Annotated in this window: 49 protein-coding genes (1 of these 49 cut by a window edge); 17 read left to right on the top strand and 32 right to left on the bottom strand. The window is 54.1% G+C overall.

Annotation, left to right across the window (positions count from 1 at the left end; translation table 11 throughout):
• Positions 1–378 precede the first annotated feature (378 nt).
• The 3 genes from LJ739_RS13245 to LJ739_RS13235 form a co-directional block, all read right to left on the bottom strand.
• A complete protein-coding gene (locus LJ739_RS13245) occupies positions 379–537 on the bottom strand; it encodes a hypothetical protein (RefSeq protein WP_229161192.1) in 159 nt (52 codons plus the stop codon).
• A 149-nt stretch (positions 538–686) separates the two neighbouring features.
• A complete protein-coding gene (locus tag LJ739_RS13240; RefSeq protein WP_229161190.1) occupies positions 687–1100 on the bottom strand; it encodes a GNAT family N-acetyltransferase in 414 nt (137 codons plus the stop codon).
• Positions 1097–1303 carry a hypothetical protein gene (locus LJ739_RS13235; protein WP_229161188.1) on the bottom strand — a complete coding sequence of 69 codons (207 nt, stop codon included), beginning with the start codon at positions 1301–1303 and terminating at the stop codon, positions 1097–1099. The genes LJ739_RS13240 and LJ739_RS13235 overlap by 4 nt, the downstream gene beginning before the upstream one ends.
• 183 nt (positions 1304–1486) lie before the next feature.
• Between LJ739_RS13235 and LJ739_RS13230 the strand changes: the two genes are divergently transcribed.
• Both LJ739_RS13230 and LJ739_RS13225 read left to right on the top strand, forming a co-directional pair.
• Positions 1487–2593: a serine hydrolase domain-containing protein gene (locus LJ739_RS13230; RefSeq protein WP_229161186.1), complete on the top strand. Its 1107-nt coding sequence runs from the start codon at positions 1487–1489 to the stop codon at positions 2591–2593.
• Between the two features lie 239 nt (positions 2594–2832).
• Positions 2833–3678, top strand: a complete 846-nt coding sequence (locus LJ739_RS13225) for an STM3941 family protein (RefSeq protein WP_324254908.1) — start codon at positions 2833–2835, stop codon at positions 3676–3678.
• Positions 3679–3716: 38 nt separating this feature from the next.
• On the opposite strand, the gene LJ739_RS13220 is transcribed toward LJ739_RS13225, so the two are convergent.
• The 16 genes from LJ739_RS13220 to tatA all read right to left on the bottom strand — a co-directional run bounded on the left by LJ739_RS13220 (position 3717) and on the right by tatA (position 18014).
• On the bottom strand, positions 3717–4769 hold the full coding sequence (locus tag LJ739_RS13220) for a LacI family DNA-binding transcriptional regulator (RefSeq protein WP_229161179.1): 1053 nt from the start codon (positions 4767–4769) through the stop codon (positions 3717–3719).
• Between the two features lie 243 nt (positions 4770–5012).
• Positions 5013–5432 carry a VOC family protein gene (locus tag LJ739_RS13215; RefSeq protein ID WP_229161177.1) on the bottom strand — a complete coding sequence of 140 codons (420 nt, stop codon included), beginning with the start codon at positions 5430–5432 and terminating at the stop codon, positions 5013–5015.
• Positions 5432–6832, bottom strand: coding sequence for an aldehyde dehydrogenase family protein (locus LJ739_RS13210; protein WP_229161175.1), 1401 nt, complete (start codon positions 6830–6832; stop codon positions 5432–5434). Before LJ739_RS13210 ends, LJ739_RS13215 begins: the two co-directional genes overlap by 1 nt.
• Before the next feature lie 139 nt (positions 6833–6971).
• On the bottom strand, positions 6972–8270 hold the full coding sequence (locus tag LJ739_RS13205; RefSeq protein ID WP_229161173.1) for an adenylosuccinate synthase: 1299 nt from the start codon (positions 8268–8270) through the stop codon (positions 6972–6974).
• 117 nt (positions 8271–8387) lie between these two features.
• Positions 8388–8573, bottom strand: coding sequence for a DUF2065 domain-containing protein (locus LJ739_RS13200; RefSeq protein WP_229161171.1), 186 nt, complete (start codon positions 8571–8573; stop codon positions 8388–8390).
• A 66-nt stretch (positions 8574–8639) separates the two neighbouring features.
• Positions 8640–10124, bottom strand: coding sequence for a sensor histidine kinase (locus LJ739_RS13195; protein ID WP_229161170.1), 1485 nt, complete (start codon positions 10122–10124; stop codon positions 8640–8642).
• Between the two features lie 13 nt (positions 10125–10137).
• Positions 10138–10860 (bottom strand): response regulator transcription factor, encoded by a 723-nt coding sequence (locus LJ739_RS13190; protein WP_229161169.1) that lies wholly within the window; start codon positions 10858–10860, stop codon positions 10138–10140.
• 46 nt (positions 10861–10906) lie between these two features.
• Positions 10907–11635 (bottom strand): spondin domain-containing protein, encoded by a 729-nt coding sequence (locus LJ739_RS13185; RefSeq protein ID WP_229161168.1) that lies wholly within the window; start codon positions 11633–11635, stop codon positions 10907–10909.
• Positions 11636–11647: 12 nt separating this feature from the next.
• Positions 11648–12346: a spondin domain-containing protein gene (locus LJ739_RS13180; protein ID WP_229161167.1), complete on the bottom strand. Its 699-nt coding sequence runs from the start codon at positions 12344–12346 to the stop codon at positions 11648–11650.
• 113 nt (positions 12347–12459) lie between these two features.
• Positions 12460–13467 carry a porphobilinogen synthase gene (gene hemB / locus LJ739_RS13175; RefSeq protein WP_229161166.1) on the bottom strand — a complete coding sequence of 336 codons (1008 nt, stop codon included), beginning with the start codon at positions 13465–13467 and terminating at the stop codon, positions 12460–12462.
• Positions 13468–13474: 7 nt separating this feature from the next.
• Positions 13475–15376, bottom strand: coding sequence for a sensor domain-containing diguanylate cyclase (locus LJ739_RS13170; RefSeq protein WP_229161165.1), 1902 nt, complete (start codon positions 15374–15376; stop codon positions 13475–13477).
• Positions 15367–16167 (bottom strand): TatD family hydrolase, encoded by an 801-nt coding sequence (locus LJ739_RS13165; protein ID WP_229161164.1) that lies wholly within the window; start codon positions 16165–16167, stop codon positions 15367–15369. Before LJ739_RS13165 ends, LJ739_RS13170 begins: the two co-directional genes overlap by 10 nt.
• A gap of 1 nt (position 16168) precedes the next feature.
• Positions 16169–16714, bottom strand: coding sequence for a hypothetical protein (locus LJ739_RS13160; RefSeq protein ID WP_229161163.1), 546 nt, complete (start codon positions 16712–16714; stop codon positions 16169–16171).
• Complete coding sequence (gene tatC, locus LJ739_RS13155; RefSeq protein ID WP_229161161.1) at positions 16711–17457, bottom strand: twin-arginine translocase subunit TatC; 747 nt, start codon at positions 17455–17457, stop codon at positions 16711–16713. The genes LJ739_RS13160 and tatC overlap by 4 nt, the downstream gene beginning before the upstream one ends.
• Before the next feature lie 3 nt (positions 17458–17460).
• Positions 17461–17763, bottom strand: coding sequence for a Sec-independent protein translocase protein TatB (gene tatB / locus LJ739_RS13150; protein ID WP_229161159.1), 303 nt, complete (start codon positions 17761–17763; stop codon positions 17461–17463).
• Positions 17763–18014 (bottom strand): twin-arginine translocase TatA/TatE family subunit, encoded by a 252-nt coding sequence (gene tatA / locus LJ739_RS13145; protein ID WP_229161157.1) that lies wholly within the window; start codon positions 18012–18014, stop codon positions 17763–17765. Before tatA ends, tatB begins: the two co-directional genes overlap by 1 nt.
• Before the next feature lie 142 nt (positions 18015–18156).
• Here tatA and LJ739_RS13140 point away from each other — a divergent pair, with 142 nt between their 5' ends.
• Positions 18157–19071 carry a hypothetical protein gene (locus tag LJ739_RS13140; protein ID WP_229161155.1) on the top strand — a complete coding sequence of 305 codons (915 nt, stop codon included), beginning with the start codon at positions 18157–18159 and terminating at the stop codon, positions 19069–19071.
• A 10-nt stretch (positions 19072–19081) separates the two neighbouring features.
• Here LJ739_RS13140 and ubiB read toward each other — a convergent pair whose 3' ends face one another.
• The 5 genes from ubiB to prlC are packed head-to-tail and all read right to left on the bottom strand — an operon-like array spanning position 19082 to position 24945.
• Positions 19082–20716, bottom strand: coding sequence for a ubiquinone biosynthesis regulatory protein kinase UbiB (gene ubiB, locus LJ739_RS13135; RefSeq protein ID WP_229161153.1), 1635 nt, complete (start codon positions 20714–20716; stop codon positions 19082–19084).
• Between the two features lie 3 nt (positions 20717–20719).
• Positions 20720–21340, bottom strand: coding sequence for a ubiquinone biosynthesis accessory factor UbiJ (locus tag LJ739_RS13130; protein ID WP_229161152.1), 621 nt, complete (start codon positions 21338–21340; stop codon positions 20720–20722).
• The gene (gene ubiE, locus LJ739_RS13125) at positions 21340–22104 is read right to left on the bottom strand and encodes a bifunctional demethylmenaquinone methyltransferase/2-methoxy-6-polyprenyl-1,4-benzoquinol methylase UbiE (protein WP_229161151.1); all 765 of its coding nucleotides are present in this window, start codon (positions 22102–22104) and stop codon (positions 21340–21342) included. Before ubiE ends, LJ739_RS13130 begins: the two co-directional genes overlap by 1 nt.
• 49 nt (positions 22105–22153) lie before the next feature.
• Positions 22154–22882 carry a DNA-3-methyladenine glycosylase I gene (locus tag LJ739_RS13120; RefSeq protein WP_229161150.1) on the bottom strand — a complete coding sequence of 243 codons (729 nt, stop codon included), beginning with the start codon at positions 22880–22882 and terminating at the stop codon, positions 22154–22156.
• 17 nt (positions 22883–22899) lie between these two features.
• Positions 22900–24945: an oligopeptidase A gene (gene prlC, locus LJ739_RS13115; RefSeq protein ID WP_229161149.1), complete on the bottom strand. Its 2046-nt coding sequence runs from the start codon at positions 24943–24945 to the stop codon at positions 22900–22902.
• Positions 24946–25087: 142 nt separating this feature from the next.
• Between prlC and gorA the strand changes: the two genes are divergently transcribed.
• From gorA to LJ739_RS13080, 7 genes are all read left to right on the top strand, one after another.
• The gene (gene gorA, locus LJ739_RS13110) at positions 25088–26437 is read left to right on the top strand and encodes a glutathione-disulfide reductase (RefSeq protein ID WP_229161148.1); all 1350 of its coding nucleotides are present in this window, start codon (positions 25088–25090) and stop codon (positions 26435–26437) included.
• A 565-nt stretch (positions 26438–27002) separates the two neighbouring features.
• Complete coding sequence (locus LJ739_RS13105) at positions 27003–28544, top strand: DUF3369 domain-containing protein (protein WP_229161147.1); 1542 nt, start codon at positions 27003–27005, stop codon at positions 28542–28544.
• 123 nt (positions 28545–28667) lie between these two features.
• Positions 28668–29456, top strand: coding sequence for an RNA polymerase sigma factor (locus LJ739_RS13100; RefSeq protein ID WP_229161146.1), 789 nt, complete (start codon positions 28668–28670; stop codon positions 29454–29456).
• Positions 29449–30069, top strand: coding sequence for an anti-sigma factor (locus tag LJ739_RS13095; RefSeq protein WP_229161144.1), 621 nt, complete (start codon positions 29449–29451; stop codon positions 30067–30069). The genes LJ739_RS13100 and LJ739_RS13095 overlap by 8 nt, the downstream gene beginning before the upstream one ends.
• A 23-nt stretch (positions 30070–30092) precedes the next feature.
• Positions 30093–31427 (top strand): peroxidase family protein, encoded by a 1335-nt coding sequence (locus LJ739_RS13090; RefSeq protein ID WP_229161143.1) that lies wholly within the window; start codon positions 30093–30095, stop codon positions 31425–31427.
• Positions 31414–31911 (top strand): hypothetical protein, encoded by a 498-nt coding sequence (locus tag LJ739_RS13085; protein ID WP_229161142.1) that lies wholly within the window; start codon positions 31414–31416, stop codon positions 31909–31911. The genes LJ739_RS13090 and LJ739_RS13085 overlap by 14 nt, the downstream gene beginning before the upstream one ends.
• A 3-nt stretch (positions 31912–31914) precedes the next feature.
• A complete protein-coding gene (locus LJ739_RS13080) occupies positions 31915–35190 on the top strand; it encodes a CHAT domain-containing tetratricopeptide repeat protein (RefSeq protein WP_229161141.1) in 3276 nt (1091 codons plus the stop codon).
• Here LJ739_RS13080 and hslU read toward each other — a convergent pair.
• The 4 genes from hslU to priA form a co-directional block, all read right to left on the bottom strand.
• Entirely contained in the window at positions 35149–36477 is a 1329-nt protein-coding gene (gene hslU / locus LJ739_RS13075) for an HslU--HslV peptidase ATPase subunit (RefSeq protein WP_229161140.1), read from the bottom strand. The genes LJ739_RS13080 and hslU overlap by 42 nt on opposite strands.
• Before the next feature lie 47 nt (positions 36478–36524).
• The gene (gene hslV / locus LJ739_RS13070) at positions 36525–37049 is read right to left on the bottom strand and encodes an ATP-dependent protease subunit HslV (RefSeq protein ID WP_229161139.1); all 525 of its coding nucleotides are present in this window, start codon (positions 37047–37049) and stop codon (positions 36525–36527) included.
• Positions 37050–37170: 121 nt separating this feature from the next.
• Complete coding sequence (locus LJ739_RS13065; RefSeq protein ID WP_229161138.1) at positions 37171–37713, bottom strand: SPOR domain-containing protein; 543 nt, start codon at positions 37711–37713, stop codon at positions 37171–37173.
• Between the two features lie 82 nt (positions 37714–37795).
• On the bottom strand, positions 37796–39973 hold the full coding sequence (priA, locus tag LJ739_RS13060; protein ID WP_229161137.1) for a primosomal protein N': 2178 nt from the start codon (positions 39971–39973) through the stop codon (positions 37796–37798).
• Between the two features lie 189 nt (positions 39974–40162).
• Between priA and rpmE the strand changes: the two genes are divergently transcribed.
• Positions 40163–40375, top strand: coding sequence for a 50S ribosomal protein L31 (rpmE, locus tag LJ739_RS13055; protein ID WP_229161136.1), 213 nt, complete (start codon positions 40163–40165; stop codon positions 40373–40375).
• Positions 40376–40683: 308 nt separating this feature from the next.
• Positions 40684–41931: a malic enzyme-like NAD(P)-binding protein gene (locus tag LJ739_RS13050; RefSeq protein WP_229161135.1), complete on the top strand. Its 1248-nt coding sequence runs from the start codon at positions 40684–40686 to the stop codon at positions 41929–41931.
• Positions 41932–41989: 58 nt separating this feature from the next.
• On the opposite strand, the gene LJ739_RS13045 is transcribed toward LJ739_RS13050, so the two are convergent.
• Entirely contained in the window at positions 41990–43399 is a 1410-nt protein-coding gene (locus LJ739_RS13045) for a hypothetical protein (protein WP_229161134.1), read from the bottom strand.
• Positions 43400–43466: 67 nt separating this feature from the next.
• Complete coding sequence (metJ, locus tag LJ739_RS13040; protein WP_229161133.1) at positions 43467–43787, bottom strand: met regulon transcriptional regulator MetJ; 321 nt, start codon at positions 43785–43787, stop codon at positions 43467–43469.
• Positions 43788–43939: 152 nt separating this feature from the next.
• On the opposite strand from metJ, the gene metF reads away from it, so the two are divergent.
• Positions 43940–44824 (top strand): methylenetetrahydrofolate reductase, encoded by an 885-nt coding sequence (gene metF / locus LJ739_RS13035; RefSeq protein WP_229161132.1) that lies wholly within the window; start codon positions 43940–43942, stop codon positions 44822–44824.
• A gap of 61 nt (positions 44825–44885) precedes the next feature.
• Positions 44886–45758, top strand: a complete 873-nt coding sequence (locus LJ739_RS13030) for a virulence factor BrkB family protein (protein ID WP_229161216.1) — start codon at positions 44886–44888, stop codon at positions 45756–45758.
• On the opposite strand, the gene LJ739_RS13025 is transcribed toward LJ739_RS13030, so the two are convergent.
• Together LJ739_RS13025 and LJ739_RS13020 are read right to left on the bottom strand one after the other, a co-directional pair.
• Positions 45736–46371 (bottom strand): DUF2959 domain-containing protein, encoded by a 636-nt coding sequence (locus tag LJ739_RS13025; RefSeq protein WP_229161130.1) that lies wholly within the window; start codon positions 46369–46371, stop codon positions 45736–45738. The genes LJ739_RS13030 and LJ739_RS13025 overlap by 23 nt on opposite strands.
• Positions 46371–46595 carry a hypothetical protein gene (locus LJ739_RS13020; RefSeq protein ID WP_229161128.1) on the bottom strand — a complete coding sequence of 75 codons (225 nt, stop codon included), beginning with the start codon at positions 46593–46595 and terminating at the stop codon, positions 46371–46373. The genes LJ739_RS13025 and LJ739_RS13020 overlap by 1 nt, the downstream gene beginning before the upstream one ends.
• 94 nt (positions 46596–46689) lie before the next feature.
• Between LJ739_RS13020 and pip the strand changes: the two genes are divergently transcribed.
• From pip to LJ739_RS13005, 3 genes are all read left to right on the top strand, one after another.
• Positions 46690–47658 carry a prolyl aminopeptidase gene (gene pip / locus LJ739_RS13015; protein WP_229161126.1) on the top strand — a complete coding sequence of 323 codons (969 nt, stop codon included), beginning with the start codon at positions 46690–46692 and terminating at the stop codon, positions 47656–47658.
• On the top strand, positions 47655–48092 hold the full coding sequence (gene dtd, locus LJ739_RS13010) for a D-aminoacyl-tRNA deacylase (protein WP_229161124.1): 438 nt from the start codon (positions 47655–47657) through the stop codon (positions 48090–48092). Before pip ends, dtd begins: the two co-directional genes overlap by 4 nt.
• A gap of 98 nt (positions 48093–48190) precedes the next feature.
• Positions 48191–48490: the start of a bifunctional GNAT family N-acetyltransferase/hotdog fold thioesterase gene (locus tag LJ739_RS13005; protein WP_229161122.1), read on the top strand. Its footprint extends 615 nt past the window's final position; 300 of the gene's 915 nt are visible here — the first part of the coding sequence; its start codon is at positions 48191–48193; its stop codon lies beyond the right edge, outside the window.

Here is a 48490-nt window from a genome sequence, read left to right as displayed (position 1 = left end):
TTCCCAGTAGTCAAAACTCGAAAGAGGCAACTGAGACGTAACTTCAATTAATTCAGACATATCGGCGACTACTTTACTGCCTGAGCTTATCGAGCTAGCAAATGTTCTCACTGCTGAAATATTCTTATCTTCCATAATCTGAGATTGTTGCACCTACTATTCTTGCCTCTTAACAGCTTATTACTGAGACTTCATAGTAACACCCGTTTCCCATGAAAAAACATATTCTGTGTTTTCATGGGAAAAGGTCACAATGTCTACTTTACGTACTAAGCCGTCATTCAAATTTCCATTCACCACCGTCCCCTACTGGCACATTCCCGCCCTACATTCGCTTAAGCCCTTATACCGATGCCGACAATGTCCGGGCGCTTTCAATCAAGCGAGAGCGATACTTACCATCTTTGCTGCCAGGATAAAAAACACCCCACACACCATGCCGATCAGTGCCGCTTTGAACACAGCACGTTGTTTGTTCACTGGTTCAGGAGCGGACTTGTATTGAAGATTGCGGGCTTCATCACGGTTGCTTGTCATCGTCTTTTCCATTGTTTGTGTCGCTGGATCCTGCTATCAAAAACCCGAAAAGCGGGTAAATAAAGCAGCCGAGGCGTTTCAGTCGTCGCTATCATTGCGTAATTTGCCATTTTTTTGTGCGTTCTTGTCAGCACAATAACGGCCATCCGTTACAAATCCTTGGTCATAAAGTATTTGCAACCATCCCGTGGATAGCCTTCCTGTACCCACTGTACCGTGTAGCCGTGCTTTTCATAAAACGGTTTGGCCTGAAAATTCAATGTGTCGAGCAGGCATTTGGTGCAGCCGCGCTGTTTGGCCGCCAGCTCCATTTGTTCCAGCAACTGCGAACCGATGTGCTGTCCTCGTAACTCATCAGACACCCAAAGCCGGTCCAGCAGCAACCAATCGCCAAAGGTGCGTCCACTGGCCCCGGCCAGCACATTGCCATCGTCATCGGTGGCCTGAACCGCCAATGGTAAGCGCTCACTCACTTCCCAGCGCTGCCAGTTAAATTCCGTCAGTTTATCCGACAGAAACTCGATCAGTTCAAGGTCGGGGTTTTGTAGCACATCGATTTTCATGGTGTTTTTTCGTCACAGGATTGGGTTGATTCCAGTGCTGCCAGGCGTGCTTCCAGTTGCTCGACACGGGCAATCAATTCTTTTTTGGTCGGCGCCCGATAAATAAAGCGCGCTATCGCGTCATCGAAGCCTGTCAGCGCATTAAAGATCACAACGGCCAAACCAACAAATAGCGCCCATTCAATCAGTGATGCAGGTTCCATAGCATTCCTTTTCCATGCGTTACCAAGGGTAGTGATTATTGCCGATTGAACCACACAGTCAATACAGACCCCGTAGACACCGATGCTTACATCCTTTTCCTCGGCAACGCTATTCAACCCGCACGGGTTTCGCTATGATGCGCGCGCTATTCTGTCTTCAGCCTGGAAAATCAAGGAAATTCAATGTCTAACAAACTGGATGTACTACGTAAATCGTTGCTTCTCCCCCTGTTTGCGCTGCTCAGTATCGTGTCAGCTCCGGCGCTGGCCGATGAGGTCGATGCGCTGATCAACACCATCATGGCCGAACGCCACATTCCCGGTCTGCAACTGGCCGTGGTACGCGATGGCAAGATCATTAAGCAGGCCAGCTACGGCGTCTCCAATATCCAGGATCAGGTACCCGTCAGCGATAAAACGGTTTTCCCGATCAACTCCATGACCAAAGCTTTTACCGGTGTCGCCCTGGTGCAACTGGCAGAGCAAGGCCACTTATCTCTGGATGATCCCATCGGCAAACACCTGCCTGACCTACCCAAAGACTGGCAGGCGATGAAAATTAAACACCTGATGGCGCACACAGCCGGGCTACCCAGCATCCTCAGCGGTCACTGGGTCGATTTGATTGTACGCGGCAACCCCGACGCTGCGTGGGAAAAAGTACAAACCCTGCCACTACAGTTTGAAGAGAACACCCAGTTTCGCTACAACCAGACCGGGTATGTGATCATTGGCAAGATCCTGGACAAATACGTACCCAATGGCTTCCCCACCTTTATCACTAACAAGCAACTGAAGCCGCTGAATATGTCGCTCACCGCCGATGCGGGCTTTGATTACCTGGAACGTCCCATTCCTAACCAAGCCCGTCAATATTTCTACAACGGGCAAACCGGTCAATACCGCAACTTCTACGGCGAATTTTCTTATATGATGCGCACAGCCGCGGGTATGAGCAGCACCGCCACCGAACTGGCCCACTACCTGATAGCCCTGCAATCCGGCAAACTGGTCAATGACCTGGATCTGTTGTGGACACCGGTTACCCTGAAAGACGGTAAAACCCGTGGTTTCAATGACCGTGAAAACGGCTATGCCATGGGCTGGCAGGTTGTCGGTCGCGACCAGCACCGCGCCATCAGCGCCAGCGGCGGTGATGCCACCACCATGATCACCTATCCCGACGACAACCTGTCGATTGTGGTACTGACCAACCTGATCGGCACTGGATTGCCCACCACCTTTGTTGACCGCATTGCGGCGTTATACATCGACGACTTTGAAGTGTAACCGGAGACCCGCGTGCCGTTGGCGCGTCAATGCGCAATTGTCACGCGGATGATTTCGAGCAACCGAATACATCGAAAGGTTTAACGTCGTTGCTAAACTTTCGACTGTGTATTGTCGAATAGCAAGGGTATCAGCCCGGATAACCTTGCCGTTGAAGGGATACGCCGGGTACATTGTCAGTCAAGGAACTGGTGATATAACATAAAAAATACCGTTGATTAAAAAGGATTTTTCGCAGGATGCACCCCCTTTCGACCCCAACCCCGATTGTCGTATTCCCATGTAAACGAAGCGCCATAGGCGCCTTTGCGTTGATGGCGGTCATGGTCGCCATGCTGGTGTGGCTCTGTGTGGCGTTTCCGCCAATCATGCTGCTCATCATACCGATGATGGCCCTGTTCATACATCCGATGGTGAAGTTGTATAAGCGGGCGATGGACCCTTCTCCCTTTCTGCTGGTTGACCAGCAAGGCGTTCACTGTCGCGAATGGCCCATCCAAACCATTCCCTGGTCAGAAGTCACCGCAGTGAACATCAAGCACGTTAAAAACAATACGTTTCTCGGTCTCAACGTTAAGCAACCTGACCGCTACAAGCTCCCTCAAACCCGACTGTCTAGGCTGAATAGCAGGTTCGAGCGCTGGAGCGGCTTTGGGGATATTCATGTCAGCCTGAACCATCTGACTGTCGACGCTCACACCCTGAGTAGCAATGCACAACGCTATCATCAGCTCAGTACCCACACCTCAGGCAATGTCACCACTAAACAGCACGACAACGAAGAGATAAGGGCTGCACAGGCCTACTTTGCGGCATTGCCTCAACAGCACCAAGCCACAAGGAAAGAGCGCTCAAAAGGCTTTCTCGCAAGCCTCAGGAATACATCCGAAATGGCTTTTTGTGGCGGACTGTCTATTGGCGTTGGGGTGTTTGTATTGGATGTCACAAACCTCTATACGCTGAAGATAATGGATAACCCGATTCTGGGTATGTTGTTTTTTGCGTTTTGCCCGGTGTTTCTCAATATCCTAACCACAGTGGCGGGCTATCCACTGTACCGCTGGTTAACCACCACCGAACAATAACCGCGAGCTAGCCAGCATAAGCGGTATGGGGCCTGAGACTATAGCTCAGGCTCAGGGCACGCTTCTTTCAGGGTCGACTCCCGTACCAGCAAGGTGGGCTGGAAATGCTGATGGGGAATGGCGGCCGTTTTGTTGCGGCCACTGCGCAGCCCAATCAGATGCTGGATCAGACCACTGGCGGCTTTGCGGGCGATCTCATTGGTTGGCTGGGCGGCGGTGGTCAATTTGGGCCAGGTCTGACGGGAGAACGGGCTGTCCTCAAACCCGGCGATGGCCATGTCGCAAGGCACATCCACCCCTTGCAGTCGCGCAGCAAACAACGCACCGGCGGCAATCTCATCGTTACAGGAAAAAATCGCGGTGGGCGGCTCGTCCAAGCCTAACAGGTATTTGGCCCCTTCGACCCCGGTTTCAAACGAGTAAGAGCCGTCATACAAATACGCCGGATTGAATTCGATGCCGTGGCGGGCCAGTGCATCCAGGTAACCCTGTTTACGTTCGTCACTGGAGCGGTGATCCTTGTCACCGCTGATAAAGGCGATGCGCTGATGCCCCTGACTGATCAGGTGTTCGATAATGTTTGCCGCCGCTTCTTTATCGTGAATGAACACACAGGGCGAGTGCTCTTTGCTCTCGTCGGAGCCGGAAATGATCCGCACGTAATGAATGTTGAGTTGATCGAGCGCAGACAACACCTCAGGCATTTCGGAGATCGGTGGTGAAATGATCAGTCCGGCCAGTTGCGAGCGTTTTACCATGTCGGTGATCTCGGCAATGATGTTCTGACTGGTGGCACTGCATGGGTGAATGATCAGCTCATAGCCCTTGTCCCGGCATTCATCCAGAATACCGTTCTGCATATCAATCACGTAGTAGGCATTGGGGTTGTCATACACAAACCCCAACGCAAAGGAGGTGGTACCGGCCAGGTTACGCGCCGCCGTATTGGGCTGATAATTCAGCTGCGCAATCGCGTCGTTGACCTTTTTCAGGGTTTCGGGTTTTACCGAGCCTTCCTTATTGATCACCCGGGACACGGTCTTGAATGACACGCCAGCCAACTCGGCGACATCTTTGATGGTTGCTTTCATGCTGTTCTTCGTCAGGAGTCAGGCGGGATCAGTATCGTGGCTTGAGCCGTTAACCGTGCCGCGCAGACGTCATTGCAGGCCATTGGAGAACGCCATTTCGGCGAATCCAGACAAGGTTGCACACAGCGAGTGCTGTTGGCCGAACTCGGTTCGGTTGACATCGCTGTCATAGGGTATTCTTGCAGGCTCTGAACCGTTCGGTCAACCTTAAGTTCGGTACATGCCCGCAGCGCGAGCTGAAAATCACTGTGCAAACAGTTGGGCGGGGTCCTTAAAGGCTTTAAATTCCAGCGCGTTGCCGCACGGGTCGCGCAAAAACATCGTCGCCTGTTCACCGACCTGGCCGGCAAAACGCACGTAGGGCTCAATCACAAAGGTCTGCCCGCTGGACTGCAACCGATCGGCCAGTCGCTGCCAATCGTCCCATTCCAGCACCACACCGAAATGGGGTACCGGTACCGCTTTACTGTCGACCTCATTTGGTGCCGGTTCGGATGGCATCTGCGCCACCTTGTGGGTCACCAGTTGGTGGCCGAAAAAGTCCCAATCTATCCACTGCTCACTGCGCCGACCCTGGCCACAGCCCATCAGGACGCCATAAAACTGCTCGGCGGCAACCAAGTCGGTGACCGGAATAGCCAGATGAAAAGGAGCCAACGCCATTACAGTAACCGCTTCAATAAACTAAGCTTGAGGGCACTGAACGGCGGGTATCGCAGTGGTACGTCAAATCGGAAGCTTCGGTGCATCACCGTCTTCAGGTGGCTGAAGGTATCAAACCCGGACTGGCCGTGATACGCACCCATGCCACTGTTGCCCACACCGCCGAACGGCAGTTCACTGTTGACCATGAACATGAAGCCATCATTGATACACACGTTACCGGCACTGGTCTCGTTCAGGACTCGCCGCACGCAGGCGTCGCTGTTGGAATAAACGTACAACGCCAACGGTTTGGGGCGCTGATTCACCCAGGCGATGGCCTCGTCGAGGTTGGCGATTTCGATGATCGGCAGGATGGGGCCGAAAATTTCTTCCTGCATCACCGGGCTGTCGGCAGCCGGATTATCCAGTATCGTCGGCGCCATGTAGCGGGATCCCTCATCACACTGCCCACCGAGTGCAATGGTCTGGTTATCCAGATAACCCTGCAGGCGTGCAAAATGACGGTCATTGATGATGCGACCGTAATCCTTGCTGGTCGCCGGGTCCTTGCCGTAAAACGTTTCCAGCGCCTTCGTCAGCGCTTCCATCAGGGGTTGCTTCTGGGCCGGTGTCACCAATACATAATCGGGCGCCACACAGGTTTGTCCGGCGTTCATCCACTTGCTCCACACGATACGTGCAGCAGTGACGTCGAGATTGGCATCATCATCCACCAGACAAGGAGATTTTCCGCCCAACTCCAGGGTCACCGGGGTCAGATGCTCAGCGGCGGCGCGCATGACGATTTTGCCGACCTGCTCACCACCGGTATACAGAATATGGTCGAAGGGTAGCGCCAGCAATTGAGTGGTTTCCTCGACCGCCCCTTCAATCACCAGAAAAGCCTCCTGATCCAGGTATTGGGGGATCAGGCGGGCCAGCAGAGATGAGGTGTTGGACGCCAGTTCAGAGGGCTTCATCACCACACAGTTGCCTGCCGCGATGGCGGCGATAACCGGCGCCAACACCAACTGGAACGGGTAATTCCACGCGCCAATCACCAGCACCGTACCTAACGGTTCCGGCAACTGATAGCTTTTGCCAGGCTGAGCGGCAATCGGCGTCGATACCTTGCGGGGCTTGCTCCATTTGCCCAGGTGCTTGCGGGTGTGCTGAATGTCGCTGAGGGTGAAACCAATTTCAGACGTCCAGGCTTCAGTTTTACACTTGCCCAAATCAGCATACAAGGCTTCAGCAATGGCCTCCTGCTGCTCATTGATCAGGGCTTCAAGCCGGGTTAACTGCCCCTTTCGCCAGGCCAGATCGCGGGTGCGTCCGTTGGCAAAGGTATCACGCAATACCTGGACACGATCGGCGATGCTCGCCTGCGCTTCCAGGGTCTGGGCCGCCATGTTCATTGGCCATTCCTCTGTGCATCAAGTAGACAATCAGTATGCCACAGAAGTCCTACCAGTGTTAATACTCCAGCGCAGCCGCTGTCATCAGGTGATGCGCGGGCAATAAAAAAGGAGCCATCGGCTCCTTCTTCAATTCGCGTTACGCGTCGTAGGGATGACGCTGAACGATAGTCTCATTCCGATCCGGACCGGTTGAGATGATATCCACCGGTACCCCGGTCAATGTCTCAATCCGGGCGATGTAATCCCGCGCGGCCTGGGGCAGGTCTTCAAAACGGGTTACGCCGAAGGTATTGTCAGTCCAGCCAGGCATTTCTTCGTACACCGGTGTGATCAGGTCATAGCCGTCTGCGGCCATCGGAGGCACATCCTGCACGTTGCCGTTGGCATCACGATAACCGACACAGATCTTCAGGGTCTGCAGGCCATCCAATACGTCAAGCTTGGTCAGACAGAAGCCGCTGATGGAGTTGATTTGTACCGCACGTTTCATGGCCACCGCATCGAACCAGCCGGTACGACGTTTACGTCCGGTGGTGGCACCGAATTCATGGCCTTTCTCGCCCAGGTGCTGACCCACTTCACATTCCAGTTCGGTCGGGAACGGACCGCCACCCACACGGGTGGTGTAGGCTTTGACGATGCCCAGTACGTAGTCCAGGTGCAACGGGCCGAAACCGGCGCCGGTAGCAACCCCACCGACGGTGGTGTTGGAGGACGTCACGTAAGGATAGGTACCGTGGTCGATATCCAGCAATGTGCCTTGTGCGCCTTCAAACATGATGGCATCACCGTTTCTGCGCGCTTTGTCGAGCAGATCGGTTACATCAACCACCATGGCTTTGAGAATATCTGCCACCTGCTTGGCGCCGGCCAGAACCTCATCAAAACTGACAGGGTCAGCCTTGTAGTATTCGGTCAGGACAAAGTTGTGGTACTCAAGGATTTCACGCAGCTTGTCGGCAAACTCGTCCATATTGAACAAATCACCAACCCGCAGGCCACGACGAGACACTTTGTCTTCATAGGCCGGGCCGATACCACGGCCTGTGGTACCAATCGCTTTTTTACCACGGGCTTCTTCGCGGGCAACGTCCAACGCGATGTGATAAGGCAGGATCAGGGGGCAGGCTTCGCTGATGACCAGACGCTCTTTGACCGGTACACCGCGAGACTCCAGCATCTCAATCTCGGTCATCAATGCATCCGGGCTCAGTACAACGCCGTTACCAATCACACATTTCACATTACTACGCAAAATGCCCGATGGGATCAGGTGCAATACGGTCTTCTCACCGTCAATCACCAGGGTGTGACCCGCGTTATGACCGCCTTGATAGCGCACCACATAACTGGCCTTGTCCGTCAACAGGTCAACGACCTTACCCTTACCTTCGTCACCCCATTGGGTGCCGAGTACTACTACATTTTTTGCCATGGATCAGATGTGTCAGAAAATTAGGCGGCGATTCTACCAAAATTCAGCGCTGTAGATCACCCGTTTTTTGGTCGTTAATTAGCCAGCCCGCCGGCAATTGGGGTTAACTGTGTGAAATCACAGTAAAAAGTACAGGCTGACAACCCCAACGGTGACCAACACACCACCGAGGGTTCGCAAACTGTGGGCGTCCTGTCTGGCCAGTTCGGCCATAAAGTGCTGCCAGCGCCTGGGAAACAACAGCGGCCCCAGCCCTTCAATGATCAATACCAGCGCCAACGCCAGCCATAGGGAGTGTTGCATGGAATGTCCTTTTCGGTGTTACGCAAAACGGCAGTATAGGTAAATCCAGCCACACTGTCTGCCTGACTAGAGTGTTTGCGCACGGGGAACATCAAAGCTGAAGCAGGTGCCTTTTCCCAGCTCACTTTCCACCCGTAACGTTCCCTCAAGCAGGGAAATCAGGTTACGACAGATGGCCAGCCCCAGTCCGGCATGCAGTGCATTGTCCGTTTTATGGTTGGCTGCCTGATAGCGGGCATCAAAAATAAATGCTATTTCGTTGTCGCTGATGCCAACCCCGTTGTCCCGTATGTCGATGCGCATACTGCGCTCATTGGCGGTCAGGTGCAGACAAACCTCACCACCACGGGGCGTGTGACGTAACGCATTGTCAATCAGGTTGGTCAGCACCCGCTCCAGTTTACCGATATCCGCAAACACCACCGTGTCGCTTGCGTCGGGAGCAACCCGCAGGGTTATGCCCTTTTGCTCTGCAAGCAGTGCGAATTTTGCCACCACGTCCTGTACCAGTTCGGCAATCGGGAATGTCTCACGGTTTAAGGTCACCTGTCCGCCTTCGAGGTAAGCCAGTTCAAAGATTTGATCGATGAGACGCTTGAGGTTGTTGGCATGGCGCAAACAAATGTCGACGAATTGATTGCGTTCTTGTTCCGTCAGGTTATTACCACGAATTGACAGAGTCTCGATGTAGCCCTGCAAACTGGCCAGAGGGGTGCGCAAGTCATGAGATAAATCGGCCAGGAGTGCACGGCGCTGCTCATCCACCTGCTGCAACGCGGAGAACTGTTCATCCAGCCGCGACAACAAATCGTTAAAGGCGCAGCCCAGTCGGTGGACTTCATGATGGCTGTCCCGTTGCCAGGGGATCAGCTGCCGATGGGTTCGACCGGCAAAGCCCTCCGCCGATGCCTGCTCCATGGCATCGTTCAATTGCCTCAATGGCGCGGTCAGCCAGCGAAACAATACCAGCAGGCACACCAGCAGAAATACCGCACTACCACCAAACACCAGCAACCACTGCTGCCAGCCGTGGCTGACCCGGGTGCCACTGAGAATTGAGTCATATTGCTGCGAACCAATGATCACATACAGATAGCCCTGCAGTTGCTCGCCCTGATAAACCGGTGCCGCAGAAAACACTTTTTGTCCGTGTAACTGACGGGGATCATCACCGTACACCGGCATTCCCTGAGGCGTACCGATCAGGGTGTTAATGGGTGCCAGTGACACCGAGTCCCTGACCACATCGCCGGGTTTGGCCGAATAGGTCAGGATATCCCCCTGCGGCGACAGGAAATAAAACTCAAACCCGGGACCCAGGATCATCAGTGTATGAAACAGGTTTTTGAGTGCCTCGTAATGATAAACACCGTCTTTGAGTAGCGGATTGTCGTCCACCAGATGCGCGGCGAGGGAAACGTGTAAGCGCTGCTGCGCTTCATCGTAGGTCTGGGTCTGCAGGCAACTGCTGATGGCGTAGAGCACACCAACGATGAACGTAAATGCAACCACCAGCACCAGCGCCAGTCGCTGGTAAAAACGCAATTTCATTGTTGTGCCCCTTTCAAGCCAGTGCGCCTTCGGGATTAAACTTGTAGCCCACTCCCCACACGGTTTGCACCATATCCGGCTGGCGCGCATCTTTCTCCAGCTTGGCGCGCAATCGGTTGATATGGGAATTAACCGTGTGTTCGTAGCCGCTGTGATGATAGCCCCACACGGACTCCAGTAGCTGGGCACGGCTGAACACCTGATTGGGATGACTGGCCAGATACAACAACAATTCAAACTCGGTGGCAGTCAGATCCAGCGTCTGACTTCCCAACAGCGCCGTATGGCAACCCGGGTCAACCTGCAGACGCCCCACGCTGATCACCGTTGGTCTGGCATCGACGCTGTCCTGATGGCGTTCTTTGAGCAGACGGTACTTGCGTAATTGAGAACGAACCCGGGCCTGCAATTCACGCACGCTGAATGGCTTTGTCATGTAATCGTCGGCGCCGATCTCGAGGCCCAACACCCGGTCCATCTCGGTGTTTTTCGCCGTCAGCATCAGGATCGCCTGCTCAGGTTTTTCGTGGCGTAAGGTGCGGCAAACATCCAATCCCGACATACCGGGCAACATCACATCCAGGATCACCAATGCCACATGTTGCTCCCTGGCAAGCTGCAACCCTTTCGCACCGTCATGCACAACCTGGATATCTGCCCCCAGCTCCATCAGATTGACACGGATCAGCTCAGCAATATCTCCGTCATCTTCTACCACCAAAACAGTATCGTTCATGGATATCCCTGCCCGTTACCGGGGCACGGTTGTGCCCCATCATTGTTCACTCCACCCGCGTCACCGTCAGCCGCACGACCGGGTTATCGAAACGGTGCACACTGGACAAGACCGAACCGGGAAGACCATCGTCGGCACTAACCACGCCCCGGTGATAGGCGACGAAATCCACATCGTCCCGTTCACTCAGGTAACCCGGACTATCGCCTGAACCGTCGGCCGGTCCCGGAATCGTTCCTGCCGCTTCCGTGTTGCCCTCCGTGCCGGCATCGTATACGGGTAGCATCGTTTGCCAACTGTCACCCACTGCCAATGAGGCTGTGCTCCAGCCATTGAGACCGGTAAAACCGTCATTTGTATTCACCAACATGGTGACTACCGATAACAGCGCATCGTCCACATCGTTAATTGTGACGGTGATGGATTCCGTCATTCCCGGTCCGATGACACCCGCACCGGATGCATTGGCCAACACCATCGGCAAAGCCAGCACATCGCTGTTGTCGCCGCCTTCGGCGAGTACTTCCAGTGCCTCAGAGGCCGGCTCACCGACGCCCCAAACAGAACCTTCGCTGTGCAGTACAACCGCAACAGGCGACAAGGGTTGTTCATGAGACAGATTGGTCAGGGTTATTTCATAGCTCACCGGCGTCGCCGCTGGTGGCGGAGTCGGTGTCGGTTGCGCGGGATCATCGTCTGAACAGGCTGCCAGCGTGCTAACAACGACAGCTGCCAGTGTTACCCGCCACACCCCATGTAAAGTTAAAAATTGCATGGGAACCTCCCGTTAGTTGACGACCACAGTGACTCTGGCAATCGGGTTCAGCCAGCGCTGTGTCATAAGATTGATATCACTGCTACCGCCGACCATATCGCTGTCACCGAGATTGCCACGATGAATATGTACGGTAGTGTTGGTCTCAACGGCAGTCACGCCGCTACCCCCGTTGCCAACCAAGTCCTCAAGGGGCGGTGGCACTGGCATGCCCGGTGTACCCGGTGCCCCACCGCCACGAATTTCATCGTTGACTTCGGTGCCAGCATCGTAGGCGTTCAAGTACAGGGTATAGGTGCCGGCTTCCGTTGGAATTGGCCAGTTGTCCAGTCCGATAAAACCATCATTGGTGGGCAGTATCATGCCAACCATCGACAGCACGGTGTTGCTGTCTGCGGTGCTCAACATCAGGGTCTGGGTGGTCCCCGGAGCTGTCAGTCCTTCGGTATTGGCATAGTCAGCCACGATGGCATCACCGATCGCCGCCAAACCAGCCAACGAGCCCCCTTCTGCCATTTCCTGCAACGCCGCCGAGGCGGTCTCGCCGACCTCAAACAGGCTGTTACTGTCGTCATGGGCGATCGCCAGTACGGGGGTAAAATACATGCCCTGGGTGAGGTTGGTGACTGACACAGAAAGTTCTGCCGCGTGACTCACGCCACAGCCGAGAAAAAGTGCGCCGATGGCGCACCGGATTGAGAGATGTTTCATTGCTGTTCCTTGTAGGTTCCTTGTAAGAAGGTAAGGAACAGCTTGGCGTCAATTTATCGCAAAAGTATCACAACAAGCAGACGATTTTGTCACAACCGCATCCGATTGTGCTGTCAGCCCTGCTGTGCTTTTAACAACATCGCTGCCTGCTTGGCGAAATAGGTCAGAATGCCATCGGCACCGGCCCGCTTGAACGCCAGCAGTGACTCAAGGATCACAGGCTCTTCGTCCAGCCAACCGTTGGCAAACGCGGCCTGGTGCATGGCGTATTCACCGCTGACCTGATAGGCAAAGGTCGGCACCCCGAAGCGAGATTTGCAGCGCTGTACCACATCCAGGTAGGGCATGCCCGGCTTGACCATGACCATGTCTGCACCTTCCTGCAAATCCAATGCAATCTCGCGCAACGCCTCGTCGCTGTTGGCCGGATCCATCTGATAGGTCTTCTTATTGCCACCTTTGATATTGGCTGCACTGCCCACTGCATCGCGGAACGGCCCGTAGTAACTGGACGCGTACTTGGCGCTGTACGCCATGATGCGGGTCAGCGGGTGGCCCTGGGCTTCCAACGCAGCGCGGATCAAACCAATACGGCCATCCATCATGTCAGAGGGTGCCACAATGTCAGCACCCGCCTCAGCATGGGAAAGGGCCTGTTTTACCAACACCTCACAGGTTTCATCATTCATCACATAGCCGGCCTCATTGATCAGGCCGTCCTGGCCGTGCGACGTGAACGGGTCCAACGCCACATCGGTGATCACCGCCAGTTCCGGCACAAATTCCTTCAGCGCGCGCACCGCTTTTTGCGCCAGCCCTTGTGGGTTGAAGGCTTCGCTGGCGCAGTCCGTTTTTAAATCCGCCGGCGTGACCGGGAACAACGCCACCGCGGGGATCCCCAGCGACACCAGGGTTTCGGCTTCTTTGATCAACAAGTCTATCGACAGGCGCTCGATGCCTGGCATAGAAGGCACGGCTTCGGTGCGATTTTTGCCTTCAACCACGAACATCGGATAGATAAGGTCGGCGGCGGTCAGGGTGTTTTCAGCCACCATGCGACGGGTAAAGTCATGCTCGCGCATGCGCCGCAGGCGGGTTGATGGAAATGAAAATTCGCTCATGCTTGTCCTATTTGGGTAAAAACTCGCTGCTCAGTGGCGCAACACAAACGCGGTTACGCCCCTCGCGCTTGGCTTGGTACAAGGCCTGATCGGCAGCCCTCAACATGGCCTGTTCATCGGCCATGGTTTTTACGGTCGCGCTGCAAATGCCGGCACTGAGGGTCATGGATATTTCGCCGGCCGAGGTCGACACCGGGGTCTCTTCCAGGGTTTTGCGTAACTCTTCGATCAAGATTTTAGCGCCTTCCTCATCGGTGTTGGGAAGGATCATGGCAAACTCTTCGCCGCCATAGCGACACAAGTCGTCGGAAGGGCGTTTCAGACGCCGTTGCAACAGCGATGCTACATGGCGCAAACATTCGTCACCGACCAGATGCCCGTATTCGTCATTGATCGGTTTGAAGTGATCAATGTCGATCATCACAATCGCCAGGTCGGTCTGTTCCCGTCGGCTTCTGCGCACTTCAGCGGGATATCGCTTGTCGAAATGCAACCGGTTTCTGACCCCGGTCAACGCATCGGTGGTGTTGCGTTTCTCCAGCTCGCGGTTCATTTCTGATAGCTCACGCAGGGCAATTTCCAGCTCCAGCGTGCGCTCTTCGACCTTGTATTCCAGCTCTTCCTGGGCCTCTTCTTTGATTTTCAGCAACTCTTCCTGGGACTGTCGGGCCAGGCGCTCCCGCTGCAATGCCAACACCTGGGTGTCATACAAGTGCTGGCGTTGATGGCTGTAGCTTAGGGCAAGTGCCAGCGCGAGCAAAAAGGTCTCTACGGTGGCACCGAACATCAGCAGATAATGGCTGGGGGTATCCAGTTGCACCAAGTCCCAGTTATCGAGGCCGGTGATAAAACCACTGACCAGCAACGCCGTCCAGGCGATGGTGTAAAACCGCGCCAGCTTGACCCCGCGGTACCACAGAAACATGCCGACAAAATAAATCAGCAATACAGCGATGATCAGCATCAGGATAAAGACTTTGATGTACACCGAGTAAGGCACCACCAGACTGGACACCGTGGCGAACAGGAACACCCAGGCAGTGCGCACCAGTATGGTTTCCAGCAGCGTGCTGTGGGCTTTCACATTCAGCAACTGGCGGGTGAAGTGAATGGCGCAATAAATTGTCAGCGTGGCAAAAATCGCCACACTGCGCGCTTCCAGCCACACATTGTTCGGCCACAGGTATTTAAACGCCAGCCCATGCAGTGTCGCCAGGGTCAGGCCCAGACAAATCACATAGCCGCAATACGACAGAAAGGTCAGTGATTTGGTGGTCACGAAGAAGAACAGGTTACTCAATGCCATCGCAGCCAGAAAGCCGAAAAACAGCCCCATCACCAGGTTGTGCTCACCGTTGAACACCAGATAATCCTGCTCCTGCCAGATTTTGATTGGGCTCCTGACCGTACCGGCTGATTGTAGCTTGACCACCACCTCCAGCGCGCCGGTACTGTAGGGCACCGGGACCAGGAATTTCTCATGGGGGATGGGGCGCTGAACAAAGGGCTTCCCGTCGCCCATGCGGTAATCAGCAATAGGCTCCCGGCCGACCACAAACCACACCGTCACATCGTCCAGCAGGGCGTAGTCTATTTCCAGCAAACGCTGTTCACCGGAAGCGGAAGGTGGCAGTGAAAACTTAATCCAATACGGATAATCCGCCATGCCAAAGGATAACTGCCCGCTTTGCTCCACTTCCCAGGCCATATCAGGCAGTTCGAGCACCTCAGACAAACCAAACTGAAAATGATTGTCGCTCAGGTACTGCACCCCTTGGGCAACGTTCATTTGCGGCTTGGTCGTGTTGTCAACCGTGATCACACCCCAAACCATGATGGCGCCGAGCAGACAGACCAGAAACAACAGCCAACGTTGAGGGAGGGCAACGCCGGTCAGATTCAATTGCATGGGACGCTCCACGACGGCGCACCCAGCAGCGACAGTGCATTTCGGCGACTATGATCCAGCACCTGTTCGACGCTGACGCCCATCCGTTCAGCAACAAACGCACCGATGTGTGGCAGATTGGCCGGCACATTGTCTCGCCCGCCACCGGATAGAGTGCGGGGTTTGAGATAGGGCGCATCGGTTTCAAGTAGCAACCGCTCCAGCGGCAAATGGGTAACGGCTTCGGCCAGGGCCTGCCCGCGGCGGGGATCACACACCCAACCGGTAATACCGATATACAGGTCCAGTTGCAGATAAGCATCCATCTGGGCTCGGTCACCGGTAAAGCAGTGGGCGACACCGCCACTGAGCCTGTCGCGATACCGTTGCAACAGCGCAATTTGCTGCGCGTGGGCGTCCCGCTCATGCAAAAACACCGGTAAGCCGACGTCACACGCCAGTTGCAACTGTTGTTCAAACACCCGCAACTGCACCTCGGGCGGTGAAAAGTTGCGATTAAAATCCAGACCACATTCACCAATGGCCACCACCGCGTCATGGCTGCTCAGATCACGCAGAACCGACAGGTAGTCATCACTGACGTCTTTGGCATAGTGGGGGTGTACACCGGCGGTGCACACCAGCTGGTTGGGATGGTTTTGACATAGACTCAGCGCTGCCTGACTGGCAGCCTCATCGGTACCGGTAATCGCCATATGGGTCACACCGGCCTCAGCCGCCTGGCTGAGGGTCGGCTCGACGTCAAGGCGCGGGTCGGTGAGATTTACGCCAATGTCAAACCACCCTGACATCTTACTGGACCCGTTTTACCCGCATGCGGCGATTCTGGGTGGACTTACCCAGGAAGAACGAGCCCAGCATGCCTCGTTCCACATACACTTCTTCACCGTCATCAAGTTTCAGTCGGGTTGAATCAACTTGCTTCCACACATGACCGTTGGACAGGGTAACAATCGATTTGCCGTAAGGATCTTCCTTCACCGATGCCACCGTACTGGTGATCATGTCTTCATTGATTTCGATGTTTTTATGCTCGATACCGAAATTGTCACTCGGCGCAGGGGCAGCGGTATCCGGTTGTTGGCCACGGGGCTCAGGGCGGGGAAACTTGCCAGCGGCTGTACCGCCACCCGGGGGTAATGGCGCAGGGACACTCATCAGGTCATCCAGACCTGAGTATTTCTCCAGTTCGTTGACAACCCGGTCATAACACACCAGTCGCTGCAAGCTGTTCTGGGTTTGTCCACACTCACGCAGAGCGTCACGGATATTGTCGGCGTGAGCAGGCAGGGTCAGAGTGACCAGGGCCAGCGCACTGATAGATTTCATCAACTTCATGATACTTCCTGATTTTCTTCTTGTTCCGATTCACGCTGATACAATCCCCCCACAAGCACGCCAAACTCGAACAGGAGCCACATGGGAATTGCCAGCATGGTTTGAGAAATCACGTCGGGCGGCGTGAGCAACATGCCCACCACAAAAACACCGACGATGACATACGGGCGCTTTTCGCGCAATTTCTTGGCGTTGGTAATACCGGTCCAGCACATCAGCACCACTGCCACCGGAATTTCAAATGACAAGCCGAAAGCAAAGAACAGCTTGAGGACAAAATTCAGGTAACTGCTGATATCGGTAGTAAACGCTACACCTTCCAGCTCAATGCCGGCAAAGAAGGGAAACGCTAAGGGAAAAACAACGTAGTAGGCAAAGGCGATACCGGCATAAAACAGCAAGGTACTGGCAATCAGCAACGGGGCTATCATACGCTTTTCATTGCGGTACAGACCGGGCGCGACAAACCCCCAGATTTGGTACAACACAAACGGAATAGCGAGGAAAAACGACAATACCAGGGTGAGTTTAAACGGTGCAAAGAACGGCGCCGCAACATCCGTTGCAATCATCTGGCTGTTCTCTGGCATAGCATCCAATAACGGGGTTGCCAGCAGATGGTATAAGTCCTGAGCAAAATAAGCCAAGCCCAGAAACACCAGCATCACGCTCAACAGCGCTTTGAGTATACGACTGCGCAGCTCAATCAGATGTGAAATCAGGCTGCTATGGGATTCAGACATTGATCACTTATCTTTCCGGTAAGGTTGCTGTACCGATGCCGCCGCATCTTTCAACTCATCCACCGAACGTTGCAGTTCCGGTGACAGGTTTTTCAGTTGCAACTGTTCAGCTTTCTTGAGATTTTCGTGCAATTCGTGTTCTTTGAACTGCTGCTCGACCTCCTGACGGAACCCGCTGGCCATATTGCGTATACTGCGCACGGTATTGACCGTGCTGCGTATAGCGCCAGGCAGGCGCTCTGGGCCCAGCACTAAAAGTGCCAGCACACCCACCACCATGAGTTCCAGAAAGCCGATATCAAACATTAACGAGACTCTTTGTCAGTCGTCTTGGTCACGTCGGTGTCGGTCGTGTTCTGACGCTGTTCAACCTGTTTCTGTTGGTCGAAGTCAGCATCAGTGTCGGTGTCATCCTTTTTCTCATCGTCGGACACCGCGCTTTTAAAGCCTTTGATCGCAGTCCCCAAATCACCGCCAAGTGACTTCAGACGCTTGGTGCCAAACAATAGCACTACAATTAACAAAACGATTAGCAGTTGCCAGATACTGATACCCATATGTTCAGTTACTCCATTACTTTCAAAAGCGGGCTCACCCCGATAAAAGGTTATTATACGTAGGTTGGCTAAAAGGTCACTGGATTTGATTAAGTCAGCAAAAAGTTACACTCTGTATAGACCACAGCAAGGGACAATGTGTTTGCTCAGACAACGACTTTTTTTTGCGTTTTCAATCCTGTGGGCCACAACAACCAGCGCCCAGGAGCCTGCACGTCCCTGGCTGGATGATATGCATGACAGCATTGCCGACTCGGTCACCGTGACTGCCGAATGGTTTGACAGCTTCTTCGCCGAAGGCCCTTCTCCGCCGGATCAGCAAGCCCGTGGCGAAGCCCGTTTGAGACTCGGCTGGGAACCCCGCTCCAGAGACTGGAATGAGTTCGAAGCCCGCCTGCGGGTGCGGGTAAAACTGCCGAAATTCAAGGACAGGGTAGACATCATCCTTTCAGATTATGATGACGAAGCCCCCGACGAACGCATCAGTGCGGGCCGCGATGGGCGTTTTGACCGGGATGACCGCTTCAGTCTTGCGCTGCGTTTTAAACCCAAACCGGACAGCGGACTGTCTCACCGCATCGGCGTTGGTCGTCGGGCGCAAATTTTTGGCAAAAGTCGCTACCGTCAACATCACCAACTGTCCGATGTGGTCGATTTGCAATGGGAGACCTCCCTGTACTACTACAACCGCGACGGCTGGGGTGGCAACATCAAGGTCCATACCGATTACGCCAGCGACGACGATGTGATCTGGCGTTGGGCAAATCGTTTTTATTACCGAGACGAGAGCGACGACTGGTTGTGGCAGCACAGTTGGCAGCGCTTTGCCCAGCACGACGCCGACACTGCAACCCTGGTCGGGTTTTATATCGAAGGTCTGAGCAAACCCACCTACCGGCTGGAAGAGTATCTGGCCAGCGTACGATGGCGCAAGAATGCCTTCAGAGACTGGTTGTTCTTTGAAGTGGAACCTTTCGTGTTATGGCGCAGGGACGAGAATTTTTCTGCTTCCTACGGTGTCGCGTTGCGGGTAGAAGGCAATTTCGGCCACCATTGATGGCCGCCTGTCATACGACAGCTTTGCGGGTCAGCGCCCACCACCAGCAACCGATGCCTGTGCCGCAAGCCAGGGCCGGATACCACCAGGAAGACAGGTGCAGAGGCAGGAGCGCGGCCACGATCACAAAGGTCGCGCCGATGATCCCTGCCAGCATCTGTTGCTGTGCCTGACGATGCTGGGCTTGCTGTTGAGCAAAATGCTGGCGTTGCAATTCGGGCAATTGCTTGATCTGTTTAAGGCTGTCGTAGATCAAATCCGGCATGTCCGGCAATTTCTCCGACCAATAGGGCAGGTTGGCGTGGATTTTCTTGGCCATCGCTTTGATACCCACCTGGTCTTTCATCCAATTCTCCAGAAACGGTTTGGCGGTCTGCCACAAGTCCAGCTGTGGATACAACTGACGACCCAATCCTTCGATGTACAACAGGGTTTTCTGCAGCAACACCAGTTGAGGCTGGACCACCATGTTGAAACGCCGCGCAGTATTGAACAACTGCAACAGTACATGCCCGAAGGAAATTTCCGCCAGCGGCTTCTGGAAGATCGGCTCACACACCGTCCGGATCGCCACCTCGAACTCATCGATGTTGGTATTGGACGGCACCCAGCCAGAATCCACATGTAACTCGGCGACTTTGCGGTAATCACGGTTGAAAAAGGCGATAAAGTTTTCCGCCAGGTAGCGCTTGTCGTCGCGATTTAAGGTACCGACAATTCCAAAATCAATACCAATATACTGGGGAGATTGAGGGTTTTCCCGCGACACGAAAATGTTGCCCGGGTGCATGTCAGCATGGAAAAAGCTGTCGCGGAACACCTGGGTAAAAAACACTTCAACACCCCGTTCGGCGAGCTTTTTCATGTTGGTATTCTGTGCCAGCAGCGCGTCAACATCCGACACCGGGATGCCATAAATGCGCTCCATCACCAGCACTTGGCGGGTGCAATAATCACTGTAGATTTCGGGCACATACAAGGCGTCGGAATCTTCAAAATTTCGTCGCAATTGGATGCCGTTGGCCGCTTCACGTAACAGATCCAGCTCATCGACAATGGTTTTGCGGTATTCTTCCACCACTTCCACCGGGCGCAATCGCTTGCCGTCCGGTAGCCACCGTTGTACGGCCAACGCCAGCGTCTGCATCAGTTCCACATCGGCATGAATGGTATCGGCAATGTCAGGGCGGATCACTTTGACCACCACATTACGGCCGTCTGCTTTGAGCGTTGCCGCATGGACCTGCGCAATGGAGGCTGAAGCCAGCGGCGCAGATTCGAATGCACTGAACACTTCATCCAGAGTTTGCACACCCAGAGAACGGCGAATAGTCTGCTGTGCCAGTTCGGAGTCAAACGGCGGGACCTTGTCTTGCAGTTTGGCCAGCTCGTTGGCAATCCCCGGTGGCAATAGATCCCGCCGGGTAGACAACATCTGACCAAATTTAATAAACACCGGACCAAGGTGTTGCAGCGCAAGTCGCAGGCGTTCGCCCTGGCTTTTGTCCGGATGCTTGTTGCGCAGCCAAAATTGGGCACTGCGACCTAATCGGGCGTACCACGGCAGCCAGCGGTCGGGGATCAGTTCATCCAGACCATGCTGTAACAACACCTTATTGATTTTATACAGCCGAAGTAATCGCACCACTTATGCCTTGTCGTTTAACTGGTTTTCCAATTGCGCCAGCCTTGCCGCTAATCGTTCACTGTCACTGCGCAAGCAGTCCACTTGATCAGAAAAGTGCGCCACTGCCAGAGGATGGGCCGCAACCGGTTTTTCTTCCAACGCTGCGTTACTGATTGTGCGTTGCCAACGCTGCACGCCTTCCTGTATTCGCTGCCCTACCTGACGGGCCTGACGAAACACCGTGTGCGCAACCACATCACCGGTATGACGGGCCACGACCTCTTCCCAGTCGATATCCAGCTCGCGGGCCAATTGACTGACCTGCTGAACCACCTGCAGGTCTCCTTCTACGCTGAGTTCGCCGGCTTTGATCAGTTGAGTCAGCTGGCGATTGTCCCGCAGCGTCGGGGCTATCGCTAATGACAGTGTGACACTGGCATCGGCATCGCTGTCGTCGTTGCCCATCTGCACATCGACCCGATCGCTGAACGCCAGGGTAATACGCCAGGGCAATTCACGCACGTCGAGAGACAGGCGTTTACCCTGCAAGGGACGTAGCGCCTGGGGCGTATCCGGATCCAGTGCCAACAGCCGGTTAACTGCCTGCTCCAGACCCGCACCGAACAGCTGCGCCGTGGGCATTAAAACTTGAACCCCCGGTGTAGCGCGACAATGCCGCCGGTAAGGTTGTGATAACTGGTTTGCTCAAAACCTACCGCTTCCATCATGCCCTTGAGGGTTTCCTGATCCGGGTGCATGCGGATGGATTCGGCCAGGTACTGGTAGCTTTCAGCGTCATTCGCCACCAGTTGGCCCATTTTGGGCAAAATGTGGAATGAATACATGTCGTACACTTTGTTCAGCCAGTCATGCTCGGGCTTGGAAAACTCCAGTACCAACAAGCGGCCGCCGGGTTTCAGAATACGGTACATCGACGCCAGTGCTTTGTCTTTGTCGGTGACGTTGCGCAACCCGAAAGCAATGGTGATCAAATCAAAGTGGTTGTCAGGAAACGGCAGCTCTTCGGCATTGGCCTGGACATACTGGACATTGCCGACAACACCGAGATTACGCAGTTTTTCCCGCCCGACTTTCAGCATGGCATCGTTAATATCCGCCAGTACCACGGTGCCCTTTTCCCCCACCAAGCGAGAAAACTTGGCGGTTAAATCACCGGTACCACCGGCCAGATCCAATACCGTTTGCCCCGGACGTACGCCACTGCAATCGATGGTAAAACGCTTCCACAAACGGTGGATCCCCATCGACATCAGGTCATTCATGACATCGTACTTGGCAGCCACAGAATGAAAAACATCCGCAACCATGGCCGCTTTGCGATCTTTGTCGACCTGCTTGAAGCCAAAGTGGGTTTGTTCGTTATCGACTGCTGTTTTATCTGTCATCGCCGTTCCTTGTATTCACCTGCGGGGGCTACACCACCGCGTTTGGCGGCTAGTTTACCTGAGATGCCGGTGACTCAACAGCCTCTGGCTGCATAAAATTGTCACCCTGACTGAAGGCGATAATCCGGCTCAGCGCCTGCATTGAGCGACCGGATTGTTGTTGCAGTTGGTTGAATGCCTGTTGAATGGCCTGGTGATTTCGCTTGCTGTTGATACCACCGCTGACCACGTTGCGGGCACGGAAGTAGGCCTCCACATCCTGGCTGATGATGAAGGTATCTTTGCCCAACATCCGCAACGCATAAGCACCGGTATTGCCACCCAATCGACTGCCGTGTTTTTTCAGATACGCCCATAAGCCGATGATATCGCTGGCTGGCCAGTCAGCCAGAAAACGCGCAAAACTGCCATGCTGGCGGGCAACATCGGCCATCATCAGCGCATTGTCACGGACCGTTTTGACCTTGTTGAAGTTCCGAATGATGCGGGGATCCTGGGCTTTCTTTTCCAGCATTTCATCACTCATCAGCAACACTTTCTCGATGTCAAAATCGAAAAACACCGCTTCAAAACCGGACCATTTGTCATCGACAACCCGCCACACAAAGCCACTTTGAAAAACCTTGCGGGTAAACTCAGCAAGAATACGATCATCACCAAGTTGTGCCAGCGCCTCAGGGCTGAGCGGTTCACCCAGCATCGCCTCCAGCCTGGCAGGCCCGCCTTTGCGCTCACAGGCACGCTGATACAGCGCCTGGTAGGATTCCAGATGGTCCATCACGTCACTCCTGTGGATCAGCTCTCGTCAATGCCACTGTGGCGCAATAACGCATCCACCTGCGGCTCGCGGCCTCGAAAAGCGGTAAACAACACCATCGGTTCCCGGCTGCCGCCCATTTCAAGGATATGATGCAGAAAATCACGCCCGGTCTGGGGATTGAAAATCCCCTCTTCTTCAAACCGTCCGAAGGCATCCGAGGACAACACTTCGGCCCATTTGTAGCTGTAATACCCTGCCGCATAGCCACCAGCGAAAATGTGCCCGAAGCTGGTCTGGAAGCGATTGAATGACGGCGGCGTCACCACCGCAACCTCTTCACGCACCGCATCCAGCACGCCCTGCACACCCAGGCGCTGAACGGCATCATAGTCTTCGTGCAGGCGGAAATCGAACAAACTGAACTCCAGCTGTCGTACCATCTGCATCGCGGACTGGAAGTTGCGCGCGGCAAGCAGCTTGTTCAGTAAGGCGTCCGGCAACGGTTCACCGCTTTCATAATGGCCGGAAATGAACGCCAGCGCCTCGGGCTGCCAGCACCAGTTCTCCAGAAACTGGCTGGGCAGCTCCACCGCATCCCACGGCACACCATTGATGCCAGACACTCCGGCCACATCGACTTTGGTCAGCATGTGGTGAATGCCATGGCCGAATTCATGGAATAAGGTGATCACTTCATCGTGGGTAAACAACGCCGGCGTATCGCCAACCGGGCCGTTAAAATTACACGTCAGGTAGGCGACCGGGTACTGCAGACTGCCGTCCAGGCACAGACGGCGCACCTGGCACTCGTCCATCCAGGCACCTCCCCGTTTGCGGGCACGGGCATACAAATCAAAGTAGAATCCACCGCGTAACTGGCCATCCTGATCGTGGATTTCATAGAAACGTACGTCCTTGTGCCACACGTCGACATCGGTACGCTCATTAATGCGCAGTCCATACAGCCGCGACACCACTTCAAACAACCCCGCCACGACTTTATGTTCGGGGAAATAAGGACGTAGTTCTTCGTCGGAAATCGCGTACTTCTGATTTTTCAGTTTTTCGCTGTAGTAAGCCAGATCCCACGCGTGCAGATCACCAACACCATAAGTAGCAAGAGCAAAGTCACGCACATCCTGCATGTCTTTCTGGGCCTGGGGCCGTGAACGTCGGGCCAGATCGTGCAGAAATCCATTCACCTGATCGGGGCTGTCGGCCATCTTGGTTGCCAACGAACGTTGGGCGTAATTCTGGAACGACAGCAGTTGCGCCAGTTCATGGCGCAACGCCAGGGTTTCGTCAATGATTGGCCCGTTGTCGTACTCGCCAGCATTAGGGCCCTGATCGGAGGCTCGGGTGGTATACGCCCGGTACATTTCCTCACGCAGCGCGCGGTTGTCGGCGTACATCATGACCGGCAGGTAACTGGGAATGTCCAGGGTGAACACCCAACCTTCGAGATCTTTTGATTTTGCCACTTCTGCCGCCGCCGCTTTGGCTGACTCGGGCAATCCGGCGAGCAGCTCAGGATCGGTAATGTGTTTGGTCCAGGCCAAGGTAGCGTCCATCACATGATTGCTGAAGGTCGAGGAGAGATCCGACAGACGGCTTTTAATCTCAGCGTAACGTTGCTTTTTGTCTTCGGGCAGCGCCACACCAGACAGCTCAAAATCTTTTACCGCATCGTTGATCACTTTCTGCTGCGCTTCACTCAGGGTGGCGAATTCGTCGCCTTGCTGAATGGCTTTGTAGGCGTTGTACAGACCTTTGTGTTGTCCAACCCAGGTACCATACTCCGACAGCAATGGCAGGCAGGCATCATGGGCTTCACGCAGCGCATCGGTGCTGACCACCGAATTCATGTGAGACACCGGGGACCACAACCGACTCAGCGCATCATCGCTTTCTTCCAGTGGCGCGATCAGATTGCCCCACGTGTAGTGGGGCTGCTCCAACAAACTTTCGATGGTGTTCTTACACGTACTGATGGCGTGCTCGATATCGGATTTAATGTTCGCAGGGGAAATGGCGGAAAAAACAGGCAAACTGGCGGTATCGAGTGTCGCGGTGTGGGTCATGTACGTCCCTTTTTTGATGGATAGACTGTGTTGTTAAAATATAGGCGCTGGCCAGAAAAACAAGGGGGTGCGAAACGCGGTTGCATTATTGCCGGTCAACCCTATATCTTGAAACGTAGAACAGGACAGTAAGGATCCCAACATGGCAGAATTTGATTACATTTGCATTGGTGCAGGCAGTGGCGGCATCGCCTCCGCCAACCGAGCCGCAAAATACGGCAAGAAGGTGGCGTTGATTGAGGCAAAAGCCGTTGGCGGTACCTGCGTCAATGTGGGCTGTGTACCCAAAAAAGCCATGTGGTTTGGCGCCCAGGTGGCAGAGGCCATCCACCGCTACGCACCGGATTATGGCTTCGATGTGGCGGTTAATGGCTTCGATTGGGCGACCCTGGTCAAAAGCCGCGAAGCCTACATTGAACGTATTCATCAATCCTATGATCGGGTACTGAGCAATAATGACATCACCGTGATCAACGGGTTCGCCCGGTTCGTTGACGCCAACACCGTCGAGGTCAATGGCCAGCACTACAGTGCCCCCCACATTACCATTGCCACTGGCGGTAAACCTGTGCGGCCTGATATTCCGGGCGCTGAACTGGGCATTGACTCAGATGGTTTTTTTGCCCTCACCGAACAGCCAAAACGGGCGGTGGTTATTGGGGCCGGTTACATTGGTGTTGAACTGGCGGGCGTGCTGCATGCGCTGGGCAGCGAAACCCACCTGGTGGTGCGCAAACACGCACCACTGCGTAACTTCGACCCCATGCTGTATGACACCCTGATGGAAGTGATGGCCGACGAAGGCCCTACCTTGCACACCCATAGCGATCCACAGCGGATTGAACGCAACAGTGACGGCAGCCTGACCGTGCACTTCAGTCATGGCACCAGTATCGAAACCGATTGCCTGATCTGGGCGATTGGTCGCGCACCTGCCACCGACAACCTCAACCTGGAAGCCGTTGGCGTGGAACGGGATAACCGCGGCCATGTCATCGTCGACGAGTATTCCAATACCTCGGTAGACGGGATTTACGCTCTGGGCGACATTCTGGGTAAAGTCGATTTGACCCCCGTTGCAGTGAAAGCCGGCCGGCTATTGTCGGAGCGATTATTCAACGGACAAACCGATGCAAAAATGGATTATGAACTGATACCCACAGTGGTGTTCAGTCACCCCCCGATTGGCACCATAGGCCTCAGTGAACCGGAGGCTCAGGAGCAGTACGGTCACGAGGAAGTCAAAGTCTATCGTTCCAGTTTTGGCGCGATGTATACCGCGGTGACCCGGCACCGTCAGGTTACCCGCATGAAGCTGGTGTGCGTTGGCGCCAATGAGCGGGTAGTGGGTCTGCACGGTATCGGGCATGGCATGGACGAAATTCTGCAAGGCTTTGCGGTGGCAATGAAAATGGGCGCCACCAAAGCGGATTTTGATGCCTGCGTGGCGATACACCCTACCAGTGCGGAAGAGTATGTGACGATGTCTTGAAACGGGGGATACCCCGTCCATGGTATCGCACCCACGGATGACTTCCTGTCATCCGGTTCGTTCTTCGCCGCGCAATTACCTATTGCTCGGCGTCTTCTGCGAAGACCAGAGCCTCACCCAGCCCGCACTTCCTGTGCGGAAGAGTATGTGACGATGTCTTGAAACGGGGGATACCCCGTCCATGGTATCGCACCCACGGATGACTTCTGTCATCCGGTTCGTTCTTCTCCGCGCAATTACCTATTGCTCGGCGTCTTCTGCGAAGACCAGAGCCTCACCCAGCCGAGACTTTATGCTTCTGGCATCCTGCCGCCAGCAAAAGCCCAGGTCGGGCATCCACTGCCCTCCCGTTCACCACTCAATGGGCTGCACGTCTTCGCCCATTGCGGGCGTGGTTCACCCTGTCTCGTCGTTACGTTCCTTTTCGAGTGATTACCTATCACTCGAAATCGCCGATGGCGACCGGAGCCTCACCCACACCCGTAATTTTTTCGTGTGTTTTTGGTGTACCGTCTATAGTTAGCTTGTGACGGTTAGCGCAAATTTCAGGAGCCAAAACATAGCGATGAGTGACACCATCTTATTTGTTGACGATGACGACGACGATTATGTGGAACCCTCCAGACAATGGAAGGTACTGATCGTTGACGATGAACCTGAAGTACACAACATCACAAGACTGGTCCTCAGTGATTTTGAGTTTGAGCAAGGCAGTCTCGAATTGGTTAGCGCCTACTCTGCGCAAGAAGCAAAGGACAAATTGCTGGCTGACGATGCCGGTGAATTCGCCGTCGCCATCGTCGATGTGGTCATGGAAACCAATCATGCTGGCCTGGACCTGGTGAAATGGGTCAGAGAAACACTACAGAACCATCGCATCCGTTTGATCCTGCGTACCGGGCAACCCGGTGAGGCGCCGGAAGAAAGCGTGATCAAGAACTACGATATCAATGATTACAAAAACAAAACCGAACTGACCGCACTGCGCCTCAAAACCCTGTTTTATTCGTCACTGCGCGGTTACCGCGATATTCTGACCATCGAACGCCACCGGCTGGGTCTTGAGAAGATCATTGCCGCCAGCTCTGAATTTATCGAATGCGACACCTTGCCCCAGTTTGCCTCCGCTATCTTAAAGCAAGTCACCATGGTGTTGGGGATCGAGTCCTCCTCCATTGTCTGCTGCGCAGCAGCCAAAGAAACCGATGCCGACCCCTCCGAGGTTAATGTGCTGGCCATGAATCACGGTGGCAAGCGAGGAGGGGTGCCTGAAGAGGTCGATCGGAAGATCAAACAGGCATTACGCAATAAACAATCGGTTTATGAAACCGACTACTTCATCGGCTACTTCACTACCAAACGGGGGACAGAAAACCTGTTGTATGTGTCACAGGATGAACCACTGGAACCGATGCAACACAACCTGCTGGAGTTTTTTGCCCACAATATTGCCGTTGCCCATGAAAACCTCAAATTGCGGGATATGATCCGGGAATCCCAGAAAGAACTGTCCTATGTGATTGGTGAAGCAGTTGAAATGCGTTCCAAGGAAACCGGTAGTCATGTTAAGCGGGTTGCCCACACCAGCTATCTGTTGGCCAAATTATACGGCTTGAGTGAATACGATGCCGAAATGATCAAGCTGGCTTCCCCACTGCACGATGTGGGTAAGGTGGGTATCCCCGATCAGATCCTCAACAAACCGGGCAAGCACGATGACGTGGAATGGGAAATCATGCAAACCCATGCCGAAATCGGCTATGAGATGCTGAAAAATACCGACAACCCGATCCTCGGTCTCGGCGCAACCATCGCCCACCAGCATCATGAACGCTGGGATGGCAACGGCTATCCATCGGGTTTGGTTGCCGACAACATTCATATTGCAGGCCGCATTACCGCGCTGGCTGATGTGTTTGACGCACTGGGCAGCAAGCGCTGTTACAAACAAGCCTGGCCTAGGGACAAAATCGTTGCGCTGATCAAAGAAGAACGAGGACGGCATTTTGAGCCAAGGTTGGTTGACCTGCTGATTGACAACCTTGAACAGTTTTTCGCCATTCGGGACACCTTCCCGGATCAGGACGACGACGACGCTGCCTCATAAGCTCCATCCAGACTTAGCCTCTCCTGTTTCCGGGCAAAAATTGATGGCAAATTGCAACAGTGGATAAACTGTATTAAATTCAACCATTGTCAATAACCCATTGATCAGGTGAGAAAATTCGTCATGGATGCAACCGCTTCCAGTGCTTCAGCTGAATCCCCGCAATCCCTCGTTGCGCGTATTTTGGAAGGTGACAGCGCGGCAGAACAACACCTGGTGGAGCACTATTGGCAAAGCCTGTTTTTTATTCTTTGCAAGCGCAGTCAGGATCGTGATCTCAGCGCCGATATTGCGCAGGATGCGATGCTCGTCGCATTGCAACGGATCCGACAAGGTGAATTGAGCAATCATGCGGCCGTTGGAGCCTTCATACGACAAATCGCAATAAACCTGCTGCTCGCCCATTATCGTAAAGCGCAGCGACGACAAACCGACACCGTCGACTTTGATCATCTCGACTTTCCTCATGCTGACGGCGATCTTTGCGACGGTTTGAATCAGCAAAAAATTCAGCAACTGGTGTTACAGGTGCTGGATGAATTACCCACTGAAAGGGATCGACAAATTCTGTACCGGCACTTCCTCTATCATCAGGATAAGAGTGTCATTTGCGATGAGTTTGAGCTCACACCGGCGCATTTTGATCGGGTACTCCACCGAGCCCGGCAACGGCTCAAGCAGCTGTTGTGCGAACAGCTGCAAATATCACCCAGTGCATTAGATGTACATCAACTGCTGGCCCTGAGCTGCAGTGCCCTGCTGGTGACCGGTGTACTGCGACCACACATCGACCACCCCGCCGGTAGTAGCGTGAGAGAAATGGTTGCCCCGTCACACTGTATCGACATACCCGTTCGCGCATGCACGTTCGCGACAGACGCACTGAAGAAGTACCGAGGCAGTGATGAATGACAACAATTCTCCGCTGACGGTCGGCGAAGCCGATTTGGACAGCTACATGAAGGGCACACTGACACCTGAGGAAACCCAGGCCGTGGAAGAGTACCTGATGGACAATCCCCAACACCTGGAGCGACTGAAACTGGACGCATTGTTGCAACAACACATTCAGGTTCGGCCATTGCATCGCCACTATCGCCCATTGCAGCACACCTACCTGCCTTTGGCAGCGGCGGTATTGCTGTGTCTATCATTGATGCTTGCCCCCTGGCAAAGTGACCGTTCGCCAATACTGCAGGGACAAACCGAGCTACTGGATTTGGCGGCCATGCGTTCTCAAGCGCAACAATCTGTGCAGTCCTTCCCGATTGACAGCGACCTACAGCAGCTAACTGTACTGCTGTCACCTTCCTCATTCGTTATTCAGCCCTACACTGTGGAAGTGGTTGTGGACGAACAGGTGATAGCAACCCAAACGCTGAAACCCGGCCGGGATGGAAACCTGTACCTTAACCTTGATGCCAGTCGCCTGCCATCTGGAACTGTCGTGTTCCACTATCGTCCGGCCCAACAGGATACCCCCATCGAAACCCAGTCAGTCAGATTTGAACGTTTGAGCGACTAGACCGATAAGCGCAAGGAGCACCTATGTGTCAGTTGAGCGACACCCAGATCCATGACATCGCATTGGCCATGACTCAGGGACGTCGCTCGCTGCCAGCGCCGACCTTGGGTATTCCCGGCTTTTATACCTACATTGGCCAGATGATTTCCCATGACATTGTGCCCAACACAAACCCCTTTGAGCGGGTGCGCAACACCCAACCGATGCTGAACCTGGGCAGTGTGTATGGTGATGCTTCAGGTAACGATTTGCGTTTCGCAGGTGACAGTGCGCCATTCCTGGTCCAGCACCGTTTCCAACTGGCCCGCAACAGTAATGGATTGACCGACGTTAAACGCTGGCCCAGAGACAAAAAGCAGTTGGCATGCATTGCAGAGCCTCGCAATGAAGAAAATGCCATCATTCTGCAACTGCACATCCTATGGATGCGTTATCACAATGCGCTGATACGCTCCGGCCTGGCCTGTGACGCCTGGCAGGCCAGACAGTTGGTGGCGCTGACGTTCCAGTGGTTGGTATACCACGAATTTCTGCCGATATTCCTGGCGCCCAGGGTCTATAAGGCACTGTTTGAACAAGGCATGACGCTGTATGACTACCCGCACACCGATACGGTACCGTCGTTTTTCAGTCATGCCGCATTTCGCTTCGGTCACAGTGGAATTCGCCCTTTCTACCTGATACATCGCCACAACGGCGGCTTTGTCAGCGCATCGCTGGCTGACATGTTCAGTAAAGGGGTGCCGCTGGCTGACCATCAACAGATCGACTGGCAGGTGTTTTATGCCCACGCCCGTTTCAGTGACCGTTTCGAGCATACCCGCAACCATGCGATGCCAATTGATACCAGTGTTGCCTCGGAAATGGCGGCCATCAACCGGCATAACCCGCATTTCAGTACTGTCAACATTGTCGAACGAAACCTGCAGGCAGCGCGAGCGATAAAGCTCGATACTGGCACAGCATTTTACGCGGCTATCGCCGCCAATACGTCTGCCGCTACAGCAGTAGATCTTCAGCCTGTGACCGACTTTGCTACGTCGCCACTGGCGAGCGTCAATGGATTGTCTGTTGAGGATCTGCCCCTGTGGTTATACGTGTTACTGGAAGCAGAGACCCAGCATTTGGGTCAACACCTTGGCACGGTTGGCAGCGTGTTGGTGGGTGAGGTCATCAAGCGCGCCATGACACTTGGTAATATGCCCTTGCTGGATGCCAGTGGATTGGTCAGTGCCAGGGCGAAAAGCCGGATGACTCCTCTGTTCAAGCAAGGATTGTTCACTGGTTTACGTCCGGCGATATTGGATGTCGTTTCATTTGTACAACAGCACGAGGAACCTGCCCATGTACAGCCTTAAAGATTTTGCGCCATTTTATGCCACAGCGGCCGATCATACCCCAAAAGTCATTACCTTTACCTACGTTGACAACGAAGAAATTGCCACCTGGATGCCCAGCACCCAGCACAGCAAAGTGCTCAACGAACCGCGATTCAGTGCCGGACATCTGGTGCAACTGAGTGCAGGAATGGGCTGGCATGCAGACATGCAGAAACTGGAGCCGATGCTGCGTTTTATTCCCGATGACACAGGCTACTTTCTGGTTAACGAAAGCTGGCGCAGTGTGAGTCGGGTCAAGTTCGATGGCACTGCCTGGCACATCGTGGCCTGGGATCTTGTCGCTACCGATGCGAACGGCAATGACATTGGTTTCGACGCCGTTCAGCAATGCCTCAAAAAAGCACAGCCATTTTTCATCTGTGACAAGCTGACCTGGCAAAACGGTGATGATGAGAACCAGCGGGTACAAACCAAGCACGGTTATGAACACTACGAGAAATAGACCATGAAATACGCCAACAAGGAGACGTTGCGCGTTTTTACTGCCCTGTTTGGGGTACTCCTGAGTTGTGCCAGCGCTCGGCTTTGGGCCACACCTGTCTCACTGCTCGTGGCAACCGATGAGGTTGTGATCGTAAGCCGGCCATCGGATCAATCAACTCTGCTGCTGACCGTTGGTGAAACGATCCATCCACCCATCGCTCTTGGTGGCTGGGGACCGATTGAACATATCATTGCCTTGCCAGAGTCTTCCCACCCCCGCACCATCACTGTGGCTTTGGCATCGCAAACGGGTGAGTTGCAAGCACGCACGCAAAAGATGCCCGCAGATGTTCGCGCCGCGTTACGCCAGTTTAATCAATCCATCGCGCTTCCCAGCCCACAGTCGTTATCCAATCCAGCGCCTACTGCAACCTTGAGCCCGCTACTGGAGACACCGCAAACCGCCAGGTACGTATCGACGCAATTATTGCTTCAGGCCATCGCCCAGCCCCAAAACGCTGATATCGCTGAACATCTGTCACGCTTCAACACCCATGCCGAAGCATCTGTTGCCAGCATAGCGCTGTATTGTCAGGTACTGGGCGGGTGGGACGCTGAAGGCGACACAGCAAGCTTCGCCTACTGGTCCGCCAGGGCCCGACTCAGTGAAAGTCTGGTTGAAGTTTACCGTCAGAATGGCAGTCTCGCGCCAATCGCAGCGGCTGACTACCATCGCTGGTGTGACAACGTTGTAACGTCCTGGCCTGACGATGCAACACCAACAAACCGGGACATCAATGCTATTGAGGATGCAACACGGTTGCTCGACGCCATGACCCGCGAATCTGCACAGCTTGCGCCCCGGATACAAGCCACCGTGTTACAGGGGCGTTGGTTTCTGGCCAACTATCAGGGACGCTATCAGCAGGCCGAAAACCTGGCACGTCAGGCCATCGCCCTGCTGGCTGAGCTACCAGACCAACATGAACCACTGGCCACCCTGTATTCAATGATCAGCAGTACCCTGGTACGACGGGGTCACTATGCCGAAGCCCATCGATACTTGTCACAAGCGCTGGCCATGAGCGCTTCTTTACGCCCGCAAACGATTTCCTTACTGCAGTTCAACAAAGGATTTTTCTACCGAGAGCTGGGCGAGCTGGACGCAGCCCGAATGTTTATGCATGCCTCACTGAGCCAGCTGGCACCGGCCTTTGCGGCCACTGACTTGACCAATGATGCCGCCAATTGCCCCCAGACGACGACATACCAACACAGGGTTCAACGACGGCTGATACAGATTGCTGCAACATTTCGATTGCAACAAGACTATTCCCGCGCGCAGCAATGGCTCGATTGTGCGGCAATCCAGACGCCACCGAAGCGTTCAGGCCCAATCGCTCCCCTACATCTGGCGCGGGCCCGGTTATATCTGGCTCTGCAGCAACCAGAGCAGGCACTGCCGTTGCTGACTGCCCTGTTACAACAATCTCATCACAGTGAACCGGTCAAACGGGACGCGCTGTTACTCACTGTAGAGGCCAAACTGGCGCTCAGACAGCCCCTTGAAGGGACGTTGTCGGCTGTGGCGCAAACCTTCGGGATTGCCAGCTTTTACACAGACGCCCCCCTGCAAACCGGCAATACCCGTTACTATCACCATCAGCTCGATGCCCTGAGGTTATTGATATTGCACCATCAGGGTACAGATGCCGACGATCGGCGCTGGCAAACGCACTTTGCCCAACAGGCGATCGAGTTGCTACAACAACAACAAACCCGCATTTCGAACCCCTTTGCCTATCGGCAGGTTCAGAAGCGGGTCATGGATGCCTGGATATCGGCCCAGCGCCTTTCCCATCATGGGGCAGACAACGTCAGTCTTGTCCACATGTGGCAAACGCTGGAGGCGTTTCAGGATCTGGATCTTGCCAGCGAGAGCAACCTTTATCGAGCGGCATTCAACAATGAACAGCAACGAAACGCACTGCAACAACGGTATCAGCGATGGCTGGCCCTGGAACGGCAATATGTCACCGCTGCCGACGAGGTCCGCGCTCAGTTGGTTGAGCCCCTGGAAACGGCCAAGCGGGCGTTTCTGGATTTCAACTACCTGAATCAACGCACCCCTGAAAGCCCGCCAGAGCCGCTACAACTCAAGCAAATCCAGCAACGCCTGGCGCCGGGTGATATGCTGGTACGTTACTTTATCGGCGACAACAATCAGCTTGGCATTGTGATCACCGCCTCAGACATCAACACGTTTTCACTTGGCCCGGCACCTTCTCTGGCACCCTTGATTGAGCGCTTTCGGCATGATTTGGTCAAGAATAATGAGTGGCTGTCATCCGCGCTGATACTGCGACAGACGTTACTACCGGACACGATCCTTAACCGCTCTAATCTTCGACGTTTGTACATTGTGGCTGATGGCATCCTTGAGCAAGTCCCGTTTGCCGCCCTGAATGGGGCAAGCACGAAAGGAAGCTACACGCCGCTGGTTGAGCGCATGAGCGTGATCAATCTGTCCTCCAGCCGCGCGTTAATGCGAGGTGAGATGCCAACAGCATTGCAAGGCACGATGAATGACATCAACGTGGCCGTGTTTGCCAATCCTGCGTTTGCCGACAAAAACGGCTCAAACGTACCCGCTCTTCGTCAGGCCAAGGATTTGCGTGCATTGCCGGGCAGTGCACTGGAGGCCCGGCATGTGTCTGCTACTTTTGCCCCGCAGCAGCTATCCCTCGGACAACAAGCCCAGGCGACGCGCCAATTTCTGCTCGCTGACGACACCCGTCATCGGGATATTCTGCACATCGCCACCCATGGCTATTTTGACCCTGCGCACCCCGAGGTGGTTGGCCTGCTGACCGCTCCATCGGACATCTCCGCCCCGGGGTCAGATTTTCTCAGCCTGAGTGAGCTGTTGAGTGTGCCGGTTGCCAATCAGTTGGTGGTACTGAGCGGTTGTGACACCATGCAGGGAAAACTGTTTAATGGTTCGGGGTTGCGCAGTATGACGCGGGGCTTTTTGGCCCAGGGGGCACATCGGGTCATTGGGACGTTATGGCCGGTGCATGATCTGGCCAGTGCGGCACTCATGAAAGGGTTTTATACCCACTTACAACAGCATGGCGATGTCGCACTGGCCTTGCAACAAAGCCAGCTCGCCATGAGTCGGGGGGGACGATACCGCCACCCCCGCTACTGGGCAGCTTTTGTGCTCACCCAGGGTAGTCTGGCATACCAGCCCGCATTACAGAATGAAACGGCTCAGGTCTTCGTTGTCGACCAATAGCTCCAGATGACGGTTAACGTAGTCAGCATCAATCACCAGTTGTTCACCGGCCTTTTCTGATGCATCAAATGAAATGTCTTCCATCAGTCGCTCCATCACGGTGTGCAGTCGGCGGGCACCGATGTTTTCAGTACGTTCGTTGACCTGCCATGCGGCCTCTGCAATGCGCTTTATACCGTCTTCGGTAAACTGAATATCGACGCCCTCGGTTTTCATCAATGCAATGTACTGCTCTGTCAGCGACGCATTGGGCTCGGTGAGAATACGCACAAAGTCGTCCGTTGTCAGCGCTGCCAGCTCGACCCGAATGGGCAAGCGGCCTTGCAGCTCTGGGATCAGATCAGATGGCTTACTCATCTGGAACGCGCCGGATGCGATGAACAGGATATGATCCGTTTTCACCATGCCGTGCTTGGTGTTGACCGTTGAACCTTCAACCAGTGGTAGCAGATCACGCTGTACCCCTTCACGGGACACATCCGCAGTGCCTGTGCCTTCCCGTTTGCAGATTTTGTCGATCTCGTCAATGAACACAATGCCGTTTTGTTGCAGTGAGTCGATGGCTTTTTCCTTCAGCTCTTCCTGATTGACCAGCTTGGCGGCTTCTTCTTCCACCAGCAGGCGCATGGCTTCTTTAACCTTGAGCTTCTTTTTCTTTTTCTGCGATCCGGAAAGATTCTGGAACATGCCTTGCAGCTGATTGGTCATTTCCTCCATCCCCGGAGGCGCCATAATTTCAACACCGACTTGCGGCAAAGCAACATCAATTTCGATATCTTTGTCATCCAGTTGACCTTCACGCAATTTTTTGCGGAACGCCTGGCGCGTGCCTCTGTCCTGATGGTCTTCTTTTTCACCCCAGACATTCTCTGGCGGCGGCAATAAGACATCCAGGATGCGTTCTTCTGCCGCTTCCTCTGCACGGTACTTGACCTTGGCCGTCTCTTGCTCCTTGGTCATCGTCACGGCGATGTCCGCCAGATCCCGAATGATGGTTTCAACCTCTTTTCCCACGTAGCCCACTTCGGTGAATTTGGTCGCTTCCACCTTGATGAACGGCGCATTGGCCAACTTGGCCAGGCGGCGGGCGATTTCAGTTTTACCCACACCGGTTGGGCCAATCATAAGGATATTCTTGGGCGTCACTTCCTGACGCAACTCGGGTTGCAATTGCATACGGCGCCAGCGGTTACGCAGTGCGATAGACACGGCACGTTTGGCATCCTGCTGGCCAATGATGTGGCGATCCAGTTCGTGAACAATTTCGCGGGGGGTCATTTCTGACATGCTATCTACCTTGGTTGGGTGCGGGCTGTTGTTACAGCCAGCGAAAATCAATATTCCAGTACATCAACCGTTTGATTGTGGTTGGTAAACACACAAATATCACCGGCAATGGTCAAACTTTTTTCGGCAACGTCTCGGGCACTCAAATCAGTGTTTTTTAACAATGCAGTGGCCGCCGCCTGGGCATAAGGGCCGCCGGAACCGATTGCAATCAGATCATCCTCTGGTTGCACCACATCACCGTTGCCGGTGATGATCAGCGATGCCGTGTGATCAGCAACCGCCAACAGCGCCTCAAGGCGTCGTAACATCCGGTCTGTTCGCCAGTCTTTGGCCAGTTCCACCGCAGCCTTGGTAAGGTGCCCCTGATGCATCTCCAGTTTGCTTTCGAATCGCTCGAACAAAGTGAATGCATCGGCAGTACCGCCGGCAAATCCAGCCAACACTTTGTCGTTGTAGAGGCGACGCACTTTGCGGGCATTGCCTTTCATCACCGTGTTACCCAGTGATACCTGTCCGTCACCGGCAATCACAACCTGGTTGTTGCGGCGCACAGAAACTATCGTAGTCATGTTAATCCCTAAAATACGTTGAGTAAGCGCAGTGACACAATCGCTCAGCTACGCAGGGTGGATAGGGGTATATGTGGGGAAAGGCTGGCAGAATTCAAGGGGGGCGACGTTGCCCCCGTGATTAATCGAGGTTCCAGTACCAGATTTTGCAGTTATTGATGTTGGCACGACGCAGCGTATGGCGATCCGTTTCCGCCGCCCGTTTCAGGGTATAGGGGCCGAGGATCACCCGATACCATAAGCCGTTTTTACCGTTGCTGGCCCGCACTTGCGATTCCAGTCCCTGAAACGCGATCCTTGCTTTAAGTTCCTCCGCCTGCTCCTCGGTGCGGAAAGAGCCACACTGCATCAGATAGGGGCGTTCGGACAACTCCTGTTCTTCAACCTCAACTTCAACCGTGGTGGAAGGCAGTTGTTTAATAAACTCCCATTCTTCTTCCTGAAGTTCCGGCAATGCTTGTTCTTTCTGGCTTTGTTGCTCATTGCCGCTGGCCGGTGCCTGTTCCGCATTGTCACGAATGGTCCACAGAAAAACCACAAAACCAATCAACAAGGCGAGGGTAATAACGATGCGTAGCCACGGCAACGGTGGCTTCGGTTGTTCTTTGCGGTTGTTCTGTTTGGGCGCGGCGCGGCCACGTCCCACGTAATCTTTATGCGCCATAATTCCCCGTTTGTGCTGATACTGCATGTTCACATCGGTCTGGCTCTTGTGGCCAGTCAGGATCGAAGGCTACCACAAAGCCTTACATAAAATCTTGTGGATCGACATCAATTGACCAACGTACCTTGCGCACCGAAGGCAGACGTTCAAACGTTGCCATGTTGGTGGCCAGCCAAGCCTGGATCACGCCGCGCCGGGTTGACTGCAATAGCAATTGCACCCGATAGCGCCCCTGACGCTTTTCCATCAACGCCGGAACCGGCCCGAGAACCTGAAAATCCGTCTGCTGACGCAGCAGGGTTGCCAGCTCATCCAAAAATGCAAACGGACTTCTGGCGTCGGTCGCTTCTGCCCTGATCAATACCTGATACTGAAACGGCGGTAATCCGGCGGCCTTACGCTCCTGCAAGGCAAAGCGCGCAAAGTGGCCATAGCCATTGTGCAGCAAATCCTGCAACAGCGGATGGCCCGGATGGTGGGTCTGCAACCACATTTCCCCGGGTTTATCAGCACGCCCTGCGCGCCCGGAAAGCTGAGTGATCAATTGAGCCAGATGCTCAGCAGCACGAAAATCCGCGCTGAACAATGCCCCATCGGCATCCACAATGACCACCAGCGTCACGTTCGGAAAGTGATGCCCCTTAGACAGGATCTGGGTGCCAATGAGTAGCTGATGGCGGCCTTCATTGATGGCCGCCAATACCTCTTCAAGGGTCGATTTTCCGCGCACGCTGTCACTGTCGATACGCACCCGGGAAATGTGTGGAAAAATGCTCGCCAACTCAGCGTCCAACTGCTCGGTACCGACCCCTTTGGGTACGATCTCATCGTTGCCACAGGCACCGCACTGACGGGGCAGTGGCCGGGCGGCAGAACAATGGTGGCATTGAATCTTGTTCAGTTGCTTGTGCACGGTGAAGGGACGTTCACAGCGATGACAGGTCTCTATATGCCCACAATGATGACACAACAACGCTGGCGCATAGCCCCGCCGGTTGATGAACAACATCACCTGCTGTCCGGCAGCAAAATGACTGCGCATGCGTTCAATCAGTCCCGGCGCAATACCGACACGCAACGGTTGATCCTTGATGTCCATCACCTGCTGCACGGTGTGTGTTGCCACGCCTGCACGGGCGTGCAATGTCAGGTGTTGATAACGCCCCTGCAACGCATTGTTAAGGGTTTCCAAAGACGGAGTGGCCGTGCCCAGGATCAGGGGAACCCCTTCCATTTTGGCCCGCACAACAGCAAAGTCACGGGCATGGTAGCGCAGACCGTCCTGTTGCTTGAATGAGCCGTCATGTTCTTCATCAACGATGATCATGCCAGGCTTGGCCAGGGGCGTGAAGATAGCTGACCGGGTGCCGATGACAATGCCCAGCTCACCGCTGCGGGCTTGTTGCCAGACCCGTAAGCGCTGGTTGTCATTGAGATTAGAATGCAGAACGCCAACATCAATACCAAACCGGCGTTGAAAACGCTGCACTGTCTGGGGTGTAAGACCGATTTCGGGCACCAGGATCAGTACCTGTCGTCCTGCTTTGAGGATCGCTTCGATACTTTGTAGGTAGACTTCGGTTTTGCCACTGCCGGTCACCCCCTCAAGAAGAACCGGCGTGTAAGCTTCCAGATCCCGGGTAATGGCTGAAATCGCCAGGGCCTGTTCGGTGTTCGGTCGCGGTTTGTCACTGATCGTCAACGCCGCATGCCAGTCTGACTGCACCGCATACGCCTGTAACGTCGTTTCAACCAATCCTTTGTCCCGGCAGGCCCGAATGACCGCAGAACTGATATCTTCCCGCAGTGTATGTAAGGCTACCGGTCCGTCCTTCAAGCGCGCTATCAACCGCCATTGCTGCGGGGCACGACGCAAGTCATCCTGACAGTGTTGCTGACCGGTGGGAGTCAGTGCCAGGCACTCAGTGTCCTGCGGCAAGGCAGATGCCCCTTTACGCAACGCAACCGGCAACAGCGTGTGAATCACATCACCGATGGGGTGGAGATAGTAGTCGGCCAGCCAGCGTGCCAGAGTCAGCCAATGTTCGTCCAACACCGGCGCCTCATCAAGCACCTCAGATACGGCTTTTAGCTTATCTGCCCATGGACTGTCATCCGTGTGAGCCATGACCACACCAACCAATGTGCGATTAGCAAACGACACCCTCACGCGCCCACCAACGGGCACTTCGAGCCCGTTGCTCAGATAATCAAATAACTGCCGTTTTGGAACGGGCAGTGCAACCTTTACTATCGACATGAAAAACCGCAGAAACCTGACGTGTACTGGTGATAAATGCAGCAAAAATGCTTGATCGGAACCAGTCGATACATTAATATGCGCGCCTCTTTGCGGCAAGCCCTATCGGCCGACGCACGTTAAAATGTAATTACGTATGGTGTTCAGCTTCGGGCTGGATAGCGATACGGCCTTAAGATGAGGTATCCCATGAAACAAGGTATCCACCCAGAATACAATGAAATTACTGCAGTGTGCTCTTGCGGTAACAAAATGGCCATCCGTTCTACCCTGAACAAGGATCTGAACCTGGACGTTTGTTCTGCCTGTCACCCTTTCTACACTGGTAAGCAACGTAACGTTGACACCGGTGGTCGTGTTGACAAGTTCAAGAAACGCTTCAGCGTACTGGGCAAGAAGTAAGTTCTTGTTACCCTCAGAAAAGGCGCATCACGCGCCTTTTTTTGTGCCTGGCGATTAAACCCGACCAACTGGTCATACCACTATCCATCCAATCTATACCAGTCATTCAGCACAATGATTGGTCAGCAAAACAAAAACCCATTTACTATGACTTTTGGTTATGGTGATCAGATATGTTCCGCCATTCCGGTTATGGTAAAGTGCGCGACAGATCTCACGATAAAAAAATGCCAACGGGCAGAGACCCGATAAAAAGTGTGAGCCTAACCCTTGTTTAAACCCTACACGCAAAGGACAAAGGCACTACCATGTCTGACTTTCGACAAAAAGCATTGGACTACCATGCCAAGCCACGCCCTGGCAAAATCAGCGTTGAATTAACCAAACCCGCCGAAAGCGTGACTGACCTGGCATTGGCCTACAGTCCCGGTGTGGCAGAGCCGGTGCGCGAAATCGCCGCTGACCCGGACGCCGCATACAAATACACTGCCAAAGGCAACATGGTGGCAGTCATCTCCAATGGCACCGCCATTCTCGGGCTGGGGAACCTCGGTCCACTGGCATCCAAACCCGTAATGGAAGGTAAAGCGCTGCTGTTCAAACGTTTTGCAGGTCTGGATTCGATCGATATCGAGGTCAAACACCGTACCACAGAAGAATTTATCACCACGGTGGCGAACATTGCAGATACCTTCGGCGGCATCAACCTGGAAGACATCAAAGCCCCCGAGTGCTTTGAAATCGAACAGGAACTGATCAAGCGCTGTAAGGTACCGGTGTTCCATGACGACCAGCACGGCACCGCGATTGTGACCGCAGCAGGTATGCTCAATGCGTTGGAGATTCAGGGTAAAGCCATCCATGACGTAACCATCGTGTGCATGGGTGCCGGCGCTGCAGCTGTGGCGTGTATGGAACTCCTGATCAAGTGTGGTGCTCAGCGTGAACGTATCTACATGCTGGATCGTAAAGGCGTTATTCACACCCGTCGGGATGATTTGACCCCGCACAAGATGTTGTTTGCCAACAATACCGACAAACGCACATTGGAAGATGTGATGGAAGGTGCAGACGTTTTTGTCGGCGTATCAGGCCCCGACGTACTGCCCCCAGCCGCCTTGTCACTGATGGCTGAAAACCCCATCGTGTTCGCCTGTTCGAACCCGGATCCGGAAATCAAGCCGGAGCTGGCCCATGCCGCACGCAAGGATCTGATCATGGCGACCGGTCGTTCGGATTACCCGAATCAGGTCAACAACGTGTTGTGTTTCCCGTTTATTTTCCGCGGCGCATTGGACGTTCGGGCCAGCGCGATTAATGACGAAATGAAAGTGGCTGCCGTCGAGGCTATTCGCAGTATCGCCAAAGAGCCGGTACCTGCAGAAGTGCTGGCCGCCAGCCAGTCCGATTCACTTGAGTTTGGCCGCCAATACATCATTCCTAAACCGATGGACCCACGCCTGTGTCAGCGGGTTGCCACCGCAGTCGCCCAGGCCGCCATCGACTCGGGTGTTGCCGGTATCGAAAGCCTGCCAGCGGATTACATGCAAAACTAACCGTTTTGTTGCAACAAAAAAGCCGGCACTATGCCGGCTTTTTTATTCCCTTATCCTCTCAATACAGTGTCAGTTCGGCGGCATACAAGGGCGCGTCGTCGTCATCACCGTCAAAGTACAATTTGACGTCATAGTGCTGCAGAAACAGCGTGCCTTCACCGAAAAAGGCCGATAGTTCATCGCCAAACGCCTCCTGCAGCTGTCCCAGTGTCGCTCCTTGGCGGATATGTGGGGTCAATTGCCAGTCAGCGTTTGAACCAGACTTGCCCAACAGATTTTCCCGGATCAGGATCTGCTTGGCATGTTCGCCGCTCCATTGGATGGCCAGGCCATTGTCATAAATGTCCAGGTACGTATTGTCGCCCTGATGGATGCGGGCTTGTTGGGGCGTACGCTGCGCAAACCCTTGTAAGCCGGACTGAAGTGCATCGGCAGAAGTACCGGACAATGCGGAGACAATCGGTTGATAGTCGACACCCTCGGGCGAATGTTCTTTCAGGGCACCGCCACTGCGTAAACTTACCCCTGCGACATAAGCCTGCTCGCCACCGTCAGTGCGAAACGTTAACCGGGTCGTGGTGCCTTGCTGATGCCATTGGGCCTGTTTGTCCGTAATGTCTGCGTCTGAGGGCAAAAACGTCAATGCGGTGCTGCGGTCCATATTGGCAACAATGTTGTCGTTCAATTGCCAGTCGCTGTCGTTCCAGTCTGACAGCAATGGAATTTCGTTCAGGGTTGCATTGGGCAGGTTCGGGTCACCGAGGTCGATGCCCACCAGCATGGCGTCACGAAAATGCAGCCACGTCTGACGCCCGTAACTGAAGGTTTTTATGCCTTCAAAGCGTTGCCATTCGGCACTGGGATAGCCCAGTTGCTCAACCACTGTCGACATGCTTGCCCCCAGGTTGACGCCCTGCAATGTACCCTTGCTGTTCAGGTGCATTTGCGACATTGGCGGGCGTTGCTTCCACGCCTCATCCAATATCGGCGTTTGCAACAACCAGCTCTGACTATAGGCCGGGCGCAGGTCCACCGTGACGGTTTTGGTGCTGCTTATCCGTGACGCCGCCAACTGGCGACGGCGCTGTCCGGTTTCGGTGTATTCACTGGCTACCCGCAGTTCCGGGTCTTCTGTCTCACAACCGCTGATGGCCTTGGCCGTATAGGTATAGCGCACCAGATTCTGGTGGGATTCAGACCGCAAGCGGTTGTTCTTCTGTTCCAGGTCGGTGATCACCAGCGCATCGGCATTGGCATCACGGGCGGCTGTTTGCAATTGACGCAACAAACGCTGTTTGTCTTTTTCAAATTCATCCCGCTCTAGGTTGGTATCCAATTGGCGGGTTTCGGTGACGGTGGCCAGGGTCTGGTAATGGCAGCCAGGGAAATAGTCAAGAATGGGGGGCAGAGATTCGGCCTCACAGGTAGTGGAGGCCAGTCCAATCAGCAGCAGTCCGCATTTGCGCATGGTCCGTTTCCTATTATTGTTATTTTACGGTATCGGCGGACCAGACTAGCAAGGGCGAATAGGCAACTCAATCCTTTTCCACGTCCTCCGGGTCAAGGCCCATTTCGACCATCTGCCGACGGGCTTCGCGGGGAATACGATTCGGATTGTCCTTGGTCAAATCCTCATCATCAGGCAACGGCTGACCAGTGAAAGCATGCAAAAATGCTTCACACAATAATTCCGAGTTGGTTGCATGGCGCAGGTTGTTGACCTGGCGCCGGGTGCGCTCGTCTGTCAGTACTTTGAGCACCTTTAGCGGAATAGAAACAGTGACTTTTTTGACCTGCTCACTTTTTTTGCCATGTTCCGCATAGGGGTGAATGTAATCGCCATTCCATTTCGCCATGAAATTTGCTCTCTGTTTTTTTCTTTCTTATAAGTGTTAGGTCTAAATAGTACTGCACCTATTTGCAATATAGAAGGCTAAACATCTTGACGGCCTAAAAATAACCGTTTAGTTTAGACGTCTAAACGTCCAGACTTTCACCGGAGATTCACATGGTATCCTACGCACAGGGCATTGATGCTTTGAACCAATCCATTGCCGACATCAAAGGGATCAATGTGTCCTTTGAGTTTTTCCCACCAAAAACACCGGATATGGAAAAAACCCTGTGGAAATCTGTTGAGCGGCTGGCCCCGCTAAAACCGGCTTACATGTCGGTGACCTACGGCGCCAACAGCGGGGAACGGGACCGAACCCATGACGTGGTCAAGCGGATTCACAAAGAAACCGGTGTGGCTGCAGTGCCGCATTTGACCTGCGTTGATGCCAGCAAGGACGAGTTACGGGCAATCGCCAAAGACTATTGGGACAGCGGCATTCGCCGGATTGTTGCCCTGCGCGGAGACCTGCCGCAAGGAGTGGACAAAACCGACATGTATGCCGCCGATCTGGTCAGCTTGCTCAAAGATGTCGCCGATTTCGATATTTCCGTTGCAGCCTACCCTGAAAAACACCCGGAAGCGCCCAATGCCCAATTTGACCTGCTCAATCTGAAGCGCAAGGCAGAAGCTGGCGCAACCCAGGCCATCAGCCAGTTCTTCTTTGATGCTGAAGTGTTTTTACGTTTCCGGGACCGGGCTGCCGCAGCCGGGATTGAATTGGATATCGTGCCGGGCATATTGCCGGTGACCAATTACCAGACGCTGTTGCGTTTCGCCGGATTTACCAATGTCCATGTGCCCAACTGGCTACACCGCCTGTTTGACGGCCTCGACAAAGATGATCAAACGACCCGTAATCTGCTCGGTGCCAGTATCGCGATGGACACGGTGAAAGTGCTGGCCAAAGAGGGGATCCGGGACTTTCACTTTTACACCCTGAACCGCTCAGAGCTGAGCTACGCCATTTGTCACATGTTAGGCGTTCGCGCAAATTAGCGTATACTGACGCCAACACCTTGTTTTAAGGAACATTATGTTGGCAGACAATCGCTTTCTTATGCTCGCGCAGCGGCGGCTGGATTACCTGTGGCGACTGGTACGCAGTGTCACCCACCAATGCAAAGAAGACCGCATCACCGTCTCAGCAGGACACCTTGCCTATGTGTCGCTGCTGTCGCTGGTGCCTTTTATTGTGGTGTTTTTCAGCATCCTGTCCGCCTTCCCTGCCTTTGCCAGCGTGCGTGAACAATTAGAAGCGTTTGTGTTCAGTAATTTTGTTCCCCACGCCGGCGATGTGGTGCAGCAATACATGACCGAGTTCGTCGGTAATGCCTCCAAAATGGGTGCCCTGAGTATTGTGTTTCTGGTCGCCGTCGCCCTTGCATTGATATCCAACGTCGACAATACCCTTAATCGTATCTGGCAGACACGCAGTGAACGCCCGCGGATTTACACCTTTGCGGTATACTGGATGGTGTTGACCATGGGACCTTTGTTGATCGGGGTCAGCGTCGTCATGAGTAGCTATCTGATCGGTCTGGCGGCGTTCGCCGATGAATACACCCCAGGACTGCTGACGATAACGCTCAAAGTCGTCCCCTTCATAACCTCCGTGCTGGCGTTTTTTATTCTCTACATGGTCGTTCCGAACAAGCGCATCAACGCCCGTCATGCACTGATTGGTGCGCTACTGGCCGCAACCCTGTTTGAATTGTCTAAGCAATTGTTCGGTCTGTATGTGAAGGCGTTTCCGTCCTATCAGATGATTTACGGCGCCATTGCAGTGATCCCCATTCTGTTTGTATGGGTGTATTTGAGCTGGATAGTGGTCTTGGTCGGGGCTGAGTTTACCCGCGGAATTGAGCGCCTGGCGGCCGCCAGACGCTCTGAAAAAACATCTCAGGTGGTCAGTTCTGAATACTCTCAATAAAGCTGTTGCTTTGTGCAATCGCGGTATTCATCTCACGGATCAACTGGTCAATGTCCTTTTTAATGGTGCCAAACTCACCCTGTAATGCGCCGATTGCCGAAGCATTAAGGTTGTGTTTGAGGTACAGCACGTTGTCCTGCAATGCTGACAACACCGGCGCCATTTTCGATTCCGCTTTACGCATTGCGGTGATCAACGACGAGTAACGCCGCTGGGTTTCACGCAGCTTACGTTGACTGTCGCGGCGCAGGTTTTCACTGCTGTACTTGTCCAGCTCGTCCTGCCATTCATCGAACAACGCTTCAGCCACACTTTCCACTGCATCAATGCGACCGGTAACCCGCTCAGCAGAGGCTTCGCTGGCTTCATACTGATCTTTGAGGGACTCGTACACTTCCTGCAATTCGCCGCCATCAAAATTGATCAGCGCACTGAATTGCTCCAACGCAGAGCTGAACTGTTGCTGGGCTTCTTCCTGACTGTCTTTCGCTTCTTCGACCCGATCCACCAAGATATCGCGCTTCTCAATGCCGAATTTTTCCATGGTGGAGTAGTAAGCAGACTGACACCCGGTCAGCACCACCAACACCAATGGAAGCAGCAAGCGTTTCATCAGCCTGCACTCCGGAACTTGGCCGCATCAACAATCGCCCACAGGTGGAAGATCGCGCCGATAATGCCCGGGATGATCAGCACCCAGAAGAAATAGCCCACTGACACAGCGACGAAAAATATCAACGCCATGAGAATACGCCCTTGCACCAACTGACCCAATCCGGGGATAAAGAAACTGCAAATTGCAGCAATTACATTGCCACCTGAACCTTGACCCGCCATACCTTTCTCCTTGATTCTGATTGTCAAACACGGGGGATTAACTGCTAAATTAATCTAATCCAGACCATTTAACAAACCTAAAACGGGCTTCGCTATGCAAACCTATCCACCCTTGACCCCCTACCAACAGGAATTTCTCGACATGGGGGACGGTCATCGCGTGTATTTAGAACAAAGTGGCAATCCGTCAGGGCAGCCTGTGTTGTACCTTCACGGGGGGCCTGGAGCGGGTCTGGCGCCTTTTTATCGCACCCTGTTCAATCCTGACGGCTATCGCATCATCGGTTTCGATCAGCGGGGCAGTGGACAATCGACACCCCATTGTGAGCTACATGCAAACACCACACAGGATTTATTGGCAGACATAACACGCATCCGTGAACATCTTGGTATCCGGCAATGGGTCATTTGCGGTGGTTCGTGGGGATCAACGCTGGCGTTATTGGCGGCTATCGACGCGCCCGATTCAGTGTCCGGATTGTTGTTGCGGGGTACTTTCCTGGCACGTCAGGATGACCTGGATTGGTTCCTGGGTCCCAGTGGCGGACCGGCCAACCTGTTTCCGGAACATTACCGCCAGCTAACCCAGGAAATCTCCCCGCCACTGAGCGCAGAGGCCGTACTGAGCCACTATTACCGTCTATTGTGCAGTGACGACGAACTACACCGCGTCGCCGCGGCAAAGGCCTGGTGTTTGTGGGAAGAACAGTTGGCACAATTGCACAGCACGGTGAACGAGTTTGACCTCGCTCAACAGTTATCCACGACCTTAAGCCTGGCCACCCTGGAGTGTCACTATCTGCACAACCGCTGTTTTATTCCCGCAGGATTCATTTTAGACAACGTCGACAAAATCCGTAACATACCCGGAACCGTTATTCACGGGCGCTACGACATGATTTGCAAGCTGGCCGGCGCCGATACACTGTGCCGGGCCTGGGAGGGCGGAGAGCTGTTGATTGTTCCGGGGGCCGGACACAGCCTGACCGACCCAGCCATTGCCCACGCGATGCGTCAAAGTGCCGATGCGCTGCTGCGTTTTCTGGAGGAAGAACACACATGAAAGGACTGATACAACGGGTACGCGAGGCGCGGGTAGACGTCAATCAACAAACGGTCGGAGCCATCGAACAGGGTATTCTGTTGTTGCTGGGGGTGGAAAAAGAAGATACCGAAGCCAGTGCCCGCAAGTTGATCGATAAAGTACTCGCCTACCGGATATTCAGTGATGAAGCCGGCAAAATGAATCTCAACCTGCAACAAGTCAGCGGCCAGCTATTGATCGTATCTCAGTTCACTTTGGTCGCCGACACCCAAAAAGGTAATCGTCCCGGCTTTTCCCGCGGCGCCAGCCCGGCCCTGGGAGAACAACTGTACCACTACGCCCTCGATTACGCCGGCAGCAAAGGAATCGCAGTACAAAGCGGTCAATTCGGCGCCGACATGCAGGTTTCACTGACCAACGACGGCCCGGTGACCTTTCTGTTACAAAGCTAAACAGTCCTTGCTGTCTGCCCCAAGTTGGGATTAAATGGTAAATTCGCTTGTCGCAACCACCCCGATTTACAGGGGGTTAAAAGGAACCACTGGCAGCCATGTACAAAGTTGATACCCCTATCAGTGACGAGGATTTCGAACACTATTTTCACCTGCGTTGGGAGCGTTTGCGCCAACCGTGGAATTTCCCTCTTGGTTCCGAAAAAGACGAATACGAAACGGTTGGTGAGCACCGTATGGTGCGTGACAGTCAGGGCAACGTGGTGGCCGTTGGGCGCGTGCACCTCAACACCGCTGAAGAAGCCCAGATCCGCCATATTGCGGTGGCCAAGTCCGCCGAAGGTAAAGGACTGGGTAAGCTGGTGCTTTCCGCACTGGAAAACGAAGCGCGCCGACAG

Source organism: Fluctibacter halophilus (assembly GCF_020687825.1).
In the GTDB taxonomy this organism is placed as follows: Bacteria; Pseudomonadota; Gammaproteobacteria; order Enterobacterales; family Alteromonadaceae; genus Fluctibacter; species Fluctibacter halophilus.
This window is presented reverse-complemented; position numbering and strand designations above follow the sequence as displayed.

What these genes read in the sequence shown, in the direction of transcription:
- LJ739_RS13245 (WP_229161192.1), bottom strand. Translation starts at nt 537, where the DNA reads ATGACAAGCAACCGTGATGAAGCCCGCAATCTTCAATACAAGTCCGCT.
- LJ739_RS13240 (WP_229161190.1), bottom strand. Translation starts at nt 1,100, where the DNA reads ATGAAAATCGATGTGCTACAAAACCCCGACCTTGAACTGATCGAGTTT.
- LJ739_RS13235 (WP_229161188.1), bottom strand. Translation starts at nt 1,303, where the DNA reads ATGGAACCTGCATCACTGATTGAATGGGCGCTATTTGTTGGTTTGGCC.
- LJ739_RS13230 (WP_229161186.1), top strand. Translation starts at nt 1,487, where the DNA reads ATGTCTAACAAACTGGATGTACTACGTAAATCGTTGCTTCTCCCCCTG.
- LJ739_RS13225 (WP_324254908.1), top strand. Translation starts at nt 2,833, where the DNA reads ATGCACCCCCTTTCGACCCCAACCCCGATTGTCGTATTCCCATGTAAA.
- LJ739_RS13220 (WP_229161179.1), bottom strand. Translation starts at nt 4,769, where the DNA reads ATGAAAGCAACCATCAAAGATGTCGCCGAGTTGGCTGGCGTGTCATTC.
- LJ739_RS13215 (WP_229161177.1), bottom strand. Translation starts at nt 5,432, where the DNA reads ATGGCGTTGGCTCCTTTTCATCTGGCTATTCCGGTCACCGACTTGGTT.
- LJ739_RS13210 (WP_229161175.1), bottom strand. Translation starts at nt 6,832, where the DNA reads ATGAACATGGCGGCCCAGACCCTGGAAGCGCAGGCGAGCATCGCCGAT.
- LJ739_RS13205 (WP_229161173.1), bottom strand. Translation starts at nt 8,270, where the DNA reads ATGGCAAAAAATGTAGTAGTACTCGGCACCCAATGGGGTGACGAAGGT.
- LJ739_RS13200 (WP_229161171.1), bottom strand. Translation starts at nt 8,573, where the DNA reads ATGCAACACTCCCTATGGCTGGCGTTGGCGCTGGTATTGATCATTGAA.
- LJ739_RS13195 (WP_229161170.1), bottom strand. Translation starts at nt 10,124, where the DNA reads ATGAAATTGCGTTTTTACCAGCGACTGGCGCTGGTGCTGGTGGTTGCA.
- LJ739_RS13190 (WP_229161169.1), bottom strand. Translation starts at nt 10,860, where the DNA reads ATGAACGATACTGTTTTGGTGGTAGAAGATGACGGAGATATTGCTGAG.
- LJ739_RS13185 (WP_229161168.1), bottom strand. Translation starts at nt 11,635, where the DNA reads ATGCAATTTTTAACTTTACATGGGGTGTGGCGGGTAACACTGGCAGCT.
- LJ739_RS13180 (WP_229161167.1), bottom strand. Translation starts at nt 12,346, where the DNA reads ATGAAACATCTCTCAATCCGGTGCGCCATCGGCGCACTTTTTCTCGGC.
- hemB (WP_229161166.1), bottom strand. Translation starts at nt 13,467, where the DNA reads ATGAGCGAATTTTCATTTCCATCAACCCGCCTGCGGCGCATGCGCGAG.
- LJ739_RS13170 (WP_229161165.1), bottom strand. Translation starts at nt 15,376, where the DNA reads ATGCAATTGAATCTGACCGGCGTTGCCCTCCCTCAACGTTGGCTGTTG.
- LJ739_RS13165 (WP_229161164.1), bottom strand. Translation starts at nt 16,167, where the DNA reads ATGTCAGGGTGGTTTGACATTGGCGTAAATCTCACCGACCCGCGCCTT.
- LJ739_RS13160 (WP_229161163.1), bottom strand. Translation starts at nt 16,714, where the DNA reads ATGAAGTTGATGAAATCTATCAGTGCGCTGGCCCTGGTCACTCTGACC.
- tatC (WP_229161161.1), bottom strand. Translation starts at nt 17,457, where the DNA reads ATGTCTGAATCCCATAGCAGCCTGATTTCACATCTGATTGAGCTGCGC.
- tatB (WP_229161159.1), bottom strand. Translation starts at nt 17,763, where the DNA reads ATGTTTGATATCGGCTTTCTGGAACTCATGGTGGTGGGTGTGCTGGCA.
- tatA (WP_229161157.1), bottom strand. Translation starts at nt 18,014, where the DNA reads ATGGGTATCAGTATCTGGCAACTGCTAATCGTTTTGTTAATTGTAGTG.
- LJ739_RS13130 (WP_229161152.1), bottom strand. Translation starts at nt 21,340, where the DNA reads ATGCCCACGGCGCAGCTGTTCGGTGCGGGTCTGGAGCAGGCAGTTAAC.
- ubiE (WP_229161151.1), bottom strand. Translation starts at nt 22,104, where the DNA reads ATGACAGATAAAACAGCAGTCGATAACGAACAAACCCACTTTGGCTTC.
- LJ739_RS13120 (WP_229161150.1), bottom strand. Translation starts at nt 22,882, where the DNA reads ATGGACCATCTGGAATCCTACCAGGCGCTGTATCAGCGTGCCTGTGAG.
- prlC (WP_229161149.1), bottom strand. Translation starts at nt 24,945, where the DNA reads ATGACCCACACCGCGACACTCGATACCGCCAGTTTGCCTGTTTTTTCC.
- gorA (WP_229161148.1), top strand. Translation starts at nt 25,088, where the DNA reads ATGGCAGAATTTGATTACATTTGCATTGGTGCAGGCAGTGGCGGCATC.
- LJ739_RS13105 (WP_229161147.1), top strand. Translation starts at nt 27,003, where the DNA reads ATGAGTGACACCATCTTATTTGTTGACGATGACGACGACGATTATGTG.
- LJ739_RS13100 (WP_229161146.1), top strand. Translation starts at nt 28,668, where the DNA reads ATGGATGCAACCGCTTCCAGTGCTTCAGCTGAATCCCCGCAATCCCTC.
- LJ739_RS13095 (WP_229161144.1), top strand. Translation starts at nt 29,449, where the DNA reads ATGAATGACAACAATTCTCCGCTGACGGTCGGCGAAGCCGATTTGGAC.
- LJ739_RS13090 (WP_229161143.1), top strand. Translation starts at nt 30,093, where the DNA reads ATGTGTCAGTTGAGCGACACCCAGATCCATGACATCGCATTGGCCATG.
- LJ739_RS13085 (WP_229161142.1), top strand. Translation starts at nt 31,414, where the DNA reads ATGTACAGCCTTAAAGATTTTGCGCCATTTTATGCCACAGCGGCCGAT.
- LJ739_RS13080 (WP_229161141.1), top strand. Translation starts at nt 31,915, where the DNA reads ATGAAATACGCCAACAAGGAGACGTTGCGCGTTTTTACTGCCCTGTTT.
- hslU (WP_229161140.1), bottom strand. Translation starts at nt 36,477, where the DNA reads ATGTCAGAAATGACCCCCCGCGAAATTGTTCACGAACTGGATCGCCAC.
- hslV (WP_229161139.1), bottom strand. Translation starts at nt 37,049, where the DNA reads ATGACTACGATAGTTTCTGTGCGCCGCAACAACCAGGTTGTGATTGCC.
- LJ739_RS13065 (WP_229161138.1), bottom strand. Translation starts at nt 37,713, where the DNA reads ATGGCGCATAAAGATTACGTGGGACGTGGCCGCGCCGCGCCCAAACAG.
- priA (WP_229161137.1), bottom strand. Translation starts at nt 39,973, where the DNA reads ATGTCGATAGTAAAGGTTGCACTGCCCGTTCCAAAACGGCAGTTATTT.
- rpmE (WP_229161136.1), top strand. Translation starts at nt 40,163, where the DNA reads ATGAAACAAGGTATCCACCCAGAATACAATGAAATTACTGCAGTGTGC.
- LJ739_RS13050 (WP_229161135.1), top strand. Translation starts at nt 40,684, where the DNA reads ATGTCTGACTTTCGACAAAAAGCATTGGACTACCATGCCAAGCCACGC.
- LJ739_RS13045 (WP_229161134.1), bottom strand. Translation starts at nt 43,399, where the DNA reads ATGCGCAAATGCGGACTGCTGCTGATTGGACTGGCCTCCACTACCTGT.
- metJ (WP_229161133.1), bottom strand. Translation starts at nt 43,787, where the DNA reads ATGGCGAAATGGAATGGCGATTACATTCACCCCTATGCGGAACATGGC.
- metF (WP_229161132.1), top strand. Translation starts at nt 43,940, where the DNA reads ATGGTATCCTACGCACAGGGCATTGATGCTTTGAACCAATCCATTGCC.
- LJ739_RS13030 (WP_229161216.1), top strand. Translation starts at nt 44,886, where the DNA reads ATGCTCGCGCAGCGGCGGCTGGATTACCTGTGGCGACTGGTACGCAGT.
- LJ739_RS13025 (WP_229161130.1), bottom strand. Translation starts at nt 46,371, where the DNA reads ATGAAACGCTTGCTGCTTCCATTGGTGTTGGTGGTGCTGACCGGGTGT.
- LJ739_RS13020 (WP_229161128.1), bottom strand. Translation starts at nt 46,595, where the DNA reads ATGGCGGGTCAAGGTTCAGGTGGCAATGTAATTGCTGCAATTTGCAGT.
- pip (WP_229161126.1), top strand. Translation starts at nt 46,690, where the DNA reads ATGCAAACCTATCCACCCTTGACCCCCTACCAACAGGAATTTCTCGAC.
- dtd (WP_229161124.1), top strand. Translation starts at nt 47,655, where the DNA reads ATGAAAGGACTGATACAACGGGTACGCGAGGCGCGGGTAGACGTCAAT.